Origin of the sequence: Paenibacillus wynnii, assembly GCF_000757885.1 — a bacterium.
Classification (GTDB): Bacteria; Bacillota; Bacilli; order Paenibacillales; family Paenibacillaceae; genus Paenibacillus_AQ; species Paenibacillus_AQ wynnii.
In genome coordinates, this window is record NZ_JQCR01000002.1 from 921,173 (window position 1) to 978,843 (window position 57,671).

Here is a 57,671-nt window from a genome sequence, read left to right on the forward strand (position 1 = left end):
TGGACCGCCTATTCAAGAAGTCAGGCGGACACGGCAAACAGGCTTTGACTATGTCCATGGGCTTCGGCTGTAACGCCGCCGCTATTCTTTCTACACGTATCATTGAATCGCCTCGGGAACGCATGCTGGCTATTTTAACCAATAACTTTGTACCTTGTAATGGCCGTTGGCCTACTCTGATTCTATTGTCCTCCTTATTTATGGCTGGTGCGGCTACTACGGGGGCCCTTCGAACACTTGCAACGGCCTCCGTATTGATGGGTCTGGTCCTAATCGGTATTGTCGTAACTCTAACCGTCTCTTGGGTGATGTCCAAAACAGCGCTGCGCGGTGTTCCCACCCATTATACGCTGGAGCTCCCGCCTTACCGCCGTCCGCAAATTTGGAAAACCATACTCATTACCTCCAAGGAAAAATCGCTTAACGTGCTAACCCGGGCCATTATCGTTGCGGCTCCAGCCGGGATTATCACTTGGATGCTGGGTAATATTTTTGTCGGAGGGGATAGCGTCCTGAACCATATGGCTGCTTTCTTCGATCCCTTCGCTCACCTGCTTGGCATGGACGGTTTTATCATTATGGCCTTTATTCTGGGGCTCCCTGCGAATGAAATCGTACTCCCCATTCTGCTGATGGGCTATATGTCCTCCGGAGCCATGGTAGATATCGAGAGTCTCGGCAGCATCAAGGATATCTTTCTGGCGCAAGGTTGGACTTGGCTTACAGCCCTCAGCATGATGCTATTCTCCCTGCTCCACTATCCATGCGGTACGACGCTCATTAATATTTATAAAGAAACCAAAAGCATGAAGTGGGCTGTACTCTCAGCAGTCATCCCACTCGGTATCGCTATTACGGTTACCTTTTCCGTCGCCCAGCTTGTCCGTTTGTTCGGCTGGGTGTAATCACAGATCGAATCCCACACCACACCTTAATCCATAGACTTATATTCTTAGGTGCGCCTAAGGGTATAGGTCTTTTAGCTGTATGCCTTAGCTGCTAACCCTTTACTCGAATAAACTTCTTACTCCTCCCACATACTCTGACATCCCACCACCACTACACCCTTGTTACTCCAACGCCATAGTCCATCAACTTACTTCAACACACTATTTCTTTTTAGTTACTCCAACACCTCTCCCACACACCACCCATACTCCAACAGCACAGTCCACCTGCATACTCCCGATATAACACTTCTACCTATGTACTTCAACACTACACCACCACACCGCTCATCCAACAGCTTCAACTGCATTTTCTTGGGGTACAGTTTGCCCCATTTCGTTTCGGAGAGAGTCAGTGAAATAGATGTATTTTATACACCTATTTCTAGCTATTTGCGCTCGGATGTATGGATAGATGTACTTTGTGCAACTAAAAACACGAATATGCCGGTTAAACCCCGGAATACCCAAAAATAAGTGTATAAAGTGCAATTAAACACCCTAAAGTGTGCTAAGGGAGAAATATAAGTGTACTTTGTGCAACTATAAATATTGAAGCCCATGTAGGTAGACGATTTGCCGTATTTGTCGCGGATACCCGAGGAGATACTTTTACTCATACACAAACTTCTTGACGCTACCGCATATTCGGCTAAATACTCCAAATTAGAGGGAGCAAATCCCTCTAATTTATTAAAAAAGCCTATATGCGTCCAATTAGAGGGGGTAAATCCCTCTAATTCATATTTTGCCACGAAGGAAGTTGAGTTCGGTAAGTTTGTGCGGAAAGCGAGTCGGTACGCGTCTCGGTTCGTGTGGCTCGGTACATGTCTCCAAACATACTCCGAACGTTTCCCCGTACACTCTCCCACGCCTCACCCCACACTCCCCACGCCTCTCCGTACAAGTGTTAATAGTCTAGCTTTGTTCACAGAGTATCCACTCACATTCCCCTCCGATAACGTGCGTAATCCATGTCAGGCACCATCCGTTAAACGGGCGAATACATTAGGCATATGCTGATACACAGAGAAGGGCAGCGGTTAAACCCTACTGCTAGCGGCAGTAAAGGAGTATTGAAAAGGAGAGGAGCAAGTGATGGCAGTTAAACTTTATCAGGGGCACTCTCCCCATTTGTCACATGCTGAAGTGAATGTTGTCATCGATGTCATACGGGCCTTTACCTTTGCCCATTACGCTTTTATTCAAGGGGTACAGGAGATTCTGCTGGCCGGAACAACCGATTCCGCATTTCAAATGAAGGAAGACTACCCTGAATGCATGCTGGCAGGGGAAACCAATGGACTCTATATCGACGGGTTTGATCTTGATAATTCTCCAGTCAGTCTTCTTCAGGTCGATCTGCAAGGGAAAACACTTGTCCAGAAAACTACCAATGGAGTGAAAGCGGCACTGAATGCGCTGGACGCAAAGCATGTGTTCGTCACCGGTTTTACAAATGCCAGAACAACTGCTGAACACATTCTACAAATCTGCGGACCCGATCAGAGCATTCAAATTATCGCTTCCCATCCTACCGGAGATGAAGATCTAGCCTGTGCGGAGTATATGAAGGATATTTTGGAGAATGGCGATAGCGGACTTGCGGCTCAAACCGCTTCAAGAATCATAACATCAGAGGCTGCCCATAAGTTTTACGACTTGAAAAGACCGGAATTCAGGAGTGGTGATATAGAACTTTGTTTGGAAGAACTGCACACTCCATTTGTCATGAAAGTGAGCCAAAATAATAATTTGCCAAGGATTGTGAGGGTTGACCTGTGATGGATACTGGACTTAACTTGCCCGAGAGAAGCAGCAAACCGAGAGAACAGGGGATTACCGCGCTCATTGATACCGGTGTCCCTTTACAGTTTTTTCAAGATACTATTCTCAGCTCAGGGCAATATATTGATTATGTAAAATTCGGTTGGGGAACCTCCGTGGTAACTAAGCATTTGGAGGAAAAGATAGCCTGCCTTCAAGAAAACCGGATCGACTTCTTTTTTGGCGGAACCTTATTTGAGAAATTCATCAGCCAAAATAAATTGAGTGCATTCGTAAGGTATCTCAACAGGTTCAATTGTAAATATATCGAGATATCGAACGGGACGCTGGAGATGACCAATAAGGAAAAAGCTGTGTATATCAAAAACCTCTCCAAAGACTTTGTAGTTTTCAGTGAAGTTGGCGCTAAGGATAGCTCCAAGGCCCTGCTTCAGGATGCATCCGAATGGGTGGAGTGGATTCAGGAGGATTTGGAAGCGGGCTCGTCGAGGGTAATTACGGAAGCCAGAGAAAGTGGTACCAGCGGGATATGCCGTGACAATGGAGAAATGAGATTAGAAATTATTGATAAAATCGTAGAAACCGGGATTGATCTGCAAAAAATTATTTTTGAGGCTCCCTCCAAAAAACTGCAAACGATATTCATCCAGCTGGCTGGACCCGATGTGAACCTGGCTAACATCCCCTTCACGGACCCGATTCCTCTGGAAACACTAAGGCTTGGGCTGCGATCGGATACCTTTTTTCTTAACAAGGAGACAGCAGTGGTAACCGAATGAAAAGATGATTTACTAGGATTGCAAACTCCCGGCTGCTGCCCTCAATAACCGCATGCCTTCACGAAGCTGGCCTTCATTCGCAAAAGAATAACTCAGACGGATCCACGATTTCATCTCTCCGAGGGGATCAAGGATCTCGCCCGGGACAAAGGCTATCGACTGTTGTGCACATAACCGGAACAAAACCTCAACAGAGATTTCTTCCGGCAGCTTCACCCATAAGTTCAACCCGCCCTGCGGAGCCTTCCACTCCCAGCCTGTAGCAGCCAGTTCTTCCTCCATAATCTCCTTATGAACCTGAAGTGCAATCCTCAGCTTCACGAGATGCTGCTGCAGGCGCGGGGAGGTGTAGTAATGGAGGAAGATTTTCTGATTCAGCAGGGGCGTCCCGTTATCTGCAAGAGATTTGGCCGTAATTAGTCTATCCATGAACGGGTAACGGCAGGCCACGGCACATATGCGCAGACCGGGAGCTACATATTTGCTGAAGCTGCTGATATAAATCACCCAGCCCTCTGTATCATAGGCAAAAAAGGGCGGCGGCGGCTCCTCATCGAAATACATATCACGGAAGGGATCATCCTCAACCAAGAGGCAGCGGTAGCGCTCTGCAAGTTCTACCAAGAGCTTGCGCTGCCGCACCGGAACCGTATACCCAGTAGGATTGTGATGGGTAGGATTCATATAGAACATGCGGGGCTTATGCTTCGCCATCAACGCTTCGATCTCTTCCAGATCATAGCCCTCCGGAGTAATTTCAATAGGGACAAGCCTCGCACCTTCCCGCCGAAAAATATCCATAGCTACACTGTAAGTCGGCCTCTCAACTAGCACCGTATCCATGGGTCCCAGCACAATTTTGGCAATCAGATTTATGGCCTGCTGAGCCCCCGAAGTAATCAATAATTCCTCCGGCGACAGCTGCAGCCGATGATGCTCCTTGAAATGTCGGCTTAACGTCTCCCGAAGTTCCTCATCCCCTTGAACGGTGGAGTATGTTCCCATGACCTTCGGGTACAGATCGAACACTTTTTTTACATAGTCAGATAAATAAAGATTAGGCAGCAGATTTGGATCAATAAGCGCCTGGGAGAACTGATACTTAGCCGGTACACGTTGAATGTCAGACAGCGGGTTCGTGAGCAGATAGGAAGACACTATCGCATTGTCCTCAAAATCAGGCGAGAGCATGTTCCCCGGAGATACATAATAGCCGGACTTATCTCGAACATAGACCTTTCCGTCCTCTTTTAACTGCTTATACGCCTTGAATACGGTCAGTCGATGCACCTTCACCTCTTCAGCCAACAGGCGGATAGAGGGCAGCTTATCATGCGCATTCCATTCCCCCCGCTCCATACGGTTGATTATGTATTCATACACCTGTCGAAATAGCGGATGTGTCTGCTGGTCTTCGACTGCCTTTTTCATAGCGTATCCCTCTCTCTCACCACTCATTTGTTATATTGTACACGAATTTGCATCTCATCTGTTCTGCTGTTGATAATCTGTTCTATGTCCTCCCCTTTATGATTAACGGAATACTTAGAGGCTAAAGGGGAACTGAAAATGATATTTTTGGCTTATAGTTTGGTATGTCTAATCTTTGCTACGACCTTTCTCGCGATAAAAATCGGCGTGGATGCAGGTCTGCCCCCGTTTTTCTCCGCTGGATTACGTTTCTTTCTAGCAGGTTCTGTTCTATTCCTATGGATGGTCTGGAAGCAGAAGGTCAGCTTCTCGCTGCTGCTTCGCAAAGAAATGCTGATTACGGGAGCTGCACTGACGTTCGGAACCTTCTCGGCTCTATACTGGGCAGAACAATTCGTATCCTCAGGGCTTGCTGCGGTGCTGTCGGCTACCGGCCCCATTATGATTCTACTGCTGCAAACTTTATTTTTACGACAAAAATCACCTACTCACTCCTTATATGGCTGTCTCATCGGCTTTACCGGTGTGCTTCTGTTGGTCCTGCCAAACCTTTCCGTGGATGTCTCCTCCCTATGGGTGATAGGCTGCATTGTGATTCTAATCGGTGAACTCGGCTATGCATCAGGAACGCTCTATTCCAAAAAAGTAATCGCAACCTTCCCGAAGGTCTCTCCTATCGCCTTAAATGCGGCGCAAATGATGTACGGCGGAGCGTTAATGCTTGTATTGTCTCTTTTTACGGAGAAGGTGCATGTTGAAGTCCTATTCTCTTTGAAGGCTGCCGGATCACTGCTTTATCTCATGGTGATTGGCTCCATGGTGGGTCATAGCTTGTATTACTGGCTCGTTGCTAAGACCAATCCGGTCTTTCCTGCTACTTGGCTGTATATCTCTCCTCCCATTGCAGTCGGCGTGGGCGTGCTGTTCTATAACGAAGCTGTCTCATGGATCACTCTACTTGGCGTAGCAACCATCATCATGGGCACCGTGCTTGTAAATGGCAGTGCATTGAAGCAATTGATCCAAAAAAATCTGATATATATAAGATGAACTTAAGATTTTACTACATTGGTTTTGGGTCGTAACTCCGGTGAATGTTGGACTTCCAGCCGCTGTTGTCTCCGGATTTCTGGATTTTTACCGCTATTAGCGGATGAAATCCGGAGACAGCTTATGCTTTCGAAGCGAGCTTTCCTACGGAAAGCTTTCGGGCGGACGCTACCGCTCTTCCAGTTCCAAAATTCCCCTCCGTTACTTCAATCCTTTTTGAAGTTTATCAAGTTCAATCTATTTAGTACGTGCTTATGTATTATTAAGGGGCTTGACCGGTAATCCGGCCAAGCCCCTTTTGCTTGAAAATCAGCAAACCTTTTTCAAATCTTGAAAAATTCTTCGCCCAATCTTAGATACGGCCTTCTGTGGTGAGATCATCGTCACCATTAACCATTACATTACCCGTCTTATCAACCCGAGCTTCCTCATGCCGAACAGTATCCTGAACCTGTTGTGTATCCGTAACAGCCCGTTTATGAATTTCAACTTCACCCGTAACTACTGTATTTTTGCTGACCTGCACTCTTTCCTCACTTACTGGAATGCGGATCGTTTCATCAATACCGACGGATTCTGCTGTAGGATCATCATTAATAGCCCGGCGTTCGATAACAACCTCTTCACGAGTGACAGGAACGTTAATTGTTTTTTGTTCCTCAATAACATCTTTATGAACAAATACTTCGCCCATTTCCACATTTATCTTGGAAACATCCAGTTGCTCCTCGCGCAGACGCAGCTTGCGATCTTCATCCCGGTCCAAATCACGGTCTGTTACATCAGCCGTTGTAGCGCTCGTGATAGCCACGGTATCGGTGTCTACAGTTCCCGTCATTCCCGGTCTGTAAGCATTATCTAATGGTGTTGTCCCAGCCATCGTTGCCGAATTCATGGTATCAAGTCCAGTATCCGTACGTCCTTCCAAACCAGAGCCGTTAAATGCGGCATCCACCGTATTCTCAACCACATTGCGTGCGCCTTTTACAGTATCCCCGACTTTATCTCCAACCGTGTTGCCAGTCTCTTTCATAGTACCAACCACCTTTTCTCCAAGAGTATTGTTATCGGTATTAGCATTTGTATAGTGGTCAGAATTAGCGGAATTATACTTACGGAAAACAGAATAAATATCATCTGCCTTCGAGGTGTCAGCATCTACCATAACAAGAATTCGGCCTTCTTCTACATGTTTATCGTAGCTTTCGGCATGTTCCTCCGGAATACCTAGCCCAATCAGTCCGCCTACTAATCCACCTGTACCCGCACCTACAGCAGCGCCTGCAAGTGTAGCGGCGATTGGCCCTGCTGCAATGATGGGTCCAATGCCCGGAATCGCTAATGCGCCAATACCTACTAAAAGCCCAGTCAAACCGCCGAGGAAGCCACCTGTTGCTGCCCCGGAAGCCAATCCTTCAGCTCCTTTGCTTCCCGTTTCATCATTGATAGTGTTTACATCTTTTTTATTTCTAGCAATGACTGAGATATCATCAGCCTGAAAACCATGCTGCTTTAATTCCTGAATAGCTTGAGAAGCCTCATGTTCGGTATGAAAAACACCTACAATTTTCTTGTTCATAACGATTCCCTCCTGCTAGTTAGATTTCATTTAAGTTAGTATGCCTTGCACATAGCTATATTAACCAAACTCATATCAAATAAACTGAAATTTACGAATTCAAAGTGGGCAAGTGGACACATTCTCTTCAAAATCATCTATATAAAGTGATATTATCTAACACATAATTTACGTAATATTAGTATTTGTTAATACTTTGGGAACAATTGTTATTTTACTTTCCACCGCATCCTTAATGAAGCTATACTTTTTGTAATCATGTTAACAAATGCAACATTACAGGAGGCAAACCCATGAACATGCGGTTAAAGGTATTGAAGGACCATTTGCTGTTTTGCTGCAGTGAGCACTGCTCCAATCAAGAGGTGGAGGACCTTATGCAGGCTTTCAAGGAAGAACTGGTGGCGAAGGGTATTCACAAGACGGTAAAGATGAACAAAACAAGCTGTTTGGGATTGTGCGGCAACGGCCCCTTCCTAATTGTGTATCCTGACGGAATTTGGTACTACAATCTAACCCTGGAAGATGTTCCGCGAATTGTTGAGGAGCATTTGATTAAGGGCGAGCCCGTGGAAGAGCTCATTATGCTGAAGATGGAGGCATAAACGTTCTGTACGATACACATAAAAAGAGGTGATCAAGCCTTTCGGGGCTATGAGACACCTCTTATTTGCGTTTTATCAGTCCGTTAAAAAATATTGTATACTATATAGAATGAACTTAAAAAACTCACAAAAGTTTAAAAGTAACGAAACCTTATTAGAAAAGAGGCTGAAGAGCCATGTCCATATTCAATTGCAATACCGAGCGTCCCTTTCGGGGTAATCCTGACCTGCATCTACATTACTGGGGGCGTGAGCGCTGTGTGCCGGGACATTCTGTCGGCCCCGGGGTTCGTGAGATCTATAAGATTCATTTCATTCATGAGGGTACAGGAAGGGTCTCTGTAGGAGAATGTTCTCATTCTCTGGAAGCAGGACAAGCTTTTTTAACCTACCCTCATGTTGTTACTTCCTACGCCGCTGATCTGTATACCCCTTGGACTTATTCGTGGATCGCATTTACGGGTGAGCAAGTTGAATATCTTTTATCCAAAACATCATTGTCTCCTGAACATCCCGTATTTCCTATGGATCTAGAATTAATGCCCGAGCTGTATGAACGGCTTACACAGGCTGCGGAGATTAGAGATAGTCTTGATTTGCCTTTAAAAGCAATCCTTTACCAGTTCCTTGCCCTACTGCTGCAAACCGTCCCTACTTCTCCCGACATCCTTCCTTTGCCTAAGCAAAAAAGCATTTATGTGGAGCAGTGCCTCCACTTTTTACATTCACATTATTGTGAGAATGTCACAGTAGAGATGATGTCTTCCACGTTAAAGTTGGATCGCAAATACTTATCATCCCTTTTCAAAAAATCCATCGGTCTCCCGCCGCAGCAGTATTTATTGAACTTCCGCATAGCCAAGGCTTGCGATCTGCTTGCAGAAACTCAGTGCACGATTGGTGAAATTGCCCACTCTGTTGGATATCAGGATGCGCTTCTCTTTTCACGGATGTTCAAGAAGGTAAAGGGTTGTTCACCGAAGGAATATCGATTTAGGCAGATCAATAATGACATTGTTCTATAAATCCCTTCCATACTGACATACGCATAAGTCCACTCTTTCGCTACAATTGAACGTGACACAGTTAAGTTAGGAACCGCTTACGAAGCAGATAATCGAAGAAGCATTGTGTACCGAAAGCGGTTTTGATGAGCAGAAATAGCTAATTGTCCAAGGCAACATAAAATTTTAGGAGGAACAATAAATGTATAACGCCAGTCCTACCAGATACGACAGCATGACATATAACCGTTCAGGCAAGAGCGGCTTGCGCCTTCCGGCGATCTCACTCGGATTGTGGCATAATTTTGGAGGCAATGATGTATTTGAGAACGGAAGAGCCATGGTAAGAAGAGCCTTCGATCTCGGAATAACTCATTTTGACCTAGCCAATAACTATGGTCCTCCAGCAGGCTCTGCAGAAGAGACCTTTGGACAAATTCTGACTAAGGACTTCTCCGCACACCGCGATGAGATGATTATCTCCAGCAAAGCCGGATATTACATGTGGCCGGGACCTTACGGTGAATGGGGCTCCAAGAAGTATCTGGTGTCCAGTATGGATCAAAGCTTGACACGTATGGGATTAGATTATGTCGACATTTTTTATCACCACCGTCCAGATCCAAACACACCTATCGAAGAGACTATGGGAGCACTGGATTTGCTCGTACGTCAAGGTAAGGCGTTATATGTAGGGATCTCCAACTACAGTGCGGAGCAAACTCGTGAAGCTTCTAAAATTCTTCGCCAACTTGGAACTCCTTGCCTTATCCATCAGCCAAGCTATTCCATGTTCAATCGTTGGATTGAAGATGGCCTGCAAGATGTTCTTGCAGAAGAAGGTATCGGCTCTATCGCCTTCTCTCCCCTTCAAAAAGGTATCCTGACAGACCGTTATCTGAACGGTATCGCTGCGGATTCCCGTGCGGCCGGACCTAGCGTGTTCCTGTCTGAGAAGGAAATTACAGAAGAGGTTATCGGTAAGGTACGGAAGTTGAATGATATTGCATCTGCACGTGGTCAGAAGATGTCCCAGTTGGCACTATCATGGGTACTTCGTGGAGGCAAAGTAACCTCTGCCCTTATTGGTGCCAGCAAAGTAAGCCAAATTGAGGATGCTGTTGCTTCATTAAATGCACCAGAGCTCAGCACAGAAGAGCTGGAGCAAATCGAGAATATTCTGCGCGGATAATCTGCTAGAACCTATAACATACAAAAGGCAACTGAGCCGAGTAGTTTACCACTACCTCGTACTCATTTGCCTTTTTGTTATGTTCAATAGTAAAACTCTTCTATATTTGCGTAAATGCGTAGGTTTCTATACCCTATTCCCTGTTTTTAGACAATATCTTACTTATTTCCTCAAAAAAACCGATATTTGAAATAGACTGTATTTTTTATATAGTGCTTTAATAGCTAAAAGAAAGTAGGGAGGTTTAAGTATTTACTTGTTACTTGTTAACTACTAAACGAAATGAGGCTGGTGTTGTAGTGAGGAAAAAGAATGGATTTAACAAGAAAACTCTAATAGTGCTTTTATGTATATGTATGAATTTAGTATCTTTCGGCCAAGCCTTTGCTGCTACGGAAACTGCTAGCAAAGGAAATGATACTACAGGACACTGGGCAGAGAGCATTCTTAAACAGTGGCAGGCAGAAGGTCTTCTTAATGGCTATGTAGATGGTTCTTTAAAACCCAACCTTAAGATTACCCGTGCAGAATTTGCAGTATTGATTAACAAATCCTTTGGCTTTACAAATGCAGGGGCCATTACCTTTAAGGACGTAAAACCTTCGGACTGGTTCTATAACGATATTGCTAAAGCAACATCTGCAGGATACATAACCGGATATACAGACCAAACCTTCAAACCGAACCAACCGCTTACCCGTGAAGAGATGGCCGTTATAGTAGCCTCTTTACTGCAGCTCCAGAAATCTTCTGCTCCTGCTGCTTTTACAGATACAATTGCTGGCCACGAATGGAGCAAAGGTCAGATCAGTGCGGTAGTTGAGGCTGGAATTATGGTCGGATATGACCATAAATTCAGACCACTGGCTAATGCCACAAGAGCAGAAGCTGTCAGCTTGCTGTCACGGGCTTTGAAACTAACTAAAAACCAGAATACAGTCGTTTATGACAAAGCTGGTAATTACGGCCCAGAGACAGGCGTAGCTACAGTCACGGGTTCCGTATATATTAACGCACCAGGAGTTGTCTTAAGCAACACTATAATTACAGGTGACTTGCAAATAGGCGAAGGCGTTGGAAAAGGAGACGTAACCCTAAAGAACGTCACAGTTAAAGGAACAACAACTATATCCGGCGGCGGAAAAAATAGTATTCATGTTGTTGATTCTGTCTTAGTAACCGTTATTGTGAACAAACAGGACGGGAGTATCCGCATTGTCACAGAAGGTAACAGCTCTGTGCAGCAGATCACTCTTCAATCCGGAGCTTTGCTGGAAGAGGGTGCTGGAACAGGCAGCGGCTTTGGTAATGTCAATCTTTCTGGGGTGATCCCGGCCAATGCACAGGTTTCATTAGCTGGAACCTTTGAAACTGTTGATGTACTCGCAACTGCTATTCAGATCAATTTGACTTCAGGCTCAGTTCAGAATCTACAAGTAGCTCCTACTGCAGCTAATACTGGTATTGATATTAGTAGCGGTGCCAGACTTAACGCATTAATTCTTAATGCTATTTCAAGAATCACTGGACAAGGTACAATAGCTGCAGCTACAGTCAATGTCTCAGGCTCAACATTTGCCCAAACTCCTGGAAATTTAATACGGGGCAACAATGTTTCGGTAACTATTGGAGCACCCATCATTGGATCTGGATCTGGATCTGGATCTGGTAGCAATCCGGACACAGTTACAGGCGTGGTGTATGGATTCGCGGGTAAAATTATCGACGTAAATAACCAACCATTATCTAACGCAACTATCCATTTCCGTAAAGGATTGGGAGTTACTACAGGAACAATTGACGGAACCGTAGTTACAGATGAAAACGGCAATTACTTTGCTAATCTCAGCCCTGGCATTTATACCGGTCAAATAGTTAAATCCGGTTTTATCACAACTTATGTAGTAGGCGTCTCATTGTCAACTCATAAAAATACTGGACAAGATGCTACTGCAATCAAGATCCCCGCTGCTGATGAAATCAGAATCGTCCTGACTTGGAACCTGAAACCGTGGGATGAAGACTCTCATTTAATCGGGCCCGCACCGAACGACACTACATTCCATACATGGTACTCCGATAGAGAGTTTTATTACGATTACGTTCTATACGCGGATCTGGATCATGATGACACAAATTCTTATGGACCAGAAACTACTACAATTCGTAAACGTGTAGATGGAGTTTACACCTTTTATATTGAGAATTTCAGCGGCAACGGAATTAACGATGCTGACACCCTTTCTGCTTCAGGCGGCAAAGTTGAAATTTATAACGGAGACAATTCAATTCCAGTTAAGATCTACAATGTTCCTGTCGGGGACAACAAGGATATGTTCTGGCATGTTTTTAACATGACCGTAGATGGCAGTAACTTAACGTTTGAAGATAAGAACGTTCTAACAAGTAACAAACCTGGTATTGTCAATCATTTACCGAACTATGATGCCTTTAGTGTTGAGAACCACATAGGCGCAGAAGATGTTGTGAAGGTGAGTCAGCTTTCCGTAGGAGATATTATCTCTGTGTACACTGATGAAGTTGGTGGTACTCCTATCCAATCCGTTCCGATCCAAGCAGGAAAAGATACTGCCACTATTACAGGACTCAACTTTGGTGCACCAAGTACAACCATTTATATTTCCGTAACAAACTCTAATGGACAAGAAAGTGTACGGAGAAGAATCCCAGTATTATCAGAGCAAGATTACACAGTGCTTACGACGACAATTGCTGGAGCTTTTTCTGATCACGAGATACCTAGCACTTCAACTGTAGGAGAAGCTGTATACTTGGCTAATCCACTAGTACCACTGCCTTTAGACCTCGAGATTAAGGTTCTCGATCTAACCCCTATTTCTAGTGTAACGGATTCAGTCTATCTGTACTCGAATTACTCCAACGTTATATTTGAAGGTTATAACGGAACTAATGAATCTATCCAGTACAAAGTTAAGCTAGAACTAAGAAGTGGTTATGCAAACGTGATAAAAGAATTCATATTAACAGTCCCTACAGCATTCGCAGCATTACAGCAGACTATCGTTGAAGCCCAAGCATTGTCTGCCCATGTTACGAATGGAACGGATCTATTAACGCCCCTCACTAGGGCAGAAACCACTTTAGCTCAACCTAACTCAACAAACCAACAGTATATAATGGCACTGCATGTATTAATTTCAGCAATGAGAGCCGCTACTACTCAATAAATAACCACTATCTTCACAAAAACTAGCAAGCCTCCAACAATGAGGGCTTGCTAGTTTTTTTGTATATTAGAAATATTCAAACGTCTAGTGATAGACAATTGCGATTAAATGTTGGTAAACTCCTATCTTTTACAGTGTGAGCGCCTTGTTGGCATTGTTCACATCATTGGATAGCAGCTTAGGAAGATCATAGGAAGGATAAATTCCACGTTCATGCAGAAAGTGAAATACTCTTCCATGGAGGAGTATCGCGGTGTTCAATTGTTTCTGCAAGGTATCTCTAAGCCGTGGGGTTGCCGTTTCGGTTATGGCTATTGAGTAATTGCGAACAGAAGTTTTCACGAAAATTAATAGATGGACGCCGTAGAAGGCCGTCATATCCATGCTCATGTTTCCGGCTCGTGTTCCCTGAGGAGCCAATGGGTAATATTGCAGCAGCTCTCTTAAATTCTGCTCTACACTTCTAATAGTCTCTAAATATAAAGCGTGAAGCTGAGGATCTTTAACGTCATGATGGGACATTTTCAGATGCATTAATGAATTGCTTTGGAATGCCGTTAATTCGTGCAGCTCCATAGTCTCATGCCAAGCCAAGTGTTGTTGTTGCTGGTGGTGTTGTTGCTGGTGTTGCTGTTGCTGGTGTTGCTGCGTTTGATAAGTAGACAATCAAAATCCCTCCTAAATAGGTATGCGTTAGCCTATTCCAATGAGGCATCAGAGGTGCTACCCCTTTTGTGTTATGATTTAAATTAAAGGAGATGGGAGATAATGAAAGTTCAACTGGAAGGTATTACCTTGCTTACGAACGATGTATCCCGATTGGCACATTTTTACCGGGATGTGATGGGTTTCCAATGTGTGGTCGATGAGAGCCATTACGCGGAATTCCAGAACGAAGGCGTGCGGCTTGCCATTTGTTTGAATGCATTGATGGCAGACAATACGAATAATCATCATTCGTTTATCGAGGAGCGAAAGGGACAGGCCGTCGAACTGAATTTCCAGCTGGAATCGCCGGAACAAGTCCATCAGGTATACGATGATCTCGTCCGAAAGGGAGCCACCCCGATTACTTCCCCTCAATTAAAGTCATGGGGACACACAACCGGTTTTTTTGCAGATCCGGACGGCAACATTCATTCCCTCTTTGCGGTCAATCCACTATAGAGTGCCGAAGAATCTACTCTTATCTATCTGATGGTAATATACCAAAGTTTGCTCAAAAAAAGACAGTCAATGACTTCAGTTTAAAAGTCGTTGACTGTCTTTTTATTAAGCTATTTTGCTACCCTTTAACTGCGGACCCAACGGTGAGCGCATTCTCGACCTGTTCACTGAACAACATGTAGATCAACACGGTTGGTAGACTGGCAATCGTCATCGCGGCTCCCATTGCCCCCCAATTGGTCGTGAATTGTCCCTGGAAGAACAGAAGTCCCAGCGGCAGCGTCTTCAAGCTTTCTTTGGTAATCAGAATAACAGCCATAGTAAACTCATTCCATGAATTCAGGAATATAAAAATGACCATAGTCGCGAGCGCAGGTTTTATAATCGGCAGCATGATACTGAAGAATGTCCGATAGATGCTTGCACCATCAATACAAGCCGACTCTTCCAAATCAACGGGAATGCTGCGGAAGAAGCCATAAAATACTATAGAAGTGAAAGACAGGTTAAAGGCGATATAGGGTATTATCAGGGCTCCATACGTATTGGCGATATGGAAATCTCGAACGAGAATAGCCAGTGGAATCATAATGACCTGGATCGGTATGAACATGCCGATCATCATATAAGTGTGTGCAATCCCCCGAAAACGCCACTGCAGTCTTGCTGCCGCAAAGGAGAACATTACTGACAGCGTAATCGCCCCAATGACGGTGGCAATCGCTACAATTAAGCTGTTGGAGAAATAGACCGGAACATTGTATTTGGACCAAGCATCCACGTAATTCTCAAACCGTAGGTGAGTTGGAAACCCAAACGGATTAGATACGAAGATCTCATCATTATTTTTGAGAGAGTAAAAGATCATCCATACCAATGGATATACGGATAATAGAGCGTATAACCACATGAAACAGGCGACAGGCCAGTTATTGTTAAGCAGCTTCTTAAACCGGGTCATACTTGTACACTTCCTTTTAGTAGGAGATTCGTTCCCTGGCAACCAGGCGGTTGATGATAAGTGTTGCAAGCAGGCATTCAATGACTAATATAGCTGCTGCTGCGCTGCCATATCCGAACTCTCCTATACGGAAAGCAGAGCGGTACATCAGGTAGGTAAGCGTGTAGGTTGAAGTCCCTGGCCCGCCGCTGGTCATGATATACATATTCGCAAAGGCATTAAGCCCCCCTGTAACTGCAAAGACCAGACAGAATTTATAGGTTTCAGCCATCATAGGGATGGTGATTTTGACAATCGCCTGAAGTTTAGTTGCACCATCAATACGAGCGGCCTCCATATATTGCTCCGGTACGGATTTCGCACCTGCAAGCAGTAGAGCAAAATGATAGCCCATGTACTGCCAGGCATTGACGAAAGCGATAGCGACAATAGCCGATTTCCCACTCGACAACCAGTCTTGATGATATTGAATTCCCAACATGTCGAACAGCTTGTTCATCAATCCATATTCACTATTATAGATAGACAGCCATAATTGACAGACCACAGTGATCGATAGAACTACTGGAATAAAAAAGCTTATTCTAAGAATTTTGCGGCCTTTAAAAGATACATCCGATACAGCAAATGCCAGAATGGAACCGATCCCGATCTGGGTCACTGTAATGATCGCAGCAAAGATAAGTCCATTATAAAGAGCGGTATGGAATACACTGTCATTCAACAGTTCTTTATAATTATCAAACCAGATAAAGGTTCCCGCTGAGAGCCCATCCCACTCGAACATACTGCGAAAGAAGGTTTGCATAATCGGGTAAAACACCATAATTGTATACAAAAGGAGCGCGGGCAGCGTGAATATAGCAATCGCTGTCTTATTGCCCAAATATTTTCTCATGTCATCACATCCCCTGCGAATCTATCCGTGCCTCTTATGTGGCTTATAAATCAGATAGAACTCACCCGAGCGTTATCTTGAGCGAGTTCTATCCTCCGTTGCTGTTATTTAGCCTGTGGAACTGCCTTTGTTACATCTTTAATAAATTGTTCTACCGAATAGTCACCAGTCATCAAGCTTTGAGTAGCATCTTCAATCGCTGCCTTGAATTTAGCATCAGACAAGCCCCAAGCAAACGCGGTAGTGCTGGTAATTTTCTCGATATCTTCAGAAAGCTGTTTCATCATCGGCGGATATTCCTTTACAACCGGTATCTCTACCTTCGTTGCTACAATTGGGTTACCGCGTTGTGTATATTTGTACTCTGCATACTTAAGAGAAAGGAAAGCTGCAACCTTTGCTGTAAGCTCAGGATCTTTTGTATCCGGATTGACGGCATAACCTCCAGGACCACCGCCACCGATAAAGGCATATTTGTTCTTCTCATAGGAAGCTGCATCCACACCAGGGAAGTACATCCATCCTACTTTATCTCCAAGCTTCTCTGTGGAGGTAGCAATTTCCCACTGTCCATTGAGGAACATGGCGGCCTTGCCTTCATAGAACAACGATGCTGCTTGGTCATAGTTCAGGTTAGTAGCCCCTTTAGGGAGCAGGCCTGCTTTTACCAGTTCGATTATTTTCTCCGCTGCTTGTTTGTAGGCTGGGTCACTTGGACTTGCTTGACCTTTATCCAACTTCACAATACCTGCTGGATCTTCTCGGGTAACGAACATATCGTAGAGAGCAACCGTTGGCCATTTTTCTTTGGCAAATAAGGCGAGTGGTGTTACACCTACTGTATTTAAGCCTTTTACAGCTGTCATCAACTCATCATAGGTAGTTGGAACTTTAATGTTGTTTTTCTCGAAAATTTCCTTGTTATAGTAGAGGAGCATGAATTCATTCCCTGCATACGGGAAGGCATACACATGACCATCATCAGCCGTTAATGTATTCATTGTGCTGCTGAACATTTTGTCTTTAAAGCCATAAAGATCGGTGTATTGATCCAACTCAAGGATATTACCGGATTTTTTGAAAGTATTAATAATGTCTACTCCCGCTTGGTAGATATCTGGCAGATTTCCGGTTGCCGCATAGGTTTTGAGCTTCTGTCCATCATCCTGAGCCTGTACTTCCAGCTCCAATTCCACATTTGGCATCTCTTTCTTCAGTTCTGCCACGGCGTAATCATACGGGAGCTTCGTATCATCATCAGAATATTGGGCATATATGCGAAGTTTTACATTTTCTTGCGGTGCCACTGTCGCTTCTTCCTTAACCACTGTATTTGTAGCGGCGGTCGTATTACTTGCCTCGTTGACTGTGTTGTTATTCGATCCACAAGCGCTTACAACAATCAAGCTTAGACTTACAAATGCTGCTGCTGCCATTTTTATCTTTCTCACTTCGTAACCCCCTTCAAGATCTCTTACTACCCTGAGTATAGAGAGAATAACCGCGGATGATAATGCAAAAACTGCGTGCTTCTGGTACTATCTGCGTATGAAAAAACACTAACCGCGGCTCTTCTCATATTCACTGGGTGAATACCCGTAAAATTTCTTGAAGCTTTTGCTAAAATAACTCGCATCACTATATCCCACCCTCTCCGCGATATCGGATAAGCGTATTCCGCCCCGTCCAAGCAGCTCCTTCGCTTTCATCATTCGATATTGGGTGACATAGTCGCTAACCGTCATACCGAATTCCTTTTTATATACAGCTCGAAGGTAGCTTGCGTTAATAAATACATGCTGCGCCACATGCTCAAGCTGAAGCTCTGAGTTTGCATAACTTTGTTCAATGTAAGTTTTGGCGGATTGGGCTATCTTTGAAGCTCTAGTATTCTTGTACTGCCCTGTATATCGGATGGCTCTGTCAAATAATTGCTTAATCCACTCGAAGGTCATTTCGGCGGATTCAAACTTGCGAATTTCACTATAAGGGAAAAAGTTCTCTCCAAAGCAATCTTCTATGGGATGCCCCGCTTCGGTAATATAGGAAAGATTCACAGCAATCAGACCCATACAAATGACATACACATAATCAATGGATAACCGTCTTTCTCGGGTAGATTCAAATACACCATCCAGAATTTGCTGCACCCTTTCCGCATTCCGCATTCGAAGCCCGATCAGTAATTCTTCGTTAACCTCAACAGGGTAAAAAGCTTGCTTCCCGCTCTCTGTCAAGGTAGAACTGTAGGCGATGACCCGGTCATGCCCGAGCACAAATTTGTTCTGCAGCGCTTCAAGGGCTTCCTTGTAAGAGCTTGAAATCCCCTTAAATCCCCCTTTACTGCGACCCACTCCAATAGTGATGGTAAAGTTCAAGTGTTTCTTAATTAACGAACCCAGCTTCTTATACCCTTCCAAGGAGGGAGTGATCTCCGTTTGAGCATTCGAGTGTTCGACTAGGCATACAATTCGACCTTCAGGCCCGTTAAAAATATTATAATTCCAGCCCTCTTCGAGAGCTTCATTCAGGATATTGGTGACAGCGTATTTCATCAGGAGTCGTTCACTAACTTTCTCCCACTTGCGGTCGACATGATCGATCTCGATACAAGCGACGATAAAACAAGGGTTTTGAATAAAAATATCAAATTGACTTAGGCGTTTGAGTACATCCGCATCGGTCACATTATATTCATTGCTAATCAGCTGATTAAGGAAACTTTCCTTCATCATCCGGTTATTTTCCTTGAGCGTAAGGTTCTCTACCTGAACTTTCCTGTATTCTCTCTGCAGCTTCAAAAGGGTCAGCATCAGCTCATCCTTGGAGAACGGCTTCAGAATATAATCCTCCACACCTAGCTTGAGCGCCCTCCTTGCATATTCAAATTCATTGTGGCCCGTAATAAGTACCACATTCATCTCAGGATACTGATCTTTCAGCTTCTCGGTTAACTCCAGCCCATCCATGAAAGGCATCGTTATGTCGACCAACGCAATATCCACCGGTTGCTCCATACAGAGCCTTAGCGCCTCGATTCCATTCTTCGCCTCCACAACTAGTTCAAAGCCAAGCATCTCCCAGTCCAGCGCCCCACGTAGATAATCACGAAATATAACCTCGTCATCCACAATCATTACTTTTTGCAATATAAAAACCTCCTAACGGGTCTGATAAGGCAGCTCAATTGAGACTTCTGTGCCAAGTCCAAGAATACTAGTGATATGTAGACCATATTCCTCGCCAAAATAGAGCCTGATTCGTTCATGGACGCTATTGAGACCGTAGCCAACTTGATTTTCTTGATCCTTAATTGCAGTTGTCAACGTTTGCAAGCGTTCAGGCAATATGCCTGCTCCGTCATCCTTTACCTTCAGAATGACCTTGTCACCTTCTCGCCACCCGACAATAATCAGCGCTCCGAAGGATTCCTTTGTCTTCAATCCATGATAAATCGCATTTTCCACCAGCGGCTGAAGCGTAAGCTTAGGGATAATACAGGAGAGAATCTCCGGCTGAATATCAATGGTGAAGTCAAATACATCAGAATAGCGAATCCGTTGAATTGATAAATAATCCCGAACGTTGCTAAGCTCATCCTCGAGAGTAATCTGATCTTTTCCGTTGCTAAGTGCTACTCTGTAGAAGTCGGCAAGGGCCTTCGTGGTCCGCTGTACATCTCTTGCCCTCCCCATCTCTGACAGCGTATAAATAACGTCCAGGGTATTGTACAGAAAATGCGGCCTCATTTGAGCGTGAATCAGTGCTAGCTCATACTCGCGTTTCTTTCTCTGTTCCGCGCTAATATTCTGGAGCAGCTCCTTTATCCTTTGCATCATCATATTAAAGCCAGACGCCAGTATCCCGATTTCATCTCTTGATGTGATTTCCAGCTGATTATCCAGGTTGCCTTCATTCACATGCTTCATTTGCCTAGAGAGACTAATAATTGGCTTGGCAATCCATTGGGACAACACCCCTGCACCCAGAATCGCAAACAATGAGCAGATGAATCCAATGAAGATAATTAATCGGGTGATCATGATCGTGTCCTGCGTTAAGCGATTGTAAGGCACTATAGAGATCAGCTTCCAACCCAGCTTTTTAATATCCGTGCTTACCAGCAGCATTTTGCCTCCAGGAGAGGGCTGAATCACATTGGGCTGTTCCGGTCCAAGTACCCAATCTTTCATTTCACCGTTTGGTAATGGATGAAGAACCTTGTTCGTTTCGAGGGCCGATACCACAAGACCGTTCGAATCCGAAATTATATAAGAACCCGCTTGTGTAGACCCGATATTACGGTAAATGGCTGATAATGCACTCTCACGCATATTTAGAATGAGATAACCTTGCTGCTCACCTGTATTAATGTTAACAATCCGCTTACCCAGCGTAAGTACGGGCTGCTCCGTACTGGTCACCAAGTATTCCCGCCGTTCCATCGGAAACCAGATATTAGACCCATTGGTATGCTCCAACCGTTTCAGAATCCGATTCCCGGCTACAAGCACCCCGTTGCTTTCCATAGCGAGATTGGAGCCGTACACCACATTATTATTATCTATAAAAGCCGCGGACTCCACGTCCGGGAATACGAGCAGTGCATAACTTAGCTGGTTTGTGATTTGCGTATACAACTGTAAGTCAGATATTTCTCCATCCTTCGTAAAACGTTCTTCAAAAATAACCTTATTTAAATTCAGCGTCAGCATATTTGCCGCACTCTCCGTGTTCGTGAGCATGCCATTGATGAGTGTAATGATTAAGGTGGAGTTGTCCGAGACGCTTTTGACCGTTTTTTTGACAATAGCCTCTGTATAGACATGGTAAGAAACAAAACCCAGAATACATAAAGGTATGATAACGACAGGCATATAGATAAACATAATCTTCTTACGAATCAACTGATTTCGGAACCACTCCGTTATTTGTAAACGCTTTAGTAATTGCATTCTAAGACCCTCCATTTAAACAGCATTTACTTATTCTAAACGAACGGAACATAAAAACAAGAGGCCTATCTCAAGTTCAATGAACTCTAGACAGATCTCTTGTTTCCATTAAATCCATATAACGGAGGGTGAATTCAACTTCGTCCTCTTTGTTTAAGTTTCCTCTTTGAACGAAAGCCCCTTAACCATAAGCGCCTGCCGAAGCTGTTCCATGGCCTTGGGTCCCATGCCATGCAGCTTCATAACCTCAGCTTCACTTAGCTTGGTCAGCTGTTCTAATCGTAAATAGCCGGCTCCCAATAGCGCCCGCTTGGCCGGTTTGGCCAGCTTCTCTGGAAGGTCACCTTGCGGTCCACTGATCAATCCCCCGACCCCGTTTTCAGAAACAAGGATGGATCCATTCCCGGTTGGTCACTGAATCTTTCCAGTTCATTATAAGCCGGAATGCCATGCATAGCCATATCCAGTCCCTCTTCTTCTTCCACCTCATCAACGCGGAGGCCCACAGTCGCGTTAATCAGCTTAGCAGCACCGTAGCTGAGTGCAAAGCCCCATACTACTACCACGACTACACCCAGGAGCTGAACACCCAACAGATGAAACTGTCCTGTGGTCAGGAGTCCATCTTTTGTATCCAATAGACCCACGGCCAAGGCTCCGAAAGAACCGTTAACCCCGTGAACCGCGACTGCACCCACCGGATCATCTACCTGCAGCTTATCAATCGCGAGTGTTCCCCAGATCACAAGAAGACCTGCAATCAGTCCTATTAAAATTGAAGAGTAAGGTGTTACAAAAGCACAACCCGCTGTTATTGCAACAAGTCCAGCCAACGCCCCGTTCATAGTCATACTCGGATCCGCCTTGCCATAACGGAACATGGTGTAGATCATGGCGGAAGTTCCACCCGCAGCAGCGGCCAGCATCGTATTCAAAGCGATAAGCGAAAGATTAACATCAGAGGCATTCAAAGTACTTCCGGCATTAAATCCAAACCACCCGAACCATAGTATAAAAGTTCCAGCGGAGGCAAGCGGGATATTACTTGGAGCAAATACATTCACATCTCCGTCTGTATTGAAGCGCCCGCGGCGAGGACCCAATACTTTAGCAAAGGCTAATGCGGCAGAGCCTCCGAGAGCATGAATGGCTGCAGAGCCTGCAAAGTCTTTCATCCCCAACTGAGCAAGCCATCCATCAGGATTCCACACCCAGTGACCGGAGATTGGATATAATATCGCTGCTACAAAAACAGCAATCAGGATATAGGCCTTAAAAGACATCCGCTCAGCGACAGCCCCTGATATGATCGAGATTGCCGCAATAGCGAACCCGATTTGAAACAGAACATAAGCAGATAAAGGAAGATTAAAATCGATATGTAAAGACTGTGAAGCTCCCCAAAAGTTGAAGCTAATGAGTCCACCATAGTCTTTTCCGAACATAACTCCAAACCCTATCAAGAAGAAAGCCAAAACACCCACGGTAAGATCGACAAAAATTTTCATGGTTACATTCACTGCGTTCTTCGTGCGAACAAATCCCGCTTCAAGCAGGCTAAAGCCGCCTTCCATAAACAAAACCATTGCAGCAGCAATGACTACCCAAATCGTATTTAATGCGACATCTGTTCCGGCATTCATGGTGTTACCCTCCCTGTTACTTTATATAACATTACCAATATTATAAAGAGAGAGGTAAATTGTCAACATCAAATGTTATGTTTGCTAACATAAAAAAGGAACAAAGCCTTGGCCCTGTTCCGAATATTTGCATTATTTTATTTTGATTATCAGATTATTTTAGTTCAATTCGTCTATGGTTTCATCAGTTTTGCCTGTTCTAATATTGTACATTTCGAGCAAAGGCAGAACGAATATTTTACCATCGCCCATTTCCCCGGTCTGTGCTGTTTTGATAATGGTGTCAATGGTTTCTTGTACTTTAGCGTCGGAGACAACGATTTCAACCTTAACTTTGTGATGCAAATTTACCGTGTAGGATTTCCCTCTATAAACTCCCGTAGTATTTTTCTGCTGGCCACGCCCTTGTGCCTGAGTAACGGTGAAACCAGTTACCTCAATAACTCGAAGCGCATCGATTAGTTCTCTAAGCTTTTCGGGACGAATAATAGCTTCTACTTTTTTCATATGTATCCTCCAAATTAGTGTATCTCCACATAAACGAATTGTACCATAATATTTGCTCTCTACCTAGATCATAATGACCAGAGGATCTGATCTTTAAATAACTCTTCATATTTATCTGTATAAGGAGATTACACCGATTACTATATAGATTGTACTTAGCCATACGGAAATTATTAGTACGACTCAACAGATTTGATTGTTCTCGAGTAACGGATAATTACAAGTTTGTTTTAGATCCAGTTTGCTACCAGGAGTCTGAATCCGCGGAAATAAAGTTTAGAAAGAATATTTCCCTGTAAATCACATATAAAACCTTGTAATCGGTAGCGTCAAGAAGTTTGTGTACGAGAGTAGAAGTATCTGCTCGGGTATCCGCGACAAATACAGCAAATCGTCTACCTACATGGGTTTCAATCTATATAGTTGCACAACGTACACTTATATTTCTCACTTAGCACACTTTAGGGTGTTTAATTGCACTTTATACACTTATTTTTAGGTATTCCGGGGTTTAACCGGCATATTCATGTTTTTAGTTGCACAAAGTACATCTATTCATACATCCGGGCACTAAAAGCTAGAGATAAGTGTATAAAATACATCTATTTCACGGACTACCTCCGAGTTTTAGTAGCGTCAAGAAGTTTGTGTAAGAGAGTAGAAAGTAGCTTCTCGGGTGTTTGTTAGTAGGTGTGGATGTTCTTTGGTCCGAATCTCCGAAGCCGCGAATAACTCGTTCCGCAAAACATTCATTGTAGTCCATGACAAACTGTTATCAATTGGACTAACTATTATAAAGTTACTTGACAATGTATATTTAATGTATTATTATTAACCTATGTTAAGGAATCTTAATTTAAAGATATAAAGAACTTATCTTCTTAATAACTAAAGCTTGAAGAAACGAGAGGTGCAGTAATGGGGTTTTTAGACAAAGTATTGGGTAGAACTACAACTTCAGAGGAGGAAAAAACAATGTCAAAGTTAAATATCGGAATTATCTTAGGAAGCACACGTCAAGGTCGTCTGAGCCCACAGGTTGGGGAATGGGTACTAGAAGTTGCTAATCAACGCGGGGATGCCAATTATGAAATCGTAGATATCGCAGACTTCAAGCTTCCATTACTGGGCGAAGTTGATGCTACACCACAAGCGACTGCTTGGAACGAGAAACTTGCCAGTCTGGACGGCTTCGTATTTATTGTCCAAGAATATAACCACAGTATTACGGCATCTTTGAAGAATGCCCTCGACTATGCACGTGATGCCTGGAACAATAAAGCAGCGGGTATCGTAAGTTATGGTTCCGTAGGCGGTGCCCGTGCAGCAGAACATCTTCGTGGAATTTTGGGTGAATTGTCTGTAGCTGACGTTCGTGTACATCCGGCGTTGTCACTGTTCACTGATTTTGAGAACGGTACTGTCTTTAAGCCAGCTGATCTACACCTCACCAATGTAAACGGCATGCTTGACCAAGTGGTGGCTTGGAGCGGAGCATTGAAGGTATTACGCTAATACTCGATCCAAACTTTTCAATATAAAAAGACACCCCTCATAGAAGACATTGGCTAAGCACCTTATGGTGTACCCGATGCAACTATGAGGGGTGTTTGTTTTCTTTAATCAAATAGATTCAGATAACGTTCCAACCCGCTCCGTTTCAGATCTTCCCTCGGAATAAACCGTAGAGACGCGGATTTCACTCGGTAGTGCAGCTTCTCGGCTTCAGGACCATCATAGAATAGGTGTCCGAGATGGGAATGGCTGAGCCGACTGCTCAGAGCCGTCAGGACTTGGCCGTTGCGTAAATCCGCCTCCTTGGTTATCAGGCCTTCTGCAATGGGCTTAGTAAAGCCGGGCCAGCCTGTTCTGGAATCGAATTTATCCCTTGAACTGAACAACGGCGTTCCGTCGACCACATCGACATAAATCCCTTCCCGGTCGTTGTCCCAATATTCATTCTGATACGGAGGCTCATCCCCCCTATTCTTTGTAACTTCATATTGCAGATCCGTCAGCCTCTCTCTCAGACGCCTCAAATCTTCTTTCGTATTCCAATGTTTCTCGGCAAAGTCGTCGCGTCCTGAACTCTTACGGTACATTTTATAATCAAACGGATGGGTCTTATAATAATGCTGGTGAACCTCCTCTGCCGGGTAAAACGGCCCTGCTGGAAGGATTTCTGTAACAATGCGGCCCTTGAATCGTCGACTTGCCTGCAACGCCTGTCTCGAAGCCTCCGCCTGCCCCCGTTGTTCCTCGCTATGAACAAATATGGCTGTACGATAGGAATAACCGCGATCCATAAATTGCCCCGCATCATCCACCGGATTAATCTGCTGCCAATAGATATCTAGTAGGCGTTGATAGGGGAAAATGTCCTCTTGGTACGTAATCTGAACCGCCTCCAAGTGCCCGGTTGTTTCCGTACCTACTTCTTCATAAGTAGGATGTTCCGTATGTCCTCCCGTATACCCCGAAAGGACGGAGATAATGCCCGGCAGCTCATCAAAAGGCTTAACCATACACCAGAAGCAGCCGCCTGCAAAAGTGGCTAGTTGTTCCTTGGAGTTTTTCTCAATCATCCCACCAATTCTCCTCTCGGACCCTAAAAAAGTGACCCCGCCAAAGTTTAGCGGGGTCGAGTTATATTTTATAAGGGGGTTATGTGTTTAATATAAACCTCTTAGCTTAACGTAATATGAGAGTCTTATGAAGATTAAATTAAATTCGTTAAAAGTATGATTTCAATTATCTATATAAGTTGAACTTAAGATTTTGCTACATTGGGTTTGGGTCGTAACTGCGGTGAATGTTGAACTTCCAGCCGCTGTTGTCTCCAGATTTCTTGATTTGTACCGCTTTTCAGCGGATGAAATCCGGAGGCGGACGCTACCGCTCTTCCAGTTCCAAAATCCCCCTCCGTTACTTCAGTCCTTTTTGTTAGTTTATCAAGTTCAATTAATTCGTTTATTCCTCAAAATTGGCGAGTTCGCTTTCCAAGTCTTCGACTTTTAGGTTAGCCTCATCTACTTGCGTCTGGTTGCCAGCAAGCTCGGCTTGTTTTCTTTCTTCTTTGGCAGCCTGTATCTGAATCTCCAGATGGGTTATATCTGAGGAGGCCAACAAGCGGGTAGAACGCTGTGAGTAAGTCATGATTTTTCTCCTCTCATTATTAAATATCTTAGCTATAAACAAGATTGTCTAAAAGTACAGACAATCATATTTGGTTTAAATCAATTGATAGTACTATTCGTGGTGAAGCAAGTGCAGTATCTGTTAAAAAGTGATAGTATTTAGTTCCCTTATAAATGAGACGTCATAAAATTTTCTTTTAATACATAGTTTACTAAAAAGGTATGCCCTGCCTATATTAATTTGTTTACAAATTCAAACTTATTATAGATTACTTAAAAAAAGCACGACCCTTATATTAATCGGGAAGTGCTTTCCTGTTAGCAAAATAAAAAATAATCTTCTTTTATTAATCTATTCGAACCATAGTGTTTATATTCGGCTTTCACTAACGTTTCTACTGGATCATAAGTTTTCTCAGACCAATTTTTAATATAATTCATTACTTTATCAGAAAAGTGTAGTCCCCAATATTTATGAATTATGAACGCTCTTACTATGTTGATTTCAGGTGTTGGATTTTTATCTACGTACTCATCCTCAAGTGTAATATCAAGAATTTTGTCTTTTATAGATTCTACGAATCTCTCAGCATCTATGTTGGAAGTATTAATATTGAGTGCTAAAGCATCAAAATTGTAAAAAGTACCTTTAGAGATATTTTCAAATTGGATATCTAAAATTTTTTCTTTAAAAGCCCAATTGTGGTTTATCCCCCAGATATCAAACTCAATACTATCAAGGTAAACCTTATATCCCCCAAACCTGTTTTTTTGGTATCTAAAACTCTTTAATACATCATCAAAATCGGAGTCTATACTGTCTACTATAATATCAATATCTCGAGGGGTTCTAAAATATGTAAAATCCCTTACAGCACCACCGACTAAAATCAGGTCTCCAAATTTATTTAAATTGTTAAATAAGATAGATACCTGGGTGTCCTCTTGTTTTAATCTACGAATCCCATCCAGAGTTAGTCTATGTATAAGAGAGGTAGCTATCATTTATCTTTCCTCCTTATAATTTAATCCCAGTTAACTTTCTATAGAGATCCAGCGCATAGGAATCAGTCATACCACACACAAAATCAGTAACTAGTAGCAATCGGTCATACAAACTAGGTTCTCCACCGGTTTGCTCTGTAGGATATTTTTTCATTATATCTCTGTAGTTATCTGATATCAATAAGTAAAGCTTTCCCTCTTCTGTTTTTGAGTTATTCCTTTCATCAGATACTACTGTACTTACGAACATTTCTAGTAATCCACGAATTACTTTTCCTCCTGTGTATTCTCGCATTATAATTTCTTTATTATCAAATATAATGCCGGCTAAATCTGCAAATACTTTTCTTACATTGGCAGCGTCTGATACTTCAATAATTTCATCGTCAAATTCACCATTAAGAATAGCGTCGTGCCTTAATATAAATTCTTTAACAACTGATTTAATCATATAACCTTGTGCTTGGATTCTAATGCACTGAACTGCATTGTCTAACCTATCCTCTCGACCCTCATCAAGATTCTTATTATAAGTGCTGATGAATGAGTCGAGAATCGCTTTATCCTCTGCACTACCCTCTTGCAAATGTCTTTTTAGTACATTCTCAATTGTATGGTAATCGAGGACCTTTTTCTTACAACCATCCTCAATATCTGCGGCTGAATAAGCAATATCATCCGCAGCTTCCAATAGAAAAGTAACTGGATGTCTATGAGTATCAATACCTGTATGTTCTTTAACAGCTAAAAATCTTTTTTCTTCTGACTGTAGATACCCGAATTTTTTATAACTTACACCTAATCCCTTTTCTTTCCTATATTCCTTTTTCTTATTACCTTCAATAGACGACCTTGGGTACTTTAAGATACTAGCTAAAGTTGCTGCAGATAAATTATAACCATATTCATCTTTTAGATTATTCAGTTTTGATAGTAACCGGAATGTTTGAGCATTTCCTTCAAATCTTGTAAAATCAGAAGCTCTTTGTTCCCCCAGTTTTGCTTCAATAACTTTTCCTTCATTAGTATCAAACCAACTTTTAAAATACTTTTGAATTGCTGCTTCCCCAAAATGTCCATAAGGTGGATTCCCCAAATCATGTATAAGCCCTACAATCGCTAATAAAGCACTTATTTTACCCCGGTGCTCATCTTTCAGATCGCCCTTTCTAATAAGATTTTCTTCTACACTTACCCCAATGGAACGACCAATTGTTGAAACCTCATGCGAATGAGTTAATCTCGTTCTAACAAAGTCGCTATTATCTAATGGGAAAACTTGTGCCTTATCCTGTAACCTCCGCACCGCAGAACTAAATATAAGACGTCCGTAGTCATCATCAAAATCATTACGAAGGTCATATTCATTATATTGAGTTCTATCCTTTACCATGCCATCTCTTAAACGTATTCCACTTAATAAACTATCCCAATTCATTTTAGTTTCACTCAATTGATTATTCTCCTTTGAAATGTTGTCTATGAATATGTACAATTCGACAAAATAAGGAAGAATCCTTGAAGAATATAAAATATCTAGGAAGATTAACAAATCGAAGACCCTAGGCCAATGCTTTATTAACAAACCATATAGTACAAGAGAATGCTTGCTTAACTACTAAAAGTATTATAGATGCCTTTATATGCTTGCGTTTATAGTTTGTATGAAATATAGGATCTAAATTTAAAACCTGAATTACCCCAAGTTTTTGTATATAAAGACGTTAACGGTAACATTTTTTTAGCAAAAACTGTAAATATATAAAAATCATATCACTGTGCGGGCATGGAATCTGATTAATCCCATGCTCTTTTTTATGTAGAAGTAACAATATAAGAGATGATTATGGGTTATATAAATCACTTAGTAAGGTTTAAGGTTACGTGGAACAGGCTCACCCGGTAACGTGGCGCTTCTCAACTTATGATAATTTACCAAGGAGGATCTACCTTCACATTACGATTCCACAAAGAGAAGAGGCCTCACAAAGTTCGGAGAACTCATGCGAAACCTCTGAAAAATATGTGTTTGTTACCTAAATGTTACCCTTAGTGAATATCTCTAAAATACAACCTCGATACATATGGGATTTAGATAAATATTACATCATCATGCCGCCCTTCTTTCAGTCATCTTTTCACGGCTTCTTTAATCCTCTACAAAGGCTGAAACAATCGTTTGTAGTTGTATTTAATGTATTAATCTTTTTATACCTTCCCTCGACTTTTGCGATTCCGTGATTTTTTCGTGATTTATTTATGATTCATTTCAGACATTTATGATCGATATATAGTTTAAGACTTCGGTACCCTACCCGTCAATCTCAATACCTCTAGCTTCCGTCGCATATCAAGCTGTCACACACTATCTTGCGTCTGACTCGCTAGGCGTGAGTGGTTCAAATATATTAATATCTCCGTCCAATACAAAATGGTTCTGAAAACTCCGCTGCAAATTCCAGCGGTTTTTTTGATAGTACATATTTCCTATTTCTGTTATTATGATTCCATCATCTAATATATAAAGGGAGTTAACAAACGAATGTTTAAATTTAAGAAATCTTTTATATTTTTAGGCGTGCTGCTCCCTTTCCCTGCCATATCTTCTCTTTCCCACCTCCAAGATTAATGTGCTCTCCATTGGAGTTCCTAGTTTCCACTGAATATAATTATGCTCAACAAGTTCCTGCGCCCTTCTCTGATCTTGGCTGGTGTCCGTCCGCTATAACCAAACACACGTTCTTTAGACAATGAAAAATAAAAGAGCCCAGAAACATCCTTGGCTCCTCATTATATATTTAAATATTTACAACTAATGTTTTACCTTTTTATCTTATTTCTTTTTGACCTTAGAAGTATTATACCGATAATAATTACAGCTGAATAAATAAATAAACCATTTGGATTACTTTCACCACGATACAACTGTGTCAAAACACCTACCATTGCTAAAACAAGAACAACATAAATTAATTTATTCATTGCAGCTGCAGTACTTTTTTTAAAAATCTTTTTCGAGAGGAAGACTAGAATAAAAGTCAAAACTGAAATGTAAGTAATTATTATTGCATAGGCTGATATCATTTATCTCCCCCCAATTTTCACTTGTGTTAAAATCCTTCAAATTTTATCCGTTTGTAGTTGATTCAAAGTAAGGTACTGGAAGCCAATGAATATTTAAAGTAACACCCTTACCCTCGTTATGGTAACTCATTGAGTTCGCTATCATGGTCGCTCCTGTTGCTTCTATAAGAGCAACAACTGAACCAAGCCATGCAACTGGAATAAATGCGGCGATCCCAGCTAATAAAGTCGCTACGCTAGCAGTTTGTTGTAAGGAGTATACCATGTTTTTAGTCTCGGTATTATTAAAAGTAATTGCAACTCCCCACCAGTAGCTGTTTGAAAATACCAAGGTTGACATTTCACCTTTAGATGTTGTTGCAACCGACCCATTGACAGATAAATTATTAAGCGCTTCGACTCCCTTAAGATACTGATTATATATATCGAGGGCAACCACATCTTTAGCTGCCGAATCAATGTGATACACACCTAATGCATCAACAGTAATGTATGGAGTCATATCTATTACGGAAGAAAGCACTCTAGCAGAGAATTCATCCTGCCCAAGTGGCAATGTTCTATCTGCTACATTAATCTCTTGAATTTCAGTGACCGGACCGGTAGAAGCAAGAACCGGCGAAGCAAAGAGCGACACTGCAAGAAAACCACTAACAACACCTGACCAAATCTTTTTCTTATTCAAAATAATTCCTCCTGATGTTTCGATTTTTGATTCTACATTATGGTAATATATTCCACCGTAAAAATAAACACTTTTCACTATATATACTAAAATTATCTATTTTATTGAATATAATTACTATATTCCCTTGAATATTTTATTTTAGTTAATTTGTCCCATTTTTTATATTTATTTTACTTTTCAGTTGATTTATGTTTACATTAGTTGTTAATTAAAAGCATATTATGTATAATATTGTCGATAATATTACTCTTCTATTTTTCTGTTAAAATATATCAAGTTCAAACTCAATCAAATAACAAACTCTCAGTATCAGTAATTTTCAACAAAAAGCTCAGAGGTGTACTTATGAATAAAGGAATAAAGGACAACTTACGTGCGGCTGTTCTAAAGAAAGAACGTATCGTTGTGTTTATATTTAAAGCACACAAACATTACAAAGCATGCAACGCCACATATCTTTCGACATACCCACATCAGCATGTTGACCGAAGCAGGAATAGACCTCATCAATATCATGAAACGGGCGGGGCATGACGACGCAAAGACCACCATGAAAATTTATACGCATGTCACAAACAAGATGAAAAAGGATAATGCCCTAAAGGTGAAAATTCACTTTGGGAGCCTTCTCAATCTCGAAAATCCGCAAGGAATGTGATTTTTACGTGATTTTAGTCAAAATAAAAACCCTTGTAAGGCCTGTAATACTAGGCCTATCAAGGGTTTTTTTTGAAACTTATTACATCATGCCGCCCATACCGCCCATGCCGCCCATATCAGGCATTCCGCCCTTGTCTGGTTCTGGCTTGTCAGCGATAACAGCTTCGGTAGTCAGGAACATTGCAGCTACGGAAGCAGCGTTTTGCAGCGCGTAACGTGTTACCTTAGCAGGGTCAACGATACCTGCTTCGAACATGTTTACCCACTCATCAGTAGCAGCGTTGTAGCCGATGCCGATAGCTTCTTTTTTCAAGCGGTCCACGATAACGGAACCTTCTTGACCAGCGTTAGCTGCGATAGTACGTACAGGCTCTTCCAGAGCGCGTAGAACGATGTTAACGCCTGTTCTCTCGTCACCAGTAGCTTCTACAGCAGCAACAGCAGCATATACGTTCACAAGAGCTGTACCCCCACCGGACACGATACCTTCTTCAACCGCAGCGCGAGTTGCGTTCAGGGCGTCTTCGATGCGAAGTTTGCGCTCTTTCAATTCAGTTTCAGTTGCAGCTCCAACTTTGACAACGGCTACGCCGCCAGCCAATTTAGCCAGACGCTCTTGCAGTTTTTCTTTGTCGAACTCGGAAGTTGTATCTTCCAATTGGGAGCGGATTTGGCTTACGCGGGCATTGATATCAGCCTTGTCGCCGCTTCCATCTACAATTGTAGTGTTCTCTTTGGTTACGCGCACTTGACGAGCGTTACCCAGTTGTTCGATGGTAGTGCTTTTCAGATCCAAGCCAAGCTTCTCAGTGATCACTTGACCACCAGTCAGAGCGGCGATATCCTGCAGCATAGCTTCGCGGCGGTCGCCAAAGCCAGGAGCTTTAACAGCAACAGCGTTGAAAGTACCACGCAGTTTGTTCACGATCAGCATAGCTTGTGCTTCGCCTTCGATGTCTTCAGCGATGATAACAAGCGGTCTAGCTTGTTGAACGATTTTTTCAAGCAACGGCAAGATTTCTTGCGTGCTGCTGATTTTTTTATCCGTGATCAAGATGTACGGGTTTTCCAAAACAGCTTCCATTTTGTCCGTATCTGTAATCATGTATGGGGAAATATAGCCGCGGTCAAATTGCATACCTTCTACAACTTCAAGCTCAGTAAGGAATCCACGGGATTCTTCAACGGTGATAACGCCGTCTTTACCTACTTTTTCCATAGCTTCAGCAATCAATTGGCCTACTTCTTCGTCAGCTGCGGAGATTGAAGCTACTTGAGCGATAGCTTGTGAATCTTCAACTGGCTTGGAAATTCTTTTCAATTCTAGAACAGCAGCTTTAACTGCTTTGTCGATCCCTTTGCGGATAACCATTGGGTTAGCGCCTGCAGTTACGTTCTTCAGACCTTCGCGAATCATCGCTTGGGCAAGAACAGTTGCAGTTGTAGTACCGTCACCGGCTACATCATTAGTCTTGGTAGCAACTTCTTTAACAAGTTGTGCTCCCATATTTTCAAAAGCATCTTCAAGCTCGATTTCTTTAGCGATAGTAACACCATCGTTAGTGATAAGCGGGCTGCCGAATTTCTTCTCCAGTACCACGTTGCGGCCTTTCGGTCCAAGTGTTACCTTTACTGCGTTTGCCAAAGCATCCACACCGCGGAGCATTGCCCGGCGAGCGTCTTCACTAAATTTAATTTCCTTAGCCATTGTTAGATATACCTCCTAAAGTTTTGTGAGCGTTAAGTAATTGGGTTACTACTTATGAGAATCTTGTGCTTAGCCCAAGATCGCGTGAATGTCGCTTTCTTTCATAATCAAATATTCTTTACCTTCATACTTCACTTCTGTTCCAGCATACTTGGAGAAAAGAACGCGATCGCCTTCTTTAACTTCCAAAGGTACACGAACTCCATCCTTCAATGCTCCGCTTCCTACGGCAATAACTTTACCTTCTTGCGGCTTTTCCTTTGAAGAGTCTGGAAGTACGATTCCGAAAGAAGTAGTTTCCTCCGCTTCGCTCGCTTCTACTAATACGCGTTCACCTAAAGGTTTGATCATGAAAAAATAGCCTCCTTTGAATTATGTTTTTTACCTTGAAAACAATAGTTAGGAATATCAAACGAATCGTTAGATTCACAGATATTCTCGAAAAATATGAATGTAGCGTAACATTCAGCGCCTGTTTCCATATTTTTCAGCACATTAGCACTCGACAGCCTATAGTGCTAACAACAATTTTTATGATACCCAACTTGAATGGGAATTTCAAGTCCTTTTACACAAATCGCCCTCTTTTTCGGGAAAAATATGGTTTTGGGGCCTGTACAAGTCATACCTTCTTTCATTCTATCCACTCCGAAAAAAAATATGCCATAAACTAAATATAATCCAGACTGTCCAGAATTTCCTTCAGACTGAGCTCTGCACACGCCATAGATGTATCAGCCACACCATAATACATTTTGACAATATCACCTTCATTGATCGCTCCACAGGAGAAGACGACATCTCCAAAGAAACCATTCTTCTCATAACTCGCTTCCGGTTCCATAACCGGTTTATTCGATCGGGCGATCACTTTTGAGGGATCATTCAAATCAAGCAGCACGGCTCCCATACAATAGCGGTGATCAAGTGTCGCTCCATGATACAATTCCAACCAGCCTTTATCCGTCTTAAAAGGGACTGCTCCTCCACCGATTCTACCGCTATCCCACAATCCTTCCCGAAGGCCAAGGAGATGCTTATGATTTCCCCAGTATAAAAGATTATCGGATTCAGCGATCCAAATGTTCGGATCTCCGACACTCTTCATCGTAGGGCGGTGTAAAGCGTAATACTTGCCGTTTATTTTCTCAGGGAAAATGAGGACATCCTTGTTATCCGGTCCAAAAATCATTCCATGATGCTTCATTGTAACGAAATCGGTTGTCGAAACCATGGACTCCCCAATACCCACTGGCGATACAACAGAGAAGTAAATATAATACGTATCTCCAATCTGCGTTACTCTCGGATCTTCGATTCCGAAAATCTCTTGAATGTTAGAAGGATATATAAACGGCTCATCATCCACAGTGAAGTGATGTCCATCATTACTTCTAGCAATACGGATATAGGACAATGAGGTCAGATATTCAAAATCGCCACTCTTTGTCTTATTCCGAATTACACGAGGATCTGAGAAGTCATATCGATCGTCATTTTTGCGAATCTTTATAAGATCCAATTCATTGGTTTCGGGATTATAGACTGGTGCCTTCACAATATTGGGATCCTCACTTATAGGACGCTCAGCTACACGCAGCAGCATCAGTACCTCACCTTTGTAAGTGGCGATCCCCGCATTAAAAGCTTCAATCACTTCAAAGTCTTCCCGGTGCGGTTTCACATCAGAAGGAGTAATTAACGGATTCTCGGCGTATCTTTGTATATTCATTAACGTAAACTCCTCTTTATCTTGATTTAGGCTGAGTATAACGCGACTCCCGCTCCGCATCCGCAGAAAGCTGCTTACGATACACGATTGCCGATAAAAACACACTGAATTCGTACAGCACCAGCAGCGGAATCGTGACTAAAAAGTCCGAAATGAAGTCAGGCGGAGTAATGACCACCGCAATGAAGACAAGTGCAAAGTAAGCATATCTACGCATTTTACGCAGACGCAGCGGGTTAAGAACACGCAGCTTAGTTAAGAACATAACGAGCAAGGGTAGCTCAAACAAGATCGCCAACGGTATGACCAAACTGAACATAAAGCTGAAGTACTGCGTGATGCCGTATGTCTCTGCAAGACCCATACTTCGAGTAATGGAGATGGTAAAGGAGAGTGCCATTGGAAAAATAACATAATAAGCAAAAGCGATACCGAGGACAAAAAGTATGAATACATAAGGGACATAACGCAGGGTTGCTGATCGTTCCTCCGGACGCAATCCCGGACTTATAAACGCCCACAGCTGATAGACGATAAACGGTATGGATAACACAAGGGATACCGTCATCGCAATTTTCATATACATTCCAATCCCATCCCAAAACGAAAAAGCATGCAAGACGAAGCCTTGGGCAATATCCGCGCTGATCAGATAATTATAAATGGGTCTCGCACAGAACAGTCCGCCCACAAGTCCTGCTACAAATACAAGCAGCACATAGATGATTCTTTTGCGCAGTTCGGTGAGATGATCAACCACCGACATTCCTTCCGATTCCAGAGACATGCAGCCACCATCCCATTTCAGCTATAAAGTTCATATTGGCTTTTTAAAGCGCAAAAAAGGGAGTGTCCCATAAGTCTTTGCGACTTACAGGATAGCCCCCTGTGTTCGTTATACTATTATTCCGGCAAGCGTCTGTCCTGCGGAAGTTCTGCAGAAACGTTCTGCGGGGCAGCCGCAACAGGAGCTTCTTTCTTATTAGTCGATTCCGCATCGCCCATAACGTCACGCGCACCTTCCTTGAACTCACGGAAAGTCCGTCCAACCGCACGGCCAAGCTCGGGAAGTTTATTAGGACCAAAAAGCAGCAGCGCCAATATGACTAACAAAATAATTCCTGGTGTACCTATATTCGGCATAGTTATCCCTCCTTGTTACTGTTAACCGTTCACGATATCGTTCTAACAATTCAATGATACCATAACTTATGTCACACATGCATCTCTTATCTATGACGAATGCTGTAACGAATGTAGTAACAGGGAGAGCTGCCGCAAGGCTTATTTTGAACAGAGGTATTTATTGACGAAATTGGCCTGTGACCATTAAAAGTGCTTCAGGCAGTTGATCCATTATGGCCGCCAGATTCTCGTGAACACCTTTGGGAGTACCGGGCAAATTGACTATAAGTGTACGTCCGCGAATACCGCAGATCCCGCGAAACAACATTACACTCCGATTTTTCTGCATAACAGTACTTCGCATGGCTTCCGAAAGTCCAGGAACCTCCCGCTCAATTACACGCCGGGTTGCTTCGGGGGTTACATCACGTATCGCCAGATCTGTACCTCCGGTTGTTAGTACCAGGTCGGCCTGAAAATAATCTGTTAATTCGATTAATGCCGCGATAATCTCATCCTGCTCATCGGGTACGATTCTGTATTCAACAATCTCGCCCCCAAGCTCCTCCTCAACCAGTTCCCTGATGACCTGGGCGCTCGTATCTTCACGTTCACCTCTAGCCCCTTTATCGCTAGCTGTCAGGATTGCTGTCTTCCACGCCATAGGTTCGACCTTCCTCTCTATGTACTTTGTAATGCTTCAGGAATTATCCTTCTTCCCGCTCGTAATCCCCATTCTTGCCGCCACTCTTGGAGACGAGCATCGTCGGTCCAATAATCATGTCCTTCTGCAGTGCCTTGCACATGTCATACACGGTTAATGCACAAGCGGAAACAGCGGTCAGCGCCTCCATCTCCACACCTGTCTTCCCCGTAGTCTTGACTGTTGCTTCTATATATAGTTCATCTTTGTTGTTATCGGAAAAGCGGATATCAATACCCGTAAGCGGTAATGGATGGCACATGGGTATCCAGTCTGCCGTCTTCTTGGCCGCCATAATTCCGGCAACCTGAGCAACGGCAAGGACATCCCCTTTACCAATAGAGCCTTCCTTAATGGCCTTGAATGTCTCTGGAGACATCTTGACCTGACTTACTGCGGAAGCCGTCCGAATGGTAATTTCCTTGTCGCTCACATCAACCATTCTTGCTCTTCCTTGCTCGTTGAAATGTGTCAGCTTCAACCCTAATTCTCCTCCCGACAGTCTAGTATGCCATCCTCTGTAATTAGAAAATCCATGAAGGCATCATGAATATCCATTGGCACTTTCTCTACCAGCTGCATACCGTAGGCTAGTCCAATCCAAATTGGAGGTTTCTCCGCATCCAGAATGACAGACTCCCAGGTCGCCCGTAAACGGTCATAGTAGCCCCGCCCATAACCGAGCCTTCCACCCCGCTTGTCAAAAGCGAGTCCAGGTACAAATACAATGGATGGCAAAGAATGAAGTGTTGAATCGGTTTCCTCGGGAACAATCGGTTCCGGGATCCCGTAGGCCCCGGGGGCCATCTCGTTCCAGGAGTGAACCCGATGTACAGCCATTGTCCCGCTGCCAGGAAGCACACGGGGTAAGTACACTTCCCACTGCTCCTCCCAAGCCTTGCCGATCATAGGCCGGGTATCCAGTTCGGAACGAAAGGCAACATAGGTCATAAGAGAAGCTGCATGATTCATCTGCAGAAACTTCCAAGCATGACCGCAGACCAGCGAGGAGAAGTACTCTCTCTGGTCGGGGGATAACCTGTCCCGGGCAACTGCCTTCTGACGGCGAAGTTCCTGTTTTTCTTCGGCGAGGATAACATCGTGGCCTGACATCAGCGGCCTCCTCCTCTTTTCCATCCCTAATCTTGTTGGTACATTCAGTTTACCACTCTTGTCCCCGGTTCGCCAAGATAGCTTAGATACGTTATCTCACCCACCAGTTGCAAGCTCTCGCGTAGAAAACGCTTTTCATGTAAACTAAAGTAATAAAAAAATGCATGGGTGGAGGTTTCATTGTTATGCTTCTTCAAGCGACAGGTATTACGAAATCATACGGTATAACAAGCATACTAGACGGCATCAGCCTGCAAGTAAATGAAAAGGAAAGAGTCGGTCTCGTGGGTGTTAACGGAGCCGGCAAATCTACATTCCTACAAATTCTAGCCGGAGAAATGTCTTATGACGGCGGACAAATTCATAAATCAAAAGAAACTACCATTGGTTACTTGGCCCAGAACAGCGGATTGCAATCCGAGCGCAGCATCCAAGAAGAGATGTTGGCTGTATTTGCTCCTCTTATCGAAGCGGAGGGTGAACTGCGTCGGCTGGAGCAGCAAATTGCTGATCCGCGGCTTGCGGAGGATCCGAAGCGTTATGAAGAGCTGCTCGAAAAGTACGCTCAGCGTTCAGATTGGTTCAAGGATCATGGCGGCTACGAAATGAATACACGTATTCGGAGTATTCTCCACGGCATGGGCTTTGGGGATTTTGCTCCGGACACACCGATTTCCACATTAAGCGGCGGTCAGAAGACTAGACTCGCACTCGCCCGCATTTTGCTTCAGGCGCCCGATCTTCTGTTGTTGGATGAGCCTACCAACCATTTAGATATCGCAACACTTACTTGGCTAGAGGATTATTTAAGAGGTTATGCGGGTGGAATTCTGGTCGTATCCCATGACCGGTATTTTCTAGACCGTCTTGTCACTACCATTGTTGAGATCGAACGGCATCAATCCCAGCGCTATACCGGAAATTACTCACGATATATGGAGCTCAAAGCTGCCGAGTACGAAATCAGACTGAAGCAATACGATAAACAGCAGGATGAAATTTCTCGTATGGAGGATTTCGTTCAGCGTAATATTGTGCGGGCCTCAACGACAAAACGGGCACAGAGCCGGCGTAAAGCCTTAGAGAAAATGGACCGGTTGGACAAACCTATGGGTGATCTGAAAAAAGCCAATTTTTCCTTTGAGCCTGATTTCATGTCCGGTAAAGAGGTATTACAGGTTCGTGACGCCGCAGTCGCCTTTGTGGAGGGAGAGCCCTTGTTCACAGGCGCATCCTTTGAACTTCGACGCGGTGAAACAGCTGCACTTATTGGTCCTAACGGAATCGGGAAGTCTACCTTGCTGCAATGTCTAATCGGGAGCCGGGAGCCTTCTGCCGGAATCGTGAACTGGGGGGCCAAGGTAAAGATTGGTTACTATGATCAAGAGCAGACCCGCCTCAACCCTCGTAATACCGTTCTTGAAGAGCTATGGAGCGAATATCCGATGCTGGAGGAAGCTAGGATTAGAACCATTCTCGGCAACTTCCTGTTCAGCGGTGAGGACGTTCTGAAAAGGATTGCGGCATTAAGCGGCGGTGAAAAAGCGCGGGTAGCCCTCTCCAAGCTCATGCTTCGCGGTGCAAACATGCTTATTCTCGATGAACCTACCAACCATTTGGATTTGGTCAGCCGGGAAGTGCTTGAGGCCGCATTGATGGATTTTGAAGGCACTTTGCTATTCATATCCCATGACCGGTATTTCCTTAACAAAATGGCCGAGCGTGTATTAGAGCTTCATCCTAGCGGTATAGATCCTTATCTTGGGAACTACGATGATTATGTCGATAAAAAACGCGAGCTTGAGGAAATTGCCAAAGAAGCAGCAGAGCAAGCATCCGCAGGTGCCTCGAAAAATATCGGAAAAGATAGTGCCGTAGTTGTAGAAAAAGGAACTTCAACCTCCTTTGAAGCGGATAAACAGGCCAAACGCGAGGAACGTAACCGCCAGCGGCGTATTGCAGAACTGGAAGAAAACATATCCTCCTTGGAAGAGGAAATTGCCGGTATAGAGAATGAAATGACGAAGCCGGAGGTTTATCAGGATTATATGGCGCTGCAGGAGCATGAACAGGATTTAAAAACCAAAAAAGAGCGGCTGGCAGGATATTTTAGCGAATGGGAAATTCTAGCTGACGAATAGTGTAAATTACAAAAAAAAATATTTTTCAACTGTTCTGGTTTTGTTCATAAATACTTATCCACAGCTGTATCCCCAGATTCGGTGTATAACTATCTCCCTAAAAAGGCCCTTTGGGCCTTTTTTTAGGCATTAAATCGCTATTTGTGTTGTCAATGATTTTTTATCCACCGAATTATCCACATTATCCACAATTTCCACAAGTTATCACATTAATAAAAGCCCCCATTTTGAGGATCCAAAAAAGGGGCGATAATGCTGGTTTTACACGCTTTTTACACAATTATAGAAGAAGTTGTGGATAACTTTGTCCACATCTTGACAAAAGGCGCGTCGGCTCAAAATCTCTACTTTTTAAGCCTAAAATCAAGCTTCGGTTTCCTTATTTAGTAAAGCCGTGAATTTGTAGGTAGTACTAATCAGAGAGGGTGCTGAGCAAAGCAGAGTTACAAGCAGCGATATAAGCAATTCCAGCAGCCATTACAATGTCCTGATGGGTGGCTGTTCCTCTAAATTTCATCCCTTCCCACTCCACCATTACAGCTGCCTCCGCCTGAGCATTCTCCCCGCTTCCAAGGGAGTGGAGTTCCAGACCAGTAAATTCGATATTCTCAGATATCCCTTGCCCAATCGCAGCGATCACGGCCTCAAGTGGCCCGTCTCCCATACTGGTATGTGACGATTCCTTACCGCTTTTCAAGTGACGAACGGTGACCGCTGCAATTCGACGCGGTGCGCTTCCGGCCAAGACCTGCACATCACCCAGATCGTAGACCTGTGCCTGCTGACCTGTGGTGCTGCTTACCATTCGCAGCAGTTGGTCATCACTGACGACCTTTTGACGATCTGCTGTTTCCTTAAAAGATTCATACAGCGTCTCCAGTTCTTGAGGGTCCAGAGTGATTCCGTATTTTGCAGCACGATCCTTTAATGCATGTCTTCCAGAATGCTTGCCCAGAATAATCATACTTCTTGGAATACCCAAGCGCTCAGGATCCATAATCTCATACGTACTGCGATCCTTCAGTAATCCATCCTGATGAATTCCGGATTCATGCTGAAAGGCGTTTCGGCCTACAACCGGTTTGTTATAAGCAATAGGAAAATGCATGGCTCCGCTAACCAACCGGGAGACGTCATATAACCTATCCAGAACAATTCCCGTCTCAGCACCAAGAACATCCCCGCGTGTCTCCAGCGCCATCACCAGTTCCTCTAAGGCACAGTTACCCGTACGTTCCCCGACACCATTGACGGTTACTTCAATTTGTGTCGCTCCACCCTCAATCGCAGCCAGACTATTCGCAACAGCAAGACCCAAATCGTTATGACAATGCGCACTATAGCTTACTCTTTCCCCACCTCGCGCACCCAGTCTTACCCTGCGAAACATCTCACCGTATTCTCCCGGCAATGCATAACCCACTGTATCCGGCAGATTAATGATAGTAGCCCCTTCTTCGATCACCGCTTCGACCATCTCAATCAAATCATCAATTCCGGTTCGTGCTGCATCCATAGCTGTAAATTCCACTACCTCAGAGAATTGGCGGGCATACGCGGTCATTTCTCTTGCAGCGGCTACAACCTCAGTTCTGCTCTTACGCAGCTGATGGCGTAGATGAATGTCGGAGGACGAGATAAACAAATGAATACGCCGACGTTCAGCATCGCGTGTAGCTCTCACAGCCGCATCAATATCCCCTTTAACCGCGCGGGCAAAACCGCAAATTTCCACATTCCGGATCTTACGAGAAATCGTCTCCACGGCTGCGAAATCACCGGGGCTCGATACCGGGAACCCGGGTTCCAACACATCAACACCCAGATCCGCCAGTTTAACGGCAAGCAGTATCTTTTGCTCGGGAGTAAGACTTGCACCTGGAGCCTGTTCACCATCACGCAATGTGGTATCAAAGATTTGGATACGTTTCTTTACCGGAATAATCATGGAAATTCCTCCTAAAGTTTTTTTATATGGTTCTGAAGGATACGTATTAAAAACGCAAAAACCCGCCATCTCTTATAAAAGAGACGACGGGTTTCCCCTCCGCGGTACCACTCTTTTTGACGCATAGGCAATCATCACCCAGCTGCGTCCAGCTCTACTTCACTAACCCCCGTACCGAAGTACCAGAATAAGCGAAGGTCCTGTAACGGAGACATCCGTAACAGCGTACTTAATCCTTCCGCTGTTCCGCTCCCGGGCGAGCTTCAAAAGCTGCGATGTCTGCGTCGCACCCTCCCGCAGCTCTCTGGTCATCGCGTTTCTTTTTACTACTCCCGTTCATAGCGTTATATATACACAAAAAAGCCTGCCATCTCATTCAAGAGACGACAGGCTGTTAACCATCGCGGTACCACTCTTGTTGATATCAAGTTTCTGCATTACTTATGCAGTCCAAGACACCCACTCTACCAGCCACGCAACTTTCAAGGAATCATTCATCCTCTCCACTCACATGACAACCCTCTTACGGAGGTGACCCGTAATCGTGTACTTGGATCCGTTACATGCGATCCTTATTCCACCATTCCACTCACGGACGAGTTCAGGTTCCCTTCGACTACGTCGCACCACCCCGCAGCTCTCTTATCCCGGATTGCCCTAATGCTTCCGATCATTGCGTTTGTCTTTTCTTTAATTGACAAGATTATACTCGGGTTCTGCAACAATAGTCAATAGGCTTAAACAGACCACTTCTCCAATGAAAAGCCGGGATCAGCCACCATATCCAGCGGAGTACCGCCGTCATGAGTCCATTTCACATAAGCCGCAGCACCTATCATTGCCGCATTATCCGTACAATATATCGGTGGGGGGATGATAAGCTCTATCCCCTCCAGCTTACAGCGAGCCATAAGCGCCGCGCGCAACCCCCCATTGGCAGCAACACCACCACACAGCAGAAGTTGTTTGGCACCAGTCGACCGTACAGCACGGATGGCCTTCTCTACAAGTACTTCAACAACCGATTCTTGAAAACCGCGGGCAATCGCAGCCACGTCAGGCGTCAGACCTTTCATCTTGCTCTGATTCACTACATTCAGGACAGCCGATTTCAGGCCGCTGAAGCTGAAGTCATAGGAATCCGGCTCCAGCCAGGCACGCGGCAGGGTGACTGCCTCAGATGCTTCTCGAGCCAGACGGTCCACATGTGGACCGCCCGGATAAGGAAAACCTAACGCCCGGGCAACCTTATCGTAGGCTTCACCCACAGCATCATCCCGGGTACGGCCGATTATACGGAACTTACCTTCCTGCTCCATATGAACCAGCTCGGTATGTCCACCGGACACAACCAGTGTCATACAGGGATATTTTAATTCTGCCACAAGCCGGTTAGCATAAATATGACCGGCTATATGGTGTGTACCGATTAGAGGTTTACCCCAAGCCAGCGCAAGACTCTTCGCGGCTACCACTCCTACAAGTAAAGCCCCTACTAAACCAGGACCTTGAGTTACAGCAATAGCGGCTAACTGGTGCGGCTGGATGCCGGCAGCAGCCATTGCCTCTTCTATGATCAGCGTAATAACCTCCACATGCTTACGGGAGGCTACCTCAGGCACAACTCCACCGAAGGCTCGGTGGGTTTCTATCTGGCTGGAAATGATATTGGACAGCACCTCACTGCCGTCCTTAACGACTGCGACGGCTGTCTCATCACAACTGGTCTCAATCGCCAATATATATACAGCTTGAGTAGCTCCCTTTTCCATATCCTTGTCAATCTCCATTCCTATTCCACGCTTCCTTCCCTAACCCTTTCTTCCTCGTAAGCCGGCAGATCGGCCCACATAATCAGTGCGTCCTCACGGTTATCGGAGTAATATCCCTTACGCGTGCCGGCGGACCGGAAGCCTTTTTTGCGATATAAATTCTGGGCGATCTGGTTCGATACCCTTACTTCCAGGGTTATAGATTTCATACCGAGGTATGAGGCCGTTTTCATTAGCTCATCCAGCAGCTCTTCTCCCCACTTCCGCCCCCGAAAAGCTTCAAGCACAGCAATGTTCGTGACATGCGCCTCATCCACAATAGCCCACAAACCTGCGTACCCAATAATTTGAGCTTGATGTTCCATAACCATATATTTAGCAAAATGATTATGCGTCAGTTCGTTCCGGAACGCTTCTTCGGTCCACGGCATTGTAAAAGCTTCCCGCTCGATAATCATAATATTGGGAATATCTTCTACCCTCATCAGCCGAAATACAAGCCGGTCACTTTGCTCCCTAACTGCATCCGCTTCCGTCATCTTTTATTTCGAGCCTCCTTGGGTGCTTTTACGCAGATTAGCTTCCGCTTCGGAAAGCTGTGTATAGTTAGGAATCAGGCTATGCATGTCATCACTCCCGTGAGAATGCTGTTCTTCACCCAGAAATCCCGTCCAGCGGCCTTCAAGCTCATAGGGCACCGCACAAGTGTCGGTTATTCCTCTAAGCGGTTCAAGTGATTCATCACTCGCATGCAGTGAGGTCTCCCCTACGAACCAAAGGCAGCGCGGCTTATTACCTTCGGCTTCAGCCTGCTGTAGAAGTTGTACTAATTGCTGAACCCAATCCTGCATTAAACGGATGGCATCGGGGGCAAGCCTCTCTGGGCTAACCGTTCCTTTAGAAGCAAATAAAGCCGTATAGGCTTGACCTCTGCGGGCATCCAGCAGGGGAATAATCCAATCCGGAGCGTGATGATCATCAACAGCATCCTCCGAACTCTTCATGAAGCCACCCCAAGCCAGCGCTTGGAGACTAGAGACGCCGACCACAGGAATATTCCAAGCCCAAGCCAATGTCTTCGCCGCACTAACAGCAATACGTGTGCCTGTATAAGAACCGGGTCCTACTCCAACGGAAATACCAGCGAGTGAACTCCCCTGTGTTCCCGAGGCCTGCAAAGCCTGTTCTATAATCGGCAGCAAATGAACAGAATGATTCCGCTCCCCGGAAGCATTAATCTCATGCACCACTCTATTGTTCTCCGTAACGGCTACACCAAGTGTTGCCGTGGAGGTATCCAACGCCAAAAACCGCTTACGCGGCTCCTTCTTTTCAATCGTCATCTTACTTAACCCCATTCTGGATCAGATTGCGGCAAACGGCCTCATAGGGCTCCCCGAATCCGGTCACCGTGATCACACGCTCTCCCAATCCAACCGTCTCTATATAGATGTGCAAGTGCCGCGGAGGCAATAACTCTGTAATGATACTGCTCCATTCTACCAGGCAAACCCCTTGTCCATAAAAATACTCATCCAGCCCAAGTTCATCTGCCTCCTGAATCGAAAGCCGATAAACATCCATATGGTAGAGCGGCAGGTTTCCTGAATACTCCTTAATAATTGTAAAAGTAGGACTGTTAACGATGCCCTGTACCCCCAAATGGCGGGCAAATCCTTGCGAAAATGCTGTTTTCCCTGCTCCCAAGTCTCCATCCAATCCAATGACAGTACCTGCCATAGAAGCAGCCGCAATGGCGCCTGCCAATCGCTCAGTATCCTCCAGACTGTAAGAACGGTAAGTGAAAACCGTCTCGGTTATATTGTCCACTCAACAACCACCTTTTTCTTATACCCTCCGAATTTCAATACCTTTTATTATATCGGATATGATTACTCTACCGCAACAATTGTCGGATGCTGATTCCTTATGTACTGTATACAAACAAAAAAACCCATGTGTGATATTCCCGCACAAGGGCTTTAAATGGAATTTATGTTACTTTATGAATTAGTGATCTTGTTCCTCTAGCCGTTCCACACCTACTGTGTGCGTATTGGTAGGTCGGGATCCGACCTGAACGGTAGCCATCTTATTCGTAACATCCACTTCCTCAATCCATACCGGTTCTCCGTCTAAATGAACGGCAATCATATCCTTGGATGCAAAAATATCCTGTGCGCGCTGAACATCCATTACCCTGTCCCCCTTCCATCGGTCGTTGAAGTCTATTCGTTCGCTTCCATCTCGGAGAGATCCCCTAAGGTCCCCTCCGGATCTAGGTCATTCGTTTCCATATCCGATTCAAAATCTTCCGAAAGAGAGGTTACGGCCTCCCAATCCACTACAACAGCCGGGATAACGCCCTCACCTAAGGTTTCGCTTAATCGATGATCCACAATATTCCTCCGTTAAAACTGATTTCGTTTTTGTGCTTAGCTTATTTTCCCCCCATGCTTTACAAAAAATGCATCCGGCTAGAAAAATGCCTTTCGCTTCATACTAAGCATAAAAATTGTAGGAGGTATCAGCCATGCATACCGTCTGGAAAGGGGCTATAAGCTTCGGACTTGTTCATGTGCCCGTTAAAATGTTCTCGGCTACGGAAGACAAAGACATTTCATTACGTTATATCCATAAGGAATGCGGAAGTCCATTGTCCTATGTACGCAAATGCCCTGTCTGTGATAAAGAGGTCGCCTGGGAAGAAATCGGCAAGGGATATGAATATGAGAAAGGGAAGTTCATTACATTCGATAAAGAAGAAATTAATCAGCTTACAGAGGAAAGCACCAAGAATATTACCATCTTGGACTTTGTAGACTTGACTGAGATTGACCCGATGTATTTTCAGAAAACCTATTATTTATCTCCAGACCAAGCAGGGACTAATGCATACCGTCTTCTTATGGAAGCTATGAGACAAACCGGTAAAATCGGCATTGCCAAAATATCCATCCGCTCTAAAAGCAGTCTGGCAGCCATCAGAGTTCTGGAGGAATGCCTGGCGATCGAGACCATTTATTATCCTGATGAGATTCGCCCGGTATCCCAAGTCCCCAACCTGCCTGAAGCGGCAGCTGTGAACGATAAGGAGCTGGATATGGCCAAGATTCTTATCTCTCAATTGTCCACTCCTTTCGAGCCTGCCAAATATACCGATGATTACCGTCAGCGGATGCTTGATCTAATATCCCACAAGATAGCAGGAGAGGAATTCCATATTGTACCTGCACGCCAGGCGACTAATGTAATCGACCTGATGGCAGCTTTACAGGCCAGTATAGAGGCAGTACAACACATCCCTTCAGACCCCGGGACTGCGACTGCACCGAAATCCCGCAAGGCTGCGGCGGGCGGCAAGAAGGCAGCGCCGAAAGCAAAATCAGATAAGGCAGAAGCTCCTGTTATCACACCCAAGCCCAAGCGGCGAAGTGCCAAGAGTAAAGAAACCGTGTCTTAGGAGGATCGGCTAATGAAATTTTCTCCTATTATACCTTTTGAGCCGATCCTTACGAATCAGCTTCCCGTTGGAGATACATGGATTGCCCAGATCAAATGGGATGGCGTTCGAATGCTGTCCTATTATGACGGGGTTAACACGGAATTGATTAACCGCCGGGGGAATCGCAGAACCCCACAATACCCGGAACTTACCGACATCAAGGCTTACTGCAAGGCTGACTCGGTTATTCTAGATGGAGAAATTATTGCACTAAGCAACGGAAAGCCCTCCTTCCAAGAGGTCATGAGGCGTGACAGCTTAAGGAAAGAGGCCGCTATCCGCGTAGCTAAGAATGAGATTCAGGTTATTTATATGGTATTCGATATTCTATATTGCAATGGGGCTTGGACACTCAACCAGCCCTTATCGAGTCGTCAGGCACTACTCAAGGAAATACTTATCCCACATCCGCATGTTCAGATGGTCCCAAGCTATACGAATCCGGAAGAACTTTGGGCTTCAGCCCAATCCCATGAATTAGAAGGAATTATGTGTAAAGACATTTCTAGCACCTACACTCCAGGCGGAAAAGACAAACGCTGGCAGAAGCGAAAAATCATCTCCGACGTCACAGCCGTAGCCGGAGGCGTTACCTTTCGAGATGGACGAGTTAACGCCTTTCTGCTGGGTCTGTATGACGAAGAAGGGAAATTGCAATATATCGGCCATGCAGGTTCTGGAAAGTTAAAAATGGAGGACTGGCGCCAGTTGACTAACCAAGCCCTTAAGCTTGCTGTTCCAACCATGCCCTTCACCAATCTCCCGCAGCGCTATACAGGAGCTTTCTGGATCTCCCCTCAATTGGTCTTTAAGGTTCATTTTCTGGAATGGAATCCTTCCGGTACGCTTCGCCATCCGGTGATTCAGGCTTCAGTGGATATTCCACCTCAGGAATGCAGATTAAAGGGGCAAAAAAACTAGAAAGGAGGACATTTATATGCCAGTATCCGTCAAAGGCTCCATCACCATACACGGCCAAACTTTATCCATCACCAATCCAGATAAGCTACTCTGGCCCGAGCGCGGCATCACAAAACGAATCTATTTGGAAAAGCTTGCCGCTTTATCCCCGTATCTGCTCCGCTATTGCCAGAAACGGTTGCTGACGGTCATCCGCTATCCCCATGGTGTAGGGGGAATGTCTTTTTATCAAAAAAATGCGCCCGATCCCTTGCCTCCTTTCGTTCAAACCTATACTCAAGACAACATCACTTACATTGTGCTTGGAGGTTTGCCTGAACTGCTCTGGCTTGGCAATCTGGCCGCACTGGAATTCCACCCCTCCTTGCACTATATCGGCAGTGACCTACCCTGCGAATGGATGATTGATCTGGACCCTACTCTTGAGGTCGAACCCCGTATCATGGAAGCTGCATCTATTGTAGGTCGCGTGCTCAGTTCACTTGGATTAATCTCCGTACCGAAGACTTCCGGAGCCACCGGTGTTCAAATTATAATTCCCGTTAAACCGGGTGTCACCTTTTTGGAGCTTCGAAAAATCGGTCATTTTGTTGGACGTTTTGTCACCGAAAAACACCCGGGGCTATTCACGCTGGAACGTTTGAAGAAAGATCGCGGGGATAAGATTTATTTTGACTATCTTCAACATTTCGGGGGAAAAACTTTGGCTGCTCCCTATACCCCGCGCGCTCGTCCGCTGGCAACAGTATCTACACCTCTTACCTGGGCGGAGGTTGATCAGGATGTAACCCCTACTGACTTCCATCTGCTGAATATTGAAGAACGGCTGAGCCGCTTAGGGGATCTGATTGAGAATGTGGCTCCACAGCCTGTAGAGGATATTATCAAACAGCTAAAGTAAGATAAGCCCGCAGCATTCACACATGCTGTGGGCTTATCTTACGTCCTAACTTAGAACGGAAATATTATATATGAGAATACGACCTTCAGGAATCCCCCTGCCGGCTAATGGATGGCTTTTTTCTTAAAGCGCCCACCCTTAACATCATGGATATTACCGATAGCAACAAATGCCTCCGTATCCCAATCCTCAACGATAGCTTTAAGCTTCGCTTCTTCCAGACGGGTGATGACTACAAAGATGACCTTCTTGTTGTCGCCCGAAAATCCGCCTTCACCCTCAAGATAAGTAACTCCACGTCCTAAACGTTCGGTCAGTGCCTCTCCGATATCACGGAATTTATCACTGATAATCCAGACTGACTTCGATTGATCCAATCCTTCAAGCGTTATATCAATCAATTTAAAAGCTATATAATAAGCAATAAGTGAGAACATGGCATTATTCCAGCCAAATACAAAACCTGCTCCTGACAATATAAATAAGTTAAAGAACATAACGACCTCTCCTACAGAGAAGGGAAGCTTCTTCGAGACCAGAATAGCCACAATTTCCGTACCATCCAGCGATCCTCCATAACGCACCACAAGTCCAACACCCACTCCGAGAATCACGCCCCCAAATACAGCAGCGAGCAGCGGCTCAACCGTTATAGGATCCACAGGGTGCAGAAGTTGAGTACCGATAGACATGAGCACAACAGCAAACAAAGTGGATAAAGCGAATGTCTTGCCAATTTGCTTATAACCGATGATTAAAAACGGAAGGTTCAGTAAGGTTAGTAAAAGACCGAGGGGAATATTAAAAATATGTGAAAGCATAATGGAAATACCGGTGATTCCACCATCAATTAATTGATTGGGAACGAGGAAAATCTCAAGTGCAACGGACATCATAGACGCTCCGATAATGATCATTACGATCCTCTGAGCCAATTTAGCTGTTTTAAAAGCCCCGGATTTTCGCGGTTTATTGTACTCCTTTTTTGTAACCATTTGTTGGCTTACATTCATAGAACTCCCCCTAAAATTACAGTATAGTTTTTTTTATATACTTTATTATATCATAATGAACCTCATTTCATGAAGGAATGCTAACTATCTTCTCATAACATCGGGGACAACAATCTACTCAGATTTTCTCTCAGTTTAACTAAACGGCCGCGCTTTTTAAAAAGTTCCGGGTCTATCAAGTCCGAATGCTCCAGATCTTCCTGGTATTTAGCGGTAATCTTAGCAATGCTATCTGGAGACAGTAATACTGCAGAACATTCAAAATTAGTGTAGAGACTTCTCATATCCAGATTTGGGCCACCTACGGACACTAAAAGATCATCCACAATGATGATTTTTGCATGTATAAACCCGCCTCGATATTTATAGAACTTTACACCTGCATCCTGTAAATCCTCAACGTAGGACAGTGTAGCCTGATATACAAATTCCACATCAGGTTTACCGGGAATCATGATCATTACTTCCACCCCGCGGAGCCGTGCAGTTTTAAGAGCCCGAATAATGGGGGAATCGGGAATAAAATAGGGCGTGGTAATCCAGATACGGCGCTTGGCTGCACACAGCGAGGCAAAACAGATCTCCTCTGATGCATCCACATCCTCATCAGGACCGCTTATAACGATTTTAACGGCTTCTGTACCTTGGCAGGGGTGAACAGGAAACAAGCGTGGATGACTAAGCCGCTCACCGGAAGCAAGTCTCCAATCCTTAAGGAATACAAATTGCAAATAATAGACGCAGTCCCCCTCCAGCTGTAGGTGAGTATCTCTCCAACTCCCTATTCCGGTAGCCTTTAATAAATAATCATCTCCCACATTCATCCCCCCGGTAAAGCCGATGAGACCGTCAACGATTAGAATCTTGCGGTGATTCCGGTAATTTAAACGGCGCTCCATGAAACTCAAAAGTGGTGGGAGAAAGAAGTGGAATTCCACCCCCCCACTCTTCAATTGCTTAATAAACTTCCGGCTTAACTTTAAACTGCCAGTACCATCGCATAGAAGCCGTACCTTTACACCCTGCCGTGCCTTTCGAATCAGAAGCTCCTGAAACCGCTCACCGATAATATCCGAATTAAAGGTATAAAATTCCAAATGTATGTGCTCTTGTGCCGACTCCATGGCTTCAAGCATGGCATCAAACGCTTCATGACCCTCAAATAAAAAACGACTCTGGTTTTTTCCTGTAATTGGACCTTTAGGCAAATGAGAGAGCAGTTGAAGCAAATCCATCTGGTTGTTAAAAGCCGGATTTCCGCTATCCTCCGGATTTTCCACCACGAGACATCTATTTTTTACATGTTCTCTTAACTCTCGCAACAAGGGGACTTTCCGCTTATTTATTTGTTGGATCTGCCTATAATCACGACCAAGATAGTAATAGAACAGCAGCCCCAGTGGGGGACAGCATAACAAAATAAACAACCAGGCGACGGTTCTTTGCGGATGACGGAACTCCAGAAGTAAAATAACAGCCATTTGGATATAAAAAAGACAGAAAATAATCGCGACAATCTTCATACTCTCAACTCCCCCCTGTGTGACCGGGTACTATTAGTAATAACCTGTATGCATACTCTATTGGTTTTGCCGAGATTCCCTTCCTTTATTCAAGCAACCTTTGTCATGTTCCTCAATATCACTGAATACATAGAGTAGTAAGAGAAAACGGATGAGCCCTTATGTTAAAAATAATTACACTAGCAACTCTAGCGGTTCTCGAAACCGCAGGAAGGAGTCGTCATGAAGAGTCAGCCCGATCATAATCAGATTACGCTGCTCGTCGTCCGGGATGCCGGGCGCCCCGTCAGACAGCTTCGGATTTCGAAGCCCCTGGCCTTTGCCATTCCCGCCGTAGCTGCGCTCTCCATCTCCAGCTTGGTCACTTCCATGCACTATCATTCTTCCCAATCCATCGCCCAGCTGGAGGCAGAAGCTGCAGCTCTCTCACTTCATAATCTACGTATGGAAATACAGGTCGCTGACAAAGAGGAGGCGCTGCAGCAGCTGCAAATGGAGGTAACTGATCTCTCCGAAGAGGCAGACAGTATTAAAGACAAACTGAAAAGTGTGAGTGAGTTGGAACAGCAGCTGCAAAGTCTAATTCAGAAACAGAACAGTACAGACTCAGATTCTAAAAAGAACAACAACGCAACGACGAGCTCAAGCTCCGGGGTCACAAACCATGCAGCTAAGTTATCCTCCAGCCCTCAGGTTGGCGGTGAGTTCATCGCAGTATACAATAGCGAAGCTGTAAATCTGGTGCAGGAAACTAAAGATGACTTTGCCGAAATACGCAGTATCTTAGAAGAAATGGTTAACAGTATACCTGTTACTATCTCACAAGCGAAAAAGGCAGATACTCTGCAAGCGAAAAAAATAACCACTTCTCAATCCAAGTTGGCATCCGCCGTGATGTGGCCCACCCTTTCTAAAGTCATCACTTCGAGCTTCGGCTATCGAACTGATCCGTTCAAGGGATCCTCCGCCTTCCACTCCGGTATTGATATTGCCGGCGATATTGGCGACCCTGTATTTTCAGCTCAGGACGGGGAGGTTATAACGGTAGATCAAATGGGTGCACGTGGGAAATACATCGTTACCAAGCATAGTAATGGATTAGAAACCTGGTACATGCACCTCAACAGCATGAAAGTTTCTCCCGGTGATAAGGTGGTTAAAGGACAGCAGATTGGAGGGCTGGGCAGTACAGGCCGCAGTACAGGCCCTCATCTCCACTTTCAGGTCGTTAAACAGAACAAACCCGTTAACCCATTGGGTTATATACAGCAGGATTCATAGGGTACAATGCAGAGCAATATGGAAAGTATAGGAGGACTAAATATGTGGAAACAGAGGCAGCAGCGTTCCCCTTTCAAATCGACGGACACACTGATCGGACATGGAGGAACTCTCGAGGGTAAGGTTCATTGTGATACGAACTTGCGGGTTGAAGGGTCTTTTAGCGGTGAAATTCATTGCAGTGGGACCGTTACTGTCGGGGAACAAGGAACTGTTCATGCAAGCATTGTCGCAGAGGAAATTATTATAGCTGGAAAAGTCTTCGGAGATATCACAGCAGAACGCCAAATCCTCTTGTTGGGCAATGGACAGATTTATGGAAACATCACCTCGAGTGCCCTTTCCATTGTGGAGGGCGGGCTGCTGAACGGCTCTGTGTCCATGACAGAACAACCCGCCCAGAACAAGACGGGCGGGTTAGATATTGATACCAACAGGAACAAGAAGAATAAACGTGCGCCTAAACAGCAGGGCTCTCGAGAAGCAGGTTAAGGGAGTGCATATCTTTTAACTCTTAGGTGGAGACATCCCTTTTACGGAAGACTAACCAAGAAACCAACAGGAATAAAACATAATAAACGGCAAGTACGGCTACTGCAAACCCAAAGGACACTCCACCCGGACCTGTCTTGGATACTAGATACCCCTGTAAATCCATGTGGGAGAATATTAAATACTTTGCCCACTCGTAACGCTCCGGACTAAAGATCGAGATAAAAATATTCTTGGCAAACATAATAAATAACGATAAGCCGATAGCTAAACCGCTAGCCCTAAATACGGTGGATACCATAAAAGCAATTGCGGCGGTCAGGAACAGCACAATGTATTGACACAAGATAATCAAAAAAGTATATTCGGCCGGACTCCAGCTTGCAGCAGTTGCCATTCCTTCACCGGTAGAAGAGGAGAATATAGCTGAAGATGCGAAACCGAAGGCGATGAGTACCCCGGTGCTTAGCAAACTGAATAACACCACTGAAATATATTTAGACAATAATATCTTGGAGCGGCTCCACGGGCGAATCAACAGCAGCTTGATCGTCCCCCAGGTAAATTCGCCCGCAACGGAGTCGGATGCTACAACTACGGTAAATATCGTATTCAGGAAGAAAGCGATACTTATAGTGATTTGAAAGCTTCCCCATAACTCGATGGATGAGTCGTTTCCGCTTGTGTAATAGATCAACACCGGAAACAATGCACTCATGACGGCTAGAATAATTAGCATAATCCATGTGCGGACACGACTATAAATTTTGATATTCTCATTATGTATGAGAGCAGCGAACTCACCCAATGCCTTCACCTCCAGTGATCTCCAAGAATTGATCCTCGAGCGAACGGGAAAGCATCTTGATACTGTAGACCTTAATTCCGCCCGATACCAACCTTGCATTTATTTCTGCTATTTCCTCACGGGTCGCCTCAACTACAAGTCCTCCGCTTTTTAATGTTCCACTGCCAATCAGTTCCTGCGCAGCTTCAGCATTATCAACCTCGAATAAGGTTTCACCCATCGGTATCGTTGCATTGCCCACTGCCTTAAGCTGTTTCACATCCACCAGCCGGCCATTCTGGATAATAGCTATTCGGTCACACATTAGTTCCATCTCGGACAGGAGATGACTGGAGACGAATACCGTGGTCCCTTCCTCTTGGCAAAGACGGCGCAAATAATCCCGAAGCTCACGGATCCCCTGCGGATCGAGGCCATTCGTCGGTTCATCAAGAATAAGCAGCTTTGGTCGGTGCAGCAGCGCTTGCGCCACACCTAATCGCTGACGCATTCCAAGCGAATAAGTCTTAACCCTATCGTTGATTCTTTTCCCAAGCCCGACAAGCTCTACTACCTCATCAATCCGCTGCTTCGTGATACCCGGCACCATCCGTGCATATTGGCGTAGATTCTGATACCCTGTCAAGAACTTATACATTTCAGGATTCTCAACAATAGCACCGATGTTTGCGATAGCCTCTTCGAACTCATGTTTAATACTTCGGCCGCAAATCAGAATATCCCCGCGGCTAATTGAGATCAAACCTACCATCATACGGATTGTGGTAGTTTTACCTGCCCCATTCGGACCCAGAAAGCCAAATATTTGACCAGGCGGAATGTCCAACGTAAGGTCCCCAACCAGCGTTTTAGAGCCTATTTTTTTGGTGACTCCCTGCAAGCGGGCTACAGGCTCCAGCTCATCTGTCGTTTTAATCATAAGTCTCACTTCCTTTCTCTTAGCAGTTTACCACATTTACCCTTTTTACCAAAACTGGAATATACATATAATCTCAAAAAAAGGGATCGACCCCCTCCCGTTGTGGAAGAAGATCGAGTCCCTCTTACATGATTCTCAAGTCATATGATGATTTCAGCTATCTCTTCTATTATCCGCCAACACGGGCTAGTTCACGCATGTTTGCTTCAAAAGCTGCCATTAATGCAGCCTCACCCGTTAATCCCGCATCTTCAACCTTCTGAATATGCTGCATCATCCGCTTGTAATCCTTAGGAATTACGCGAGCAAACTTCGGAAGATGCTCTTCCCATTGATCCAGCATACGTTGTCCGACCACACTGCCAGTGAGCTCCGTATGTTGTACAATCAGACCGCGAAGTTCTTGAATCTCCGCTTGCTCCTCCACACGCTCAAGTAATACCATCTCCAGATTGCAGCGTTTAACAAAACTATTATCCGCATCGTAGACGTAAGCGATACCGCCTGACATTCCCGCTGCGAAGTTTCGCCCGGTTCCGCCCAGTACAACTACGCGTCCACCCGTCATATATTCACAACCATGGTCGCCAACGCCTTCTACAACCACATTAGCACCGGAGTTACGAACCGCAAAGCGTTCGCCAGCGATTCCGCTGATGTAAGCCTCACCGCCAGTAGCTCCATAAAGCGCAGTGTTACCGATGATAATGTTATCTTCAGCAGCAAAGGTCGCTTTCGAAGAAGGCTTCAAGATCAACTTACCACCCGATAGTCCTTTTCCGACATAGTCATTAGAGTCACCCTCGACCGTAATTGTGATGCCCTTAGGTACGAATGCTCCAAGACTCTGTCCAGCCGAACCTGTGAAGTTAAGTCGAATGGTATCGTCCGGCAATCCGGCAGCGCCGTATTTGCGTGTTAATTCACTTCCCAAAATGGTTCCGACCGCACGGTTGACGTTCGTAATCGGTAAGGAAACTTCTACTGGAGTTCCTGATTCTAATGCTGGAGCTGCCAGTTCAAGCAATTGGCTCATATCCAATGTTTCTTCCAGCGCGTGATTCTGACGTTTGCTGCGGAAGCGTGTGCTTCCCTCAGCCAAGTGTGGTGTGTGCAACAGACTGGAAAGGTCTACACCCTTTTTCTTCCAGTGAGTAGATACTATGGAAGCGTCCAGGCAATCTGTACGTCCCACCATTTCCTCAATAGTGCGGAAGCCCAGACTAGCCATGATCTCACGTAAGTCCTGCGCCACAAAAGTCATAAAGTTAACCACATGCTGTGGGTCGCCCGCAAAATTCTTGCGAAGCTCAGGATTCTGCGTTGCTACTCCAACCGGACAAGTATCCATCTGACAGACACGCATCATGATACAGCCTACAGCGACAAGCGGTGCAGTAGAGAATCCATACTCTTCGGCTCCCAGCAAGATTGCGACTGCCAAATCACGTCCGCTAAGCATTTTTCCGTCCGTTTCCAGAGTAACCCGGTCACGGAGATTGTTCAGCATCAGCGTCTGATGAGTCTCAGCCAGACCCAGTTCCCAAGGAAGGCCCGCATGACGGATAGAGTTCATCGGAGATGCCCCTGTTCCTCCATCGTATCCGCTAATCAGGATGATATCCGCACGACCCTTGGCCACACCGGCTGCAATCGTACCGACACCAACCTCAGATACCAGCTTTACATTAATATTTGCACGTGGATTAGCATTCTTCAGATCATAGATCAGCTCTGCCAAATCCTCGATAGAGTAAATATCATGATGCGGAGGAGG

53 protein-coding genes, 1 pseudogene and 1 other annotated feature (2 of these 55 running past the window's edge) are annotated in these 57,671 nt (G+C 44.5%); of the genes and pseudogenes, 17 read left to right on the plus strand and 37 right to left on the minus strand.

The features are described 5' to 3' along the window. The 3 genes from PWYN_RS06755 to PWYN_RS06765 form a co-directional block, all read left to right on the plus strand. On the plus strand, positions 1 to 905 hold the 3' portion of the coding sequence (locus PWYN_RS06755; protein ID WP_036649754.1) for a nucleoside recognition domain-containing protein. Its footprint begins 505 nt before the window's first position; only the last 905 of its 1,410 coding nucleotides appear in the window; its start codon lies off the left edge, out of view; it ends in the stop codon at positions 903 to 905. Positions 906 to 2,045: 1,140 nt separating this feature from the next. After that, on the plus strand, positions 2,046 to 2,732 hold the full coding sequence (locus tag PWYN_RS06760) for a 2-phosphosulfolactate phosphatase (protein WP_036649756.1): 687 nt from the start codon (positions 2,046 to 2,048) through the stop codon (positions 2,730 to 2,732). Next, on the plus strand, positions 2,729 to 3,514 hold the full coding sequence (locus PWYN_RS06765) for a phosphosulfolactate synthase (RefSeq protein WP_036649758.1): 786 nt from the start codon (positions 2,729 to 2,731) through the stop codon (positions 3,512 to 3,514). The genes PWYN_RS06760 and PWYN_RS06765 overlap by 4 nt, the downstream gene beginning before the upstream one ends. A gap of 12 nt (positions 3,515 to 3,526) precedes the next feature. Here PWYN_RS06765 and PWYN_RS06770 read toward each other — a convergent pair whose 3' ends face one another. Next, positions 3,527 to 4,945, minus strand: coding sequence for an aminotransferase-like domain-containing protein (locus PWYN_RS06770; RefSeq protein ID WP_036649760.1), 1,419 nt, complete (start codon positions 4,943 to 4,945; stop codon positions 3,527 to 3,529). Positions 4,946 to 5,083: 138 nt separating this feature from the next. Between PWYN_RS06770 and PWYN_RS06775 the strand changes: the two genes are divergently transcribed. Continuing rightward, complete coding sequence (locus PWYN_RS06775) at positions 5,084 to 5,995, plus strand: DMT family transporter (protein ID WP_036649763.1); 912 nt, start codon at positions 5,084 to 5,086, stop codon at positions 5,993 to 5,995. 352 nt (positions 5,996 to 6,347) lie between these two features. Here PWYN_RS06775 and PWYN_RS29755 read toward each other — a convergent pair whose 3' ends face one another. After that, positions 6,348 to 7,574, minus strand: coding sequence for a YsnF/AvaK domain-containing protein (locus tag PWYN_RS29755; protein ID WP_036649767.1), 1,227 nt, complete (start codon positions 7,572 to 7,574; stop codon positions 6,348 to 6,350). Positions 7,575 to 7,867: 293 nt separating this feature from the next. Between PWYN_RS29755 and PWYN_RS06785 the strand changes: the two genes are divergently transcribed. The 4 genes from PWYN_RS06785 (at position 7,868) to PWYN_RS27895 (ending at position 13,584) form a co-directional block, all read left to right on the plus strand. Next, complete coding sequence (locus PWYN_RS06785) at positions 7,868 to 8,179, plus strand: (2Fe-2S) ferredoxin domain-containing protein (RefSeq protein ID WP_036649768.1); 312 nt, start codon at positions 7,868 to 7,870, stop codon at positions 8,177 to 8,179. A 176-nt stretch (positions 8,180 to 8,355) separates the two neighbouring features. Beyond that, a complete protein-coding gene (locus PWYN_RS06790) occupies positions 8,356 to 9,204 on the plus strand; it encodes an AraC family transcriptional regulator (protein ID WP_036649770.1) in 849 nt (282 codons plus the stop codon). Positions 9,205 to 9,385: 181 nt separating this feature from the next. Next, the gene (locus tag PWYN_RS06795) at positions 9,386 to 10,375 is read left to right on the plus strand and encodes an aldo/keto reductase (RefSeq protein WP_036649772.1); all 990 of its coding nucleotides are present in this window, start codon (positions 9,386 to 9,388) and stop codon (positions 10,373 to 10,375) included. Positions 10,376 to 10,731: 356 nt separating this feature from the next. Then, the gene (locus PWYN_RS27895; protein ID WP_157261100.1) at positions 10,732 to 13,584 is read left to right on the plus strand and encodes an S-layer homology domain-containing protein; all 2,853 of its coding nucleotides are present in this window, start codon (positions 10,732 to 10,734) and stop codon (positions 13,582 to 13,584) included. 129 nt (positions 13,585 to 13,713) lie between these two features. Here PWYN_RS27895 and PWYN_RS06805 read toward each other — a convergent pair whose 3' ends face one another. Continuing rightward, positions 13,714 to 14,160 carry a spore coat protein gene (locus PWYN_RS06805; protein ID WP_052087985.1) on the minus strand — a complete coding sequence of 149 codons (447 nt, stop codon included), beginning with the start codon at positions 14,158 to 14,160 and terminating at the stop codon, positions 13,714 to 13,716. A gap of 192 nt (positions 14,161 to 14,352) precedes the next feature. Here PWYN_RS06805 and PWYN_RS06810 point away from each other — a divergent pair, with 192 nt between their 5' ends. Next, on the plus strand, positions 14,353 to 14,751 hold the full coding sequence (locus PWYN_RS06810; protein ID WP_036649774.1) for a VOC family protein: 399 nt from the start codon (positions 14,353 to 14,355) through the stop codon (positions 14,749 to 14,751). 118 nt (positions 14,752 to 14,869) lie between these two features. Here PWYN_RS06810 and PWYN_RS06815 read toward each other — a convergent pair whose 3' ends face one another. The 8 genes from PWYN_RS06815 to PWYN_RS06850 form a co-directional block, all read right to left on the minus strand. Further along, positions 14,870 to 15,712: a carbohydrate ABC transporter permease gene (locus PWYN_RS06815; protein ID WP_052087805.1), complete on the minus strand. Its 843-nt coding sequence runs from the start codon at positions 15,710 to 15,712 to the stop codon at positions 14,870 to 14,872. A 16-nt stretch (positions 15,713 to 15,728) separates the two neighbouring features. Then, entirely contained in the window at positions 15,729 to 16,610 is an 882-nt protein-coding gene (locus PWYN_RS06820) for a carbohydrate ABC transporter permease (protein ID WP_036649776.1), read from the minus strand. A 104-nt stretch (positions 16,611 to 16,714) separates the two neighbouring features. After that, the gene (locus PWYN_RS06825) at positions 16,715 to 18,061 is read right to left on the minus strand and encodes an ABC transporter substrate-binding protein (protein WP_157261102.1); all 1,347 of its coding nucleotides are present in this window, start codon (positions 18,059 to 18,061) and stop codon (positions 16,715 to 16,717) included. A 108-nt stretch (positions 18,062 to 18,169) separates the two neighbouring features. Then, positions 18,170 to 19,759, minus strand: a complete 1,590-nt coding sequence (locus tag PWYN_RS06830) for a response regulator (RefSeq protein WP_036649779.1) — start codon at positions 19,757 to 19,759, stop codon at positions 18,170 to 18,172. 12 nt (positions 19,760 to 19,771) lie between these two features. Continuing rightward, complete coding sequence (locus PWYN_RS06835) at positions 19,772 to 21,565, minus strand: sensor histidine kinase (protein ID WP_036649781.1); 1,794 nt, start codon at positions 21,563 to 21,565, stop codon at positions 19,772 to 19,774. A gap of 153 nt (positions 21,566 to 21,718) precedes the next feature. Beyond that, positions 21,719 to 21,928: a helix-hairpin-helix domain-containing protein gene (locus tag PWYN_RS06840; RefSeq protein ID WP_036649782.1), complete on the minus strand. Its 210-nt coding sequence runs from the start codon at positions 21,926 to 21,928 to the stop codon at positions 21,719 to 21,721. Beyond that, a complete protein-coding gene (locus PWYN_RS06845; RefSeq protein ID WP_052087806.1) occupies positions 21,925 to 23,208 on the minus strand; it encodes an ammonium transporter in 1,284 nt (427 codons plus the stop codon). The genes PWYN_RS06840 and PWYN_RS06845 overlap by 4 nt, the downstream gene beginning before the upstream one ends. Positions 23,209 to 23,367: 159 nt before the next feature. Then, complete coding sequence (locus PWYN_RS06850) at positions 23,368 to 23,715, minus strand: P-II family nitrogen regulator (RefSeq protein ID WP_036649784.1); 348 nt, start codon at positions 23,713 to 23,715, stop codon at positions 23,368 to 23,370. A 975-nt stretch (positions 23,716 to 24,690) separates the two neighbouring features. Here PWYN_RS06850 and PWYN_RS06855 point away from each other — a divergent pair. After that, the gene (locus tag PWYN_RS06855; RefSeq protein WP_036649786.1) at positions 24,691 to 25,230 is read left to right on the plus strand and encodes an NADPH-dependent FMN reductase; all 540 of its coding nucleotides are present in this window, start codon (positions 24,691 to 24,693) and stop codon (positions 25,228 to 25,230) included. 104 nt (positions 25,231 to 25,334) lie between these two features. Here the strand turns inward: PWYN_RS06855 and msrA are convergent, their stop codons facing one another. The 6 genes from msrA to PWYN_RS06885 form a co-directional block, all read right to left on the minus strand. Next, complete coding sequence (gene msrA, locus PWYN_RS06860) at positions 25,335 to 26,300, minus strand: peptide-methionine (S)-S-oxide reductase MsrA (protein ID WP_036649787.1); 966 nt, start codon at positions 26,298 to 26,300, stop codon at positions 25,335 to 25,337. A gap of 385 nt (positions 26,301 to 26,685) precedes the next feature. Further along, positions 26,686 to 26,871: a hypothetical protein gene (locus PWYN_RS06865; RefSeq protein ID WP_036649790.1), complete on the minus strand. Its 186-nt coding sequence runs from the start codon at positions 26,869 to 26,871 to the stop codon at positions 26,686 to 26,688. 299 nt (positions 26,872 to 27,170) lie between these two features. After that, the gene (locus tag PWYN_RS06870; protein ID WP_052087807.1) at positions 27,171 to 27,857 is read right to left on the minus strand and encodes a hypothetical protein; all 687 of its coding nucleotides are present in this window, start codon (positions 27,855 to 27,857) and stop codon (positions 27,171 to 27,173) included. A 13-nt stretch (positions 27,858 to 27,870) separates the two neighbouring features. Beyond that, the gene (gene dgt / locus PWYN_RS06875; protein WP_157261103.1) at positions 27,871 to 29,310 is read right to left on the minus strand and encodes a dGTP triphosphohydrolase; all 1,440 of its coding nucleotides are present in this window, start codon (positions 29,308 to 29,310) and stop codon (positions 27,871 to 27,873) included. Between the two features lie 1,367 nt (positions 29,311 to 30,677). Continuing rightward, positions 30,678 to 30,941 (minus strand): hypothetical protein, encoded by a 264-nt coding sequence (locus tag PWYN_RS06880; protein ID WP_036649793.1) that lies wholly within the window; start codon positions 30,939 to 30,941, stop codon positions 30,678 to 30,680. Between the two features lie 43 nt (positions 30,942 to 30,984). Then, positions 30,985 to 31,626 carry a hypothetical protein gene (locus PWYN_RS06885; protein WP_240479698.1) on the minus strand — a complete coding sequence of 214 codons (642 nt, stop codon included), beginning with the start codon at positions 31,624 to 31,626 and terminating at the stop codon, positions 30,985 to 30,987. Between the two features lie 418 nt (positions 31,627 to 32,044). Between PWYN_RS06885 and PWYN_RS06890 the strand changes: the two are divergent. Then, a pseudogene (locus tag PWYN_RS06890) lies at positions 32,045 to 32,287 on the plus strand (tyrosine-type recombinase/integrase); the annotation flags it as partial. A gap of 81 nt (positions 32,288 to 32,368) precedes the next feature. Here the strand turns inward: PWYN_RS06890 and groL are convergent. The 8 genes from groL to PWYN_RS06930 form a co-directional block, all read right to left on the minus strand. Beyond that, positions 32,369 to 33,997 carry a chaperonin GroEL gene (gene groL, locus PWYN_RS06895; RefSeq protein WP_036649796.1) on the minus strand — a complete coding sequence of 543 codons (1,629 nt, stop codon included), beginning with the start codon at positions 33,995 to 33,997 and terminating at the stop codon, positions 32,369 to 32,371. A gap of 69 nt (positions 33,998 to 34,066) precedes the next feature. Next, on the minus strand, positions 34,067 to 34,348 hold the full coding sequence (gene groES, locus PWYN_RS06900) for a co-chaperone GroES (protein ID WP_036649799.1): 282 nt from the start codon (positions 34,346 to 34,348) through the stop codon (positions 34,067 to 34,069). A 319-nt stretch (positions 34,349 to 34,667) separates the two neighbouring features. After that, positions 34,668 to 35,729: a BtaManbiosPhlase gene (locus tag PWYN_RS06905; protein ID WP_036649803.1), complete on the minus strand. Its 1,062-nt coding sequence runs from the start codon at positions 35,727 to 35,729 to the stop codon at positions 34,668 to 34,670. Positions 35,730 to 35,745: 16 nt separating this feature from the next. Further along, complete coding sequence (gene tatC, locus PWYN_RS06910) at positions 35,746 to 36,516, minus strand: twin-arginine translocase subunit TatC (RefSeq protein ID WP_036649805.1); 771 nt, start codon at positions 36,514 to 36,516, stop codon at positions 35,746 to 35,748. 116 nt (positions 36,517 to 36,632) lie between these two features. Beyond that, positions 36,633 to 36,872, minus strand: coding sequence for a twin-arginine translocase TatA/TatE family subunit (locus PWYN_RS06915; RefSeq protein WP_036649807.1), 240 nt, complete (start codon positions 36,870 to 36,872; stop codon positions 36,633 to 36,635). A 160-nt stretch (positions 36,873 to 37,032) separates the two neighbouring features. Next, positions 37,033 to 37,518, minus strand: a complete 486-nt coding sequence (locus tag PWYN_RS06920) for a MogA/MoaB family molybdenum cofactor biosynthesis protein (protein ID WP_036649810.1) — start codon at positions 37,516 to 37,518, stop codon at positions 37,033 to 37,035. 43 nt (positions 37,519 to 37,561) lie between these two features. Then, positions 37,562 to 38,038: a cyclic pyranopterin monophosphate synthase MoaC gene (gene moaC, locus PWYN_RS06925; RefSeq protein ID WP_036649812.1), complete on the minus strand. Its 477-nt coding sequence runs from the start codon at positions 38,036 to 38,038 to the stop codon at positions 37,562 to 37,564. 2 nt (positions 38,039 to 38,040) lie between these two features. After that, positions 38,041 to 38,670 (minus strand): 5-formyltetrahydrofolate cyclo-ligase, encoded by a 630-nt coding sequence (locus tag PWYN_RS06930; protein WP_036649813.1) that lies wholly within the window; start codon positions 38,668 to 38,670, stop codon positions 38,041 to 38,043. A gap of 185 nt (positions 38,671 to 38,855) precedes the next feature. On the opposite strand from PWYN_RS06930, the gene PWYN_RS06935 reads away from it, so the two are divergent. Next, positions 38,856 to 40,811, plus strand: a complete 1,956-nt coding sequence (locus tag PWYN_RS06935; protein WP_036649814.1) for an ABC-F family ATP-binding cassette domain-containing protein — start codon at positions 38,856 to 38,858, stop codon at positions 40,809 to 40,811. 412 nt (positions 40,812 to 41,223) lie between these two features. Here the strand turns inward: PWYN_RS06935 and PWYN_RS06940 are convergent, their stop codons facing one another. From PWYN_RS06940 to PWYN_RS29150, 7 genes are all read right to left on the minus strand, one after another. Beyond that, positions 41,224 to 42,759, minus strand: a complete 1,536-nt coding sequence (locus tag PWYN_RS06940) for a 2-isopropylmalate synthase (RefSeq protein WP_036649815.1) — start codon at positions 42,757 to 42,759, stop codon at positions 41,224 to 41,226. Between the two features lie 76 nt (positions 42,760 to 42,835). Beyond that, positions 42,836 to 43,108 (minus strand) — a binding site (T-box leader). A gap of 388 nt (positions 43,109 to 43,496) precedes the next feature. Next, positions 43,497 to 44,549, minus strand: a complete 1,053-nt coding sequence (gene tsaD, locus PWYN_RS06945) for a tRNA (adenosine(37)-N6)-threonylcarbamoyltransferase complex transferase subunit TsaD (protein WP_052087809.1) — start codon at positions 44,547 to 44,549, stop codon at positions 43,497 to 43,499. 2 nt (positions 44,550 to 44,551) lie between these two features. Then, positions 44,552 to 45,070 carry a ribosomal protein S18-alanine N-acetyltransferase gene (rimI, locus tag PWYN_RS06950; RefSeq protein ID WP_036649817.1) on the minus strand — a complete coding sequence of 173 codons (519 nt, stop codon included), beginning with the start codon at positions 45,068 to 45,070 and terminating at the stop codon, positions 44,552 to 44,554. A gap of 3 nt (positions 45,071 to 45,073) precedes the next feature. Beyond that, positions 45,074 to 45,874 carry a tRNA (adenosine(37)-N6)-threonylcarbamoyltransferase complex dimerization subunit type 1 TsaB gene (gene tsaB / locus PWYN_RS06955; RefSeq protein WP_036649818.1) on the minus strand — a complete coding sequence of 267 codons (801 nt, stop codon included), beginning with the start codon at positions 45,872 to 45,874 and terminating at the stop codon, positions 45,074 to 45,076. Position 45,875: 1 nt separating this feature from the next. Next, on the minus strand, positions 45,876 to 46,361 hold the full coding sequence (gene tsaE, locus PWYN_RS06960; protein WP_036649819.1) for a tRNA (adenosine(37)-N6)-threonylcarbamoyltransferase complex ATPase subunit type 1 TsaE: 486 nt from the start codon (positions 46,359 to 46,361) through the stop codon (positions 45,876 to 45,878). 180 nt (positions 46,362 to 46,541) lie between these two features. After that, positions 46,542 to 46,727: an H-type small acid-soluble spore protein gene (locus PWYN_RS06965; RefSeq protein WP_036649821.1), complete on the minus strand. Its 186-nt coding sequence runs from the start codon at positions 46,725 to 46,727 to the stop codon at positions 46,542 to 46,544. 32 nt (positions 46,728 to 46,759) lie between these two features. Beyond that, complete coding sequence (locus PWYN_RS29150; protein WP_157261104.1) at positions 46,760 to 46,930, minus strand: hypothetical protein; 171 nt, start codon at positions 46,928 to 46,930, stop codon at positions 46,760 to 46,762. Between the two features lie 134 nt (positions 46,931 to 47,064). Here PWYN_RS29150 and ku point away from each other — a divergent pair, with 134 nt between their 5' ends. Genes ku through ligD form a run of 3 tightly spaced genes read left to right on the plus strand, consistent with a single transcriptional unit; the run spans position 47,065 to position 49,858 of the window. Beyond that, a complete protein-coding gene (gene ku / locus PWYN_RS06970) occupies positions 47,065 to 47,994 on the plus strand; it encodes a non-homologous end joining protein Ku (RefSeq protein ID WP_036649822.1) in 930 nt (309 codons plus the stop codon). Positions 47,995 to 48,006: 12 nt separating this feature from the next. Further along, positions 48,007 to 48,957 carry an ATP-dependent DNA ligase gene (locus tag PWYN_RS06975; RefSeq protein ID WP_036649825.1) on the plus strand — a complete coding sequence of 317 codons (951 nt, stop codon included), beginning with the start codon at positions 48,007 to 48,009 and terminating at the stop codon, positions 48,955 to 48,957. A gap of 16 nt (positions 48,958 to 48,973) precedes the next feature. Beyond that, positions 48,974 to 49,858 carry a non-homologous end-joining DNA ligase gene (ligD, locus tag PWYN_RS06980; protein WP_036649827.1) on the plus strand — a complete coding sequence of 295 codons (885 nt, stop codon included), beginning with the start codon at positions 48,974 to 48,976 and terminating at the stop codon, positions 49,856 to 49,858. A gap of 104 nt (positions 49,859 to 49,962) precedes the next feature. On the opposite strand, the gene PWYN_RS06985 is transcribed toward ligD, so the two are convergent. Both PWYN_RS06985 and cls read right to left on the minus strand, forming a co-directional pair. Continuing rightward, positions 49,963 to 50,853 carry a YitT family protein gene (locus tag PWYN_RS06985; protein WP_036653477.1) on the minus strand — a complete coding sequence of 297 codons (891 nt, stop codon included), beginning with the start codon at positions 50,851 to 50,853 and terminating at the stop codon, positions 49,963 to 49,965. Positions 50,854 to 50,963: 110 nt separating this feature from the next. After that, complete coding sequence (gene cls, locus PWYN_RS06990) at positions 50,964 to 52,394, minus strand: cardiolipin synthase (RefSeq protein WP_036649829.1); 1,431 nt, start codon at positions 52,392 to 52,394, stop codon at positions 50,964 to 50,966. Positions 52,395 to 52,616: 222 nt separating this feature from the next. Between cls and PWYN_RS30285 the strand changes: the two genes are divergently transcribed. Beyond that, on the plus strand, positions 52,617 to 53,675 hold the full coding sequence (locus tag PWYN_RS30285; protein WP_036649832.1) for a peptidoglycan DD-metalloendopeptidase family protein: 1,059 nt from the start codon (positions 52,617 to 52,619) through the stop codon (positions 53,673 to 53,675). Between the two features lie 42 nt (positions 53,676 to 53,717). Then, positions 53,718 to 54,167: a bactofilin family protein gene (locus PWYN_RS07000; RefSeq protein ID WP_036649834.1), complete on the plus strand. Its 450-nt coding sequence runs from the start codon at positions 53,718 to 53,720 to the stop codon at positions 54,165 to 54,167. Between the two features lie 22 nt (positions 54,168 to 54,189). Here the strand turns inward: PWYN_RS07000 and PWYN_RS07005 are convergent, their stop codons facing one another. From PWYN_RS07005 to gltB, 3 genes are all read right to left on the minus strand, one after another. After that, positions 54,190 to 54,975, minus strand: coding sequence for an ABC transporter permease (locus PWYN_RS07005; RefSeq protein ID WP_036649836.1), 786 nt, complete (start codon positions 54,973 to 54,975; stop codon positions 54,190 to 54,192). Beyond that, positions 54,968 to 55,894, minus strand: a complete 927-nt coding sequence (locus PWYN_RS07010) for an ABC transporter ATP-binding protein (RefSeq protein ID WP_036649839.1) — start codon at positions 55,892 to 55,894, stop codon at positions 54,968 to 54,970. Before PWYN_RS07010 ends, PWYN_RS07005 begins: the two co-directional genes overlap by 8 nt. A gap of 169 nt (positions 55,895 to 56,063) precedes the next feature. Further along, on the minus strand, positions 56,064 to 57,671 hold the 3' end of the coding sequence (gene gltB / locus PWYN_RS07015) for a glutamate synthase large subunit (RefSeq protein WP_036653479.1). The gene runs 2,988 nt beyond the window's last position; the window shows 1,608 of its 4,596 coding nt (coding positions 2,989-4,596); the start codon falls outside the window, past its right edge; the stop codon is at positions 56,064 to 56,066.

Coding starts and splice junctions, on each gene's coding strand:
- PWYN_RS06760 (WP_036649756.1), top strand. CDS start 2,046: ATGGCAGTTAAACTTTATCAGGGGCACTCTCCCCATTTGTCACATGCT.
- PWYN_RS06770 (WP_036649760.1), bottom strand. CDS start 4,945: ATGAAAAAGGCAGTCGAAGACCAGCAGACACATCCGCTATTTCGACAG.
- PWYN_RS06775 (WP_036649763.1), top strand. CDS start 5,084: ATGATATTTTTGGCTTATAGTTTGGTATGTCTAATCTTTGCTACGACC.
- PWYN_RS29755 (WP_036649767.1), bottom strand. CDS start 7,574: ATGAACAAGAAAATTGTAGGTGTTTTTCATACCGAACATGAGGCTTCT.
- PWYN_RS06785 (WP_036649768.1), top strand. CDS start 7,868: ATGAACATGCGGTTAAAGGTATTGAAGGACCATTTGCTGTTTTGCTGC.
- PWYN_RS06790 (WP_036649770.1), top strand. CDS start 8,356: ATGTCCATATTCAATTGCAATACCGAGCGTCCCTTTCGGGGTAATCCT.
- PWYN_RS06795 (WP_036649772.1), top strand. CDS start 9,386: ATGTATAACGCCAGTCCTACCAGATACGACAGCATGACATATAACCGT.
- PWYN_RS27895 (WP_157261100.1), top strand. CDS start 10,732: ATGAATTTAGTATCTTTCGGCCAAGCCTTTGCTGCTACGGAAACTGCT.
- PWYN_RS06805 (WP_052087985.1), bottom strand. CDS start 14,160: ATGGAGCTGCACGAATTAACGGCATTCCAAAGCAATTCATTAATGCAT.
- PWYN_RS06810 (WP_036649774.1), top strand. CDS start 14,353: ATGAAAGTTCAACTGGAAGGTATTACCTTGCTTACGAACGATGTATCC.
- PWYN_RS06815 (WP_052087805.1), bottom strand. CDS start 15,712: ATGACCCGGTTTAAGAAGCTGCTTAACAATAACTGGCCTGTCGCCTGT.
- PWYN_RS06820 (WP_036649776.1), bottom strand. CDS start 16,610: ATGAGAAAATATTTGGGCAATAAGACAGCGATTGCTATATTCACGCTG.
- PWYN_RS06835 (WP_036649781.1), bottom strand. CDS start 21,565: ATGCAATTACTAAAGCGTTTACAAATAACGGAGTGGTTCCGAAATCAG.
- PWYN_RS06845 (WP_052087806.1), bottom strand. CDS start 23,208: ATGAATGCCGGAACAGATGTCGCATTAAATACGATTTGGGTAGTCATT.
- PWYN_RS06850 (WP_036649784.1), bottom strand. CDS start 23,715: ATGAAAAAAGTAGAAGCTATTATTCGTCCCGAAAAGCTTAGAGAACTA.
- PWYN_RS06855 (WP_036649786.1), top strand. CDS start 24,691: ATGTCAAAGTTAAATATCGGAATTATCTTAGGAAGCACACGTCAAGGT.
- msrA (WP_036649787.1), bottom strand. CDS start 26,300: ATGATTGAGAAAAACTCCAAGGAACAACTAGCCACTTTTGCAGGCGGC.
- PWYN_RS06865 (WP_036649790.1), bottom strand. CDS start 26,871: ATGACTTACTCACAGCGTTCTACCCGCTTGTTGGCCTCCTCAGATATA.
- PWYN_RS06870 (WP_052087807.1), bottom strand. CDS start 27,857: ATGATAGCTACCTCTCTTATACATAGACTAACTCTGGATGGGATTCGT.
- PWYN_RS06880 (WP_036649793.1), bottom strand. CDS start 30,941: ATGATATCAGCCTATGCAATAATAATTACTTACATTTCAGTTTTGACT.
- groL (WP_036649796.1), bottom strand. CDS start 33,997: ATGGCTAAGGAAATTAAATTTAGTGAAGACGCTCGCCGGGCAATGCTC.
- groES (WP_036649799.1), bottom strand. CDS start 34,348: ATGATCAAACCTTTAGGTGAACGCGTATTAGTAGAAGCGAGCGAAGCG.
- PWYN_RS06905 (WP_036649803.1), bottom strand. CDS start 35,729: ATGAATATACAAAGATACGCCGAGAATCCGTTAATTACTCCTTCTGAT.
- tatC (WP_036649805.1), bottom strand. CDS start 36,516: ATGTCTCTGGAATCGGAAGGAATGTCGGTGGTTGATCATCTCACCGAA.
- PWYN_RS06915 (WP_036649807.1), bottom strand. CDS start 36,872: ATGCCGAATATAGGTACACCAGGAATTATTTTGTTAGTCATATTGGCG.
- PWYN_RS06920 (WP_036649810.1), bottom strand. CDS start 37,518: ATGGCGTGGAAGACAGCAATCCTGACAGCTAGCGATAAAGGGGCTAGA.
- PWYN_RS06930 (WP_036649813.1), bottom strand. CDS start 38,670: ATGTCAGGCCACGATGTTATCCTCGCCGAAGAAAAACAGGAACTTCGC.
- PWYN_RS06935 (WP_036649814.1), top strand. CDS start 38,856: ATGCTTCTTCAAGCGACAGGTATTACGAAATCATACGGTATAACAAGC.
- PWYN_RS06940 (WP_036649815.1), bottom strand. CDS start 42,759: ATGATTATTCCGGTAAAGAAACGTATCCAAATCTTTGATACCACATTG.
- tsaD (WP_052087809.1), bottom strand. CDS start 44,549: ATGGAGATTGACAAGGATATGGAAAAGGGAGCTACTCAAGCTGTATAT.
- rimI (WP_036649817.1), bottom strand. CDS start 45,070: ATGACGGAAGCGGATGCAGTTAGGGAGCAAAGTGACCGGCTTGTATTT.
- tsaB (WP_036649818.1), bottom strand. CDS start 45,874: ATGACGATTGAAAAGAAGGAGCCGCGTAAGCGGTTTTTGGCGTTGGAT.
- PWYN_RS06965 (WP_036649821.1), bottom strand. CDS start 46,727: ATGGATGTTCAGCGCGCACAGGATATTTTTGCATCCAAGGATATGATT.
- ku (WP_036649822.1), top strand. CDS start 47,065: ATGCATACCGTCTGGAAAGGGGCTATAAGCTTCGGACTTGTTCATGTG.
- PWYN_RS06975 (WP_036649825.1), top strand. CDS start 48,007: ATGAAATTTTCTCCTATTATACCTTTTGAGCCGATCCTTACGAATCAG.
- ligD (WP_036649827.1), top strand. CDS start 48,974: ATGCCAGTATCCGTCAAAGGCTCCATCACCATACACGGCCAAACTTTA.
- PWYN_RS06985 (WP_036653477.1), bottom strand. CDS start 50,853: ATGGTTACAAAAAAGGAGTACAATAAACCGCGAAAATCCGGGGCTTTT.
- cls (WP_036649829.1), bottom strand. CDS start 52,394: ATGAAGATTGTCGCGATTATTTTCTGTCTTTTTTATATCCAAATGGCT.
- PWYN_RS30285 (WP_036649832.1), top strand. CDS start 52,617: ATGAAGAGTCAGCCCGATCATAATCAGATTACGCTGCTCGTCGTCCGG.
- PWYN_RS07000 (WP_036649834.1), top strand. CDS start 53,718: ATGTGGAAACAGAGGCAGCAGCGTTCCCCTTTCAAATCGACGGACACA.
- PWYN_RS07010 (WP_036649839.1), bottom strand. CDS start 55,894: ATGATTAAAACGACAGATGAGCTGGAGCCTGTAGCCCGCTTGCAGGGA.